At 58.0% G+C, this 54,173-nt stretch carries 61 protein-coding genes (2 of these 61 only partly in view); 31 read left to right on the plus strand and 30 right to left on the minus strand.

The features are described from left to right. Both ACR0J0_RS06435 and ACR0J0_RS06440 read left to right on the plus strand, forming a co-directional pair. Positions 1–152: the 3' portion of an alpha/beta fold hydrolase gene (locus ACR0J0_RS06435; protein ID WP_480662213.1), read on the plus strand. The gene continues 622 nt to the left of window position 1, outside the view; only the last 152 of its 774 coding nucleotides appear in the window; its start codon lies off the left edge, out of view; the stop codon is at positions 150–152. Next, positions 149–1,300, plus strand: coding sequence for an alpha-D-ribose 1-methylphosphonate 5-triphosphate diphosphatase (locus ACR0J0_RS06440; protein WP_480662215.1), 1,152 nt, complete (start codon positions 149–151; stop codon positions 1,298–1,300). Before ACR0J0_RS06435 ends, ACR0J0_RS06440 begins: the two co-directional genes overlap by 4 nt. A 1-nt stretch (position 1,301) precedes the next feature. On the opposite strand, the gene ACR0J0_RS06445 is transcribed toward ACR0J0_RS06440, so the two are convergent. From ACR0J0_RS06445 to ACR0J0_RS06460, 4 genes are all read right to left on the minus strand, one after another. Beyond that, positions 1,302–2,369 (minus strand): 5-(carboxyamino)imidazole ribonucleotide synthase, encoded by a 1,068-nt coding sequence (locus ACR0J0_RS06445; RefSeq protein ID WP_480662217.1) that lies wholly within the window; start codon positions 2,367–2,369, stop codon positions 1,302–1,304. Continuing rightward, positions 2,369–3,127, minus strand: coding sequence for an NAD(P)-binding domain-containing protein (locus ACR0J0_RS06450; protein WP_480662219.1), 759 nt, complete (start codon positions 3,125–3,127; stop codon positions 2,369–2,371). Before ACR0J0_RS06450 ends, ACR0J0_RS06445 begins: the two co-directional genes overlap by 1 nt. Next, on the minus strand, positions 3,124–3,609 hold the full coding sequence (gene purE, locus ACR0J0_RS06455; RefSeq protein WP_480662221.1) for a 5-(carboxyamino)imidazole ribonucleotide mutase: 486 nt from the start codon (positions 3,607–3,609) through the stop codon (positions 3,124–3,126). Before purE ends, ACR0J0_RS06450 begins: the two co-directional genes overlap by 4 nt. A 76-nt stretch (positions 3,610–3,685) precedes the next feature. Then, the gene (locus tag ACR0J0_RS06460) at positions 3,686–3,910 is read right to left on the minus strand and encodes a YdcH family protein (RefSeq protein WP_170478426.1); all 225 of its coding nucleotides are present in this window, start codon (positions 3,908–3,910) and stop codon (positions 3,686–3,688) included. Positions 3,911–4,074: 164 nt separating this feature from the next. Between ACR0J0_RS06460 and ACR0J0_RS06465 the strand changes: the two genes are divergently transcribed. The 4 genes from ACR0J0_RS06465 (at position 4,075) to ACR0J0_RS06480 (ending at position 6,568) form a co-directional block, all read left to right on the plus strand. Further along, positions 4,075–4,488 carry an Hsp20 family protein gene (locus tag ACR0J0_RS06465; RefSeq protein ID WP_058275530.1) on the plus strand — a complete coding sequence of 138 codons (414 nt, stop codon included), beginning with the start codon at positions 4,075–4,077 and terminating at the stop codon, positions 4,486–4,488. Positions 4,489–4,493: 5 nt separating this feature from the next. Then, the gene (locus ACR0J0_RS06470) at positions 4,494–4,718 is read left to right on the plus strand and encodes a DUF1150 family protein (protein ID WP_239337440.1); all 225 of its coding nucleotides are present in this window, start codon (positions 4,494–4,496) and stop codon (positions 4,716–4,718) included. Positions 4,719–4,814: 96 nt separating this feature from the next. Continuing rightward, positions 4,815–5,702, plus strand: a complete 888-nt coding sequence (locus ACR0J0_RS06475) for a PhzF family phenazine biosynthesis protein (protein ID WP_480662223.1) — start codon at positions 4,815–4,817, stop codon at positions 5,700–5,702. Beyond that, positions 5,699–6,568 (plus strand): glycosyltransferase family 10 domain-containing protein, encoded by an 870-nt coding sequence (locus ACR0J0_RS06480; RefSeq protein WP_480662225.1) that lies wholly within the window; start codon positions 5,699–5,701, stop codon positions 6,566–6,568. Before ACR0J0_RS06475 ends, ACR0J0_RS06480 begins: the two co-directional genes overlap by 4 nt. Here ACR0J0_RS06480 and ACR0J0_RS06485 read toward each other — a convergent pair. The 5 genes from ACR0J0_RS06485 to trxB all read right to left on the minus strand — a co-directional run bounded on the left by ACR0J0_RS06485 (position 6,565) and on the right by trxB (position 12,608). After that, positions 6,565–7,422 carry a hypothetical protein gene (locus tag ACR0J0_RS06485; protein ID WP_480662227.1) on the minus strand — a complete coding sequence of 286 codons (858 nt, stop codon included), beginning with the start codon at positions 7,420–7,422 and terminating at the stop codon, positions 6,565–6,567. The two genes, ACR0J0_RS06480 and ACR0J0_RS06485, sit on opposite strands and share 4 nt — an antisense overlap. 116 nt (positions 7,423–7,538) lie before the next feature. Further along, positions 7,539–9,257 carry a bifunctional sulfate adenylyltransferase/adenylylsulfate kinase gene (locus ACR0J0_RS06490; RefSeq protein WP_480662229.1) on the minus strand — a complete coding sequence of 573 codons (1,719 nt, stop codon included), beginning with the start codon at positions 9,255–9,257 and terminating at the stop codon, positions 7,539–7,541. Positions 9,258–9,463: 206 nt separating this feature from the next. Continuing rightward, positions 9,464–11,134, minus strand: a complete 1,671-nt coding sequence (locus ACR0J0_RS06495) for an adenylate/guanylate cyclase domain-containing protein (protein WP_480662231.1) — start codon at positions 11,132–11,134, stop codon at positions 9,464–9,466. A gap of 51 nt (positions 11,135–11,185) precedes the next feature. Continuing rightward, positions 11,186–11,662, minus strand: a complete 477-nt coding sequence (locus ACR0J0_RS06500; RefSeq protein ID WP_480662233.1) for an RES family NAD+ phosphorylase — start codon at positions 11,660–11,662, stop codon at positions 11,186–11,188. Positions 11,663–11,666: 4 nt separating this feature from the next. Next, complete coding sequence (gene trxB, locus ACR0J0_RS06505) at positions 11,667–12,608, minus strand: thioredoxin-disulfide reductase (protein WP_480662235.1); 942 nt, start codon at positions 12,606–12,608, stop codon at positions 11,667–11,669. Positions 12,609–12,835: 227 nt separating this feature from the next. Between trxB and ACR0J0_RS06510 the strand changes: the two genes are divergently transcribed. Next, positions 12,836–13,336: an Lrp/AsnC family transcriptional regulator gene (locus ACR0J0_RS06510; RefSeq protein ID WP_480662236.1), complete on the plus strand. Its 501-nt coding sequence runs from the start codon at positions 12,836–12,838 to the stop codon at positions 13,334–13,336. A 116-nt stretch (positions 13,337–13,452) separates the two neighbouring features. On the opposite strand, the gene ACR0J0_RS06515 is transcribed toward ACR0J0_RS06510, so the two are convergent. The 4 genes from ACR0J0_RS06515 to lgt all read right to left on the minus strand — a co-directional run bounded on the left by ACR0J0_RS06515 (position 13,453) and on the right by lgt (position 17,671). After that, entirely contained in the window at positions 13,453–14,235 is a 783-nt protein-coding gene (locus ACR0J0_RS06515) for a Hint domain-containing protein (protein ID WP_480662238.1), read from the minus strand. Positions 14,236–14,964: 729 nt separating this feature from the next. After that, entirely contained in the window at positions 14,965–15,723 is a 759-nt protein-coding gene (pgeF, locus tag ACR0J0_RS06520; RefSeq protein ID WP_480662240.1) for a peptidoglycan editing factor PgeF, read from the minus strand. Beyond that, positions 15,720–16,787, minus strand: coding sequence for a class I SAM-dependent methyltransferase (locus tag ACR0J0_RS06525; protein WP_480662242.1), 1,068 nt, complete (start codon positions 16,785–16,787; stop codon positions 15,720–15,722). Before ACR0J0_RS06525 ends, pgeF begins: the two co-directional genes overlap by 4 nt. Beyond that, positions 16,784–17,671, minus strand: a complete 888-nt coding sequence (gene lgt, locus ACR0J0_RS06530; protein ID WP_480662244.1) for a prolipoprotein diacylglyceryl transferase — start codon at positions 17,669–17,671, stop codon at positions 16,784–16,786. The genes ACR0J0_RS06525 and lgt overlap by 4 nt, the downstream gene beginning before the upstream one ends. Before the next feature lie 97 nt (positions 17,672–17,768). Between lgt and ACR0J0_RS06535 the strand changes: the two genes are divergently transcribed. The 5 genes from ACR0J0_RS06535 (at position 17,769) to ACR0J0_RS06555 (ending at position 20,962) form a co-directional block, all read left to right on the plus strand. Continuing rightward, positions 17,769–18,017, plus strand: coding sequence for an accessory factor UbiK family protein (locus ACR0J0_RS06535; RefSeq protein WP_480662246.1), 249 nt, complete (start codon positions 17,769–17,771; stop codon positions 18,015–18,017). A 311-nt stretch (positions 18,018–18,328) separates the two neighbouring features. Next, positions 18,329–18,829 carry a type III secretion system chaperone family protein gene (locus tag ACR0J0_RS06540; RefSeq protein WP_480662248.1) on the plus strand — a complete coding sequence of 167 codons (501 nt, stop codon included), beginning with the start codon at positions 18,329–18,331 and terminating at the stop codon, positions 18,827–18,829. 36 nt (positions 18,830–18,865) lie between these two features. Further along, a complete protein-coding gene (gene proC, locus ACR0J0_RS06545) occupies positions 18,866–19,681 on the plus strand; it encodes a pyrroline-5-carboxylate reductase (RefSeq protein WP_480662250.1) in 816 nt (271 codons plus the stop codon). After that, positions 19,674–20,012, plus strand: coding sequence for a tRNA-binding protein (locus ACR0J0_RS06550; RefSeq protein ID WP_480662252.1), 339 nt, complete (start codon positions 19,674–19,676; stop codon positions 20,010–20,012). Before proC ends, ACR0J0_RS06550 begins: the two co-directional genes overlap by 8 nt. Continuing rightward, positions 20,012–20,962 (plus strand): 2-hydroxyacid dehydrogenase, encoded by a 951-nt coding sequence (locus ACR0J0_RS06555; protein ID WP_480662254.1) that lies wholly within the window; start codon positions 20,012–20,014, stop codon positions 20,960–20,962. The genes ACR0J0_RS06550 and ACR0J0_RS06555 overlap by 1 nt, the downstream gene beginning before the upstream one ends. Here the strand turns inward: ACR0J0_RS06555 and ACR0J0_RS06560 are convergent. After that, positions 20,959–21,537 (minus strand): thymidine kinase, encoded by a 579-nt coding sequence (locus ACR0J0_RS06560; RefSeq protein ID WP_480662256.1) that lies wholly within the window; start codon positions 21,535–21,537, stop codon positions 20,959–20,961. The genes ACR0J0_RS06555 and ACR0J0_RS06560 overlap by 4 nt on opposite strands. A 352-nt stretch (positions 21,538–21,889) precedes the next feature. Between ACR0J0_RS06560 and ACR0J0_RS06565 the strand changes: the two genes are divergently transcribed. Continuing rightward, positions 21,890–22,351: a hypothetical protein gene (locus ACR0J0_RS06565; RefSeq protein WP_239337680.1), complete on the plus strand. Its 462-nt coding sequence runs from the start codon at positions 21,890–21,892 to the stop codon at positions 22,349–22,351. Between the two features lie 163 nt (positions 22,352–22,514). Here ACR0J0_RS06565 and ACR0J0_RS06570 read toward each other — a convergent pair whose 3' ends face one another. The 3 genes from ACR0J0_RS06570 to ACR0J0_RS06580 form a co-directional block, all read right to left on the minus strand. Continuing rightward, the gene (locus ACR0J0_RS06570) at positions 22,515–23,741 is read right to left on the minus strand and encodes an HlyD family secretion protein (RefSeq protein WP_480662258.1); all 1,227 of its coding nucleotides are present in this window, start codon (positions 23,739–23,741) and stop codon (positions 22,515–22,517) included. Beyond that, positions 23,734–24,063 (minus strand): hypothetical protein, encoded by a 330-nt coding sequence (locus ACR0J0_RS06575; protein WP_480662260.1) that lies wholly within the window; start codon positions 24,061–24,063, stop codon positions 23,734–23,736. Before ACR0J0_RS06575 ends, ACR0J0_RS06570 begins: the two co-directional genes overlap by 8 nt. 155 nt (positions 24,064–24,218) lie before the next feature. Continuing rightward, positions 24,219–25,343: a beta-ketoacyl-ACP synthase III gene (locus ACR0J0_RS06580; RefSeq protein ID WP_480662262.1), complete on the minus strand. Its 1,125-nt coding sequence runs from the start codon at positions 25,341–25,343 to the stop codon at positions 24,219–24,221. A gap of 168 nt (positions 25,344–25,511) precedes the next feature. Between ACR0J0_RS06580 and ACR0J0_RS06585 the strand changes: the two genes are divergently transcribed. From ACR0J0_RS06585 to ACR0J0_RS06595, 3 genes are read left to right on the plus strand one after another with little or no spacing between them, the layout of a single operon-like run. After that, positions 25,512–25,979, plus strand: a complete 468-nt coding sequence (locus ACR0J0_RS06585) for a MarR family winged helix-turn-helix transcriptional regulator (protein WP_480662264.1) — start codon at positions 25,512–25,514, stop codon at positions 25,977–25,979. Then, positions 25,976–27,013, plus strand: coding sequence for an efflux RND transporter periplasmic adaptor subunit (locus tag ACR0J0_RS06590; protein ID WP_480662266.1), 1,038 nt, complete (start codon positions 25,976–25,978; stop codon positions 27,011–27,013). Before ACR0J0_RS06585 ends, ACR0J0_RS06590 begins: the two co-directional genes overlap by 4 nt. Positions 27,014–27,024: 11 nt before the next feature. Continuing rightward, the gene (locus ACR0J0_RS06595; protein ID WP_480662268.1) at positions 27,025–30,072 is read left to right on the plus strand and encodes an efflux RND transporter permease subunit; all 3,048 of its coding nucleotides are present in this window, start codon (positions 27,025–27,027) and stop codon (positions 30,070–30,072) included. A gap of 36 nt (positions 30,073–30,108) precedes the next feature. Here ACR0J0_RS06595 and ACR0J0_RS06600 read toward each other — a convergent pair whose 3' ends face one another. From ACR0J0_RS06600 to carB, 3 genes are all read right to left on the minus strand, one after another. Continuing rightward, positions 30,109–31,239, minus strand: a complete 1,131-nt coding sequence (locus ACR0J0_RS06600) for a hypothetical protein (protein ID WP_480662270.1) — start codon at positions 31,237–31,239, stop codon at positions 30,109–30,111. Between the two features lie 84 nt (positions 31,240–31,323). After that, positions 31,324–31,734, minus strand: coding sequence for a VOC family protein (locus ACR0J0_RS06605; protein WP_480662272.1), 411 nt, complete (start codon positions 31,732–31,734; stop codon positions 31,324–31,326). A gap of 255 nt (positions 31,735–31,989) precedes the next feature. Then, positions 31,990–35,334: a carbamoyl-phosphate synthase large subunit gene (gene carB / locus ACR0J0_RS06610; RefSeq protein ID WP_480662274.1), complete on the minus strand. Its 3,345-nt coding sequence runs from the start codon at positions 35,332–35,334 to the stop codon at positions 31,990–31,992. A 177-nt stretch (positions 35,335–35,511) separates the two neighbouring features. Here carB and ACR0J0_RS06615 point away from each other — a divergent pair, with 177 nt between their 5' ends. The 4 genes from ACR0J0_RS06615 (at position 35,512) to aspS (ending at position 39,764) form a co-directional block, all read left to right on the plus strand. Further along, positions 35,512–36,639, plus strand: a complete 1,128-nt coding sequence (locus tag ACR0J0_RS06615) for an aminodeoxychorismate synthase component I (RefSeq protein WP_480662276.1) — start codon at positions 35,512–35,514, stop codon at positions 36,637–36,639. Continuing rightward, a complete protein-coding gene (locus ACR0J0_RS06620; RefSeq protein ID WP_480662278.1) occupies positions 36,594–37,241 on the plus strand; it encodes an aminotransferase class IV family protein in 648 nt (215 codons plus the stop codon). Before ACR0J0_RS06615 ends, ACR0J0_RS06620 begins: the two co-directional genes overlap by 46 nt. Continuing rightward, positions 37,238–37,909, plus strand: a complete 672-nt coding sequence (locus ACR0J0_RS06625; RefSeq protein WP_480662280.1) for a CPBP family intramembrane glutamic endopeptidase — start codon at positions 37,238–37,240, stop codon at positions 37,907–37,909. Before ACR0J0_RS06620 ends, ACR0J0_RS06625 begins: the two co-directional genes overlap by 4 nt. Before the next feature lie 79 nt (positions 37,910–37,988). Beyond that, a complete protein-coding gene (aspS, locus tag ACR0J0_RS06630; protein ID WP_480662282.1) occupies positions 37,989–39,764 on the plus strand; it encodes an aspartate--tRNA ligase in 1,776 nt (591 codons plus the stop codon). 244 nt (positions 39,765–40,008) lie between these two features. Here the strand turns inward: aspS and ACR0J0_RS06635 are convergent, their stop codons facing one another. After that, the gene (locus tag ACR0J0_RS06635; RefSeq protein ID WP_480662284.1) at positions 40,009–40,725 is read right to left on the minus strand and encodes a response regulator; all 717 of its coding nucleotides are present in this window, start codon (positions 40,723–40,725) and stop codon (positions 40,009–40,011) included. A gap of 134 nt (positions 40,726–40,859) precedes the next feature. Here ACR0J0_RS06635 and mce point away from each other — a divergent pair, with 134 nt between their 5' ends. Both mce and ACR0J0_RS06645 read left to right on the plus strand, forming a co-directional pair. After that, complete coding sequence (gene mce / locus ACR0J0_RS06640; protein WP_170490274.1) at positions 40,860–41,264, plus strand: methylmalonyl-CoA epimerase; 405 nt, start codon at positions 40,860–40,862, stop codon at positions 41,262–41,264. A gap of 21 nt (positions 41,265–41,285) precedes the next feature. Continuing rightward, complete coding sequence (locus ACR0J0_RS06645; RefSeq protein WP_480662286.1) at positions 41,286–41,561, plus strand: DUF1467 family protein; 276 nt, start codon at positions 41,286–41,288, stop codon at positions 41,559–41,561. 3 nt (positions 41,562–41,564) lie between these two features. Here ACR0J0_RS06645 and ACR0J0_RS06650 read toward each other — a convergent pair whose 3' ends face one another. After that, positions 41,565–42,260 carry an EI24 domain-containing protein gene (locus ACR0J0_RS06650; RefSeq protein WP_480662872.1) on the minus strand — a complete coding sequence of 232 codons (696 nt, stop codon included), beginning with the start codon at positions 42,258–42,260 and terminating at the stop codon, positions 41,565–41,567. After that, positions 42,260–42,838 (minus strand): nitroreductase family protein, encoded by a 579-nt coding sequence (locus ACR0J0_RS06655; protein WP_480662288.1) that lies wholly within the window; start codon positions 42,836–42,838, stop codon positions 42,260–42,262. The genes ACR0J0_RS06650 and ACR0J0_RS06655 overlap by 1 nt, the downstream gene beginning before the upstream one ends. 138 nt (positions 42,839–42,976) lie before the next feature. Here ACR0J0_RS06655 and ACR0J0_RS06660 point away from each other — a divergent pair, with 138 nt between their 5' ends. Then, positions 42,977–43,252 (plus strand): DUF167 domain-containing protein, encoded by a 276-nt coding sequence (locus ACR0J0_RS06660; RefSeq protein WP_480662290.1) that lies wholly within the window; start codon positions 42,977–42,979, stop codon positions 43,250–43,252. Here ACR0J0_RS06660 and ACR0J0_RS06665 read toward each other — a convergent pair. Then, complete coding sequence (locus tag ACR0J0_RS06665; protein ID WP_480662292.1) at positions 43,240–43,488, minus strand: hypothetical protein; 249 nt, start codon at positions 43,486–43,488, stop codon at positions 43,240–43,242. The two genes, ACR0J0_RS06660 and ACR0J0_RS06665, sit on opposite strands and share 13 nt — an antisense overlap. Before the next feature lie 123 nt (positions 43,489–43,611). Between ACR0J0_RS06665 and ACR0J0_RS06670 the strand changes: the two genes are divergently transcribed. The 5 genes from ACR0J0_RS06670 to ACR0J0_RS06690 all read left to right on the plus strand — a co-directional run bounded on the left by ACR0J0_RS06670 (position 43,612) and on the right by ACR0J0_RS06690 (position 45,545). Next, on the plus strand, positions 43,612–44,319 hold the full coding sequence (locus tag ACR0J0_RS06670) for a M48 family metallopeptidase (protein WP_480662293.1): 708 nt from the start codon (positions 43,612–43,614) through the stop codon (positions 44,317–44,319). Next, positions 44,316–44,684, plus strand: a complete 369-nt coding sequence (locus ACR0J0_RS06675) for a YigZ family protein (protein WP_480662295.1) — start codon at positions 44,316–44,318, stop codon at positions 44,682–44,684. Before ACR0J0_RS06670 ends, ACR0J0_RS06675 begins: the two co-directional genes overlap by 4 nt. Positions 44,685–44,752: 68 nt before the next feature. Then, a complete protein-coding gene (locus ACR0J0_RS06680; protein WP_480662296.1) occupies positions 44,753–45,028 on the plus strand; it encodes a DUF6455 family protein in 276 nt (91 codons plus the stop codon). Then, entirely contained in the window at positions 45,016–45,288 is a 273-nt protein-coding gene (locus ACR0J0_RS06685) for a DUF6455 family protein (protein ID WP_480662298.1), read from the plus strand. Before ACR0J0_RS06680 ends, ACR0J0_RS06685 begins: the two co-directional genes overlap by 13 nt. Next, positions 45,285–45,545, plus strand: coding sequence for a DUF6455 family protein (locus tag ACR0J0_RS06690; RefSeq protein ID WP_480662300.1), 261 nt, complete (start codon positions 45,285–45,287; stop codon positions 45,543–45,545). The genes ACR0J0_RS06685 and ACR0J0_RS06690 overlap by 4 nt, the downstream gene beginning before the upstream one ends. Here the strand turns inward: ACR0J0_RS06690 and ACR0J0_RS06695 are convergent, their stop codons facing one another. Next, on the minus strand, positions 45,546–45,788 hold the full coding sequence (locus ACR0J0_RS06695; RefSeq protein WP_480662302.1) for a CDGSH iron-sulfur domain-containing protein: 243 nt from the start codon (positions 45,786–45,788) through the stop codon (positions 45,546–45,548). A 214-nt stretch (positions 45,789–46,002) separates the two neighbouring features. Between ACR0J0_RS06695 and ACR0J0_RS06700 the strand changes: the two genes are divergently transcribed. Then, entirely contained in the window at positions 46,003–46,185 is a 183-nt protein-coding gene (locus tag ACR0J0_RS06700) for a hypothetical protein (protein ID WP_239337354.1), read from the plus strand. 138 nt (positions 46,186–46,323) lie between these two features. Then, entirely contained in the window at positions 46,324–46,680 is a 357-nt protein-coding gene (locus ACR0J0_RS06705; RefSeq protein WP_480662304.1) for a diacylglycerol kinase, read from the plus strand. A gap of 29 nt (positions 46,681–46,709) precedes the next feature. Here ACR0J0_RS06705 and ACR0J0_RS06710 read toward each other — a convergent pair whose 3' ends face one another. Next, positions 46,710–47,180, minus strand: a complete 471-nt coding sequence (locus ACR0J0_RS06710) for a hypothetical protein (protein WP_480662306.1) — start codon at positions 47,178–47,180, stop codon at positions 46,710–46,712. A gap of 52 nt (positions 47,181–47,232) precedes the next feature. Continuing rightward, positions 47,233–48,627, minus strand: coding sequence for a 30S ribosomal protein S12 methylthiotransferase RimO (gene rimO / locus ACR0J0_RS06715; protein WP_480662308.1), 1,395 nt, complete (start codon positions 48,625–48,627; stop codon positions 47,233–47,235). 95 nt (positions 48,628–48,722) lie between these two features. Here rimO and ACR0J0_RS06720 point away from each other — a divergent pair, with 95 nt between their 5' ends. Continuing rightward, entirely contained in the window at positions 48,723–50,681 is a 1,959-nt protein-coding gene (locus ACR0J0_RS06720) for an AsmA family protein (protein WP_480662310.1), read from the plus strand. Between the two features lie 53 nt (positions 50,682–50,734). On the opposite strand, the gene ACR0J0_RS06725 is transcribed toward ACR0J0_RS06720, so the two are convergent. The 3 genes in view from ACR0J0_RS06725 to ACR0J0_RS06735 are tightly spaced (at most 15 nt apart) and all read right to left on the minus strand, a layout consistent with a single transcriptional unit that may run on beyond the window. Continuing rightward, complete coding sequence (locus ACR0J0_RS06725) at positions 50,735–52,231, minus strand: phosphomannomutase/phosphoglucomutase (protein ID WP_480662312.1); 1,497 nt, start codon at positions 52,229–52,231, stop codon at positions 50,735–50,737. A 15-nt stretch (positions 52,232–52,246) separates the two neighbouring features. Further along, positions 52,247–53,080, minus strand: coding sequence for a 3-deoxy-8-phosphooctulonate synthase (kdsA, locus tag ACR0J0_RS06730; protein WP_480662314.1), 834 nt, complete (start codon positions 53,078–53,080; stop codon positions 52,247–52,249). Positions 53,081–53,085: 5 nt separating this feature from the next. Beyond that, positions 53,086–54,173: the 3' portion of a KpsE/RkpR family capsule polysaccharide export protein gene (locus ACR0J0_RS06735; protein ID WP_480662316.1), read on the minus strand. The gene runs 487 nt beyond the window's last position; 1,088 of the gene's 1,575 nt are visible here — the last part of the coding sequence; its start codon lies beyond the right edge, outside the window — the gene reads right to left on this strand; it ends in the stop codon at positions 53,086–53,088.

Genomic DNA, 54,173 nt, shown 5'->3' on the forward strand with positions numbered 1-54,173 from the left:
ACAACCCTCGCGTGATGGCGCAGGCGTTGCACTTCATTGAGTTCGGACAGTTCGATCCGCAGATCACCTGGCTGGATGGCGTGATGGATATCATCGACGAAATTTGCATCGGGCAGGATTGCTCGGAACCCGCTTCGGAGCCCTCTCAATGACTTCACTCACCCTGACGCTGACCGGCGCAGAGGTTCTGCTGCCGGACCAAGGCCTGACGCGTGCAGACTTGTCTTTTGCCGAAGGTGTCGTGCAGGCCGATGGTGCGGAGCGCAAGGTAGACCTTTCAGGTTATCTGGTCTTGCCAGGAATCATTGATCTGCATGGGGACGGGTTCGAACGCCACATCGCTCCGCGACGAGGCGCGATGAAGCAGATGGATGAGGGCATTCTGGCGGTCGAAGCAGAGCTGGCCGCCAATGGTATCACAACCGCGGTTCTGGCTCAGTTCCATAGTTGGGAAGGCGGTGTACGCGGCCCCGAATTCGCGGGACAGGTATTCGATGCGATCGCGTCGGTCAAAGATCGCGTCGTGACCGATCTGCTTCCGCAATTGCGGTTCGAAACCCATATGCTGGACGACTACCCGGACTTGCCCGATCGTATCGCCGCTTGGCAGGTGCCCTACGTCGTGTTCAACGACCACCTGCCTCATGACCGGCTTGCCGAAGGCCGTAAACCGCCGCGCCTGACGGGGCAAGCGCTCAAGGCCGGTCGAAATCCGGAAGTGCATTTTGAGATGTTGCTGTCCATGCATGCCCGCCGGGATGAGGTCCCGGCTGCTTTGGACGCACTTTGCAGGTCATTGGCGGAACAGGGTGTCCGCATGGGCAGCCATGATGACTCAACCGCCAAAACCCGCGCCGAATGGCGGGCACGTGGGGCTCAGATTGCCGAATTTCCCGAAACGCTTGAGGCGGCAGAGGCCGCGCGTGCCGCCGGAGATCATATCATTCTGGGGTCACCCAACGTTGTTCGTGGGGGATCGCACAAAGGCAATGTCAGTGCTCTCGACCTGATCACGATGGGATTGTGCGATGCTCTGGCGTCTGACTATCACTATCCCAGTCCGCGACGAGCAGCACTATTGCTGGCCAAATCGGGTTTGATGGATCTGGCAGGGGCGTGGGCACTGCTTTCGTCTGGCCCGGCGCGGGTTCTGGGCATGCAGGACAGAGGAACGCTTGCGCCCGGGCAACGCGCGGATGTGGTGATCCTCGATGCAAAATCCCACCGCGTCGCCGCCACGCTTTCAGGCGGGCGGGTCAGCTTTATGTCTGGCGATATCGCCGCGCGGTTCGTGGGCTAATTCACCGCGAGACGCGGTTGAAGTGCCCCATCTTGCGACCTGCCTTGACTTCGGCTTTACCATATAGGTGTAGGGCGACGTCACGCTCCCGGGCCAGCTCCGGTACGCGATCCATATCGTTTCCGATCAGGTTCTCCATAACGACGTCAGAGTGACGTTGCCCATCGCCCAGTGGCCATCCAGCCACCGCGCGGATGTGCTGCTCGAACTGATCCACCGCACAGCCGTTCTGCGTCCAGTGGCCCGAGTTGTGTACACGTGGCGCAATCTCGTTCACGATCAGGCCCTGCGGTGTCACGAACAACTCAACCCCCATCACGCCGACATAGTCCAGCGCGTTCAGGATATTGGCAGCCAGCAGCACGGCATCGGTTCGCTGCGCCGGGGCAAGGCGGGCAGGGACGGTTGTCGTGTGCAGGATACCATCGCGGTGCACGTTTTCACCGGGGTCGAAACAAGCCACCTGACCGTCAACGCCTCGGGCGGCAATGACCGATACCTCATGGCTGAAATTTACGAACCCTTCGAGGATTGCAGGCGCTCCGGCCATGTCTGCCAAGGCCGCCTCGGCATCCTCGGGACTGCGTAACCGGGCCTGTCCCTTGCCGTCATAGCCAAAACGACGTGTCTTCAGGATTGCCGGTGTGCCAATTTGGTCAATCGCTGCCTTCAGGCTGTCCAGATCCGTAATGTCCGCAAACGGAGCGGTCCTCAGGCCCAGACCGGCCAGAAAGTTCTTCTCGGTCAGCCGGTCCTGACTGACACGCAACGCCTCACGTCCCGGTCGGATGGGGCGGTGGGCTTCGAGCAGATCCAGCGCCTCGGTCGGGATGTTCTCGAATTCATAGGTGATGACATCAACGGACTCGGCAAACGCCTTCAGCGCCTCCGCATCGTCGTAAGCCGCAGTGGTCACATGATCAGCCACCTGACCCGCGGGCGGGTTGGCGCCGGGCTCGAAGATATGGGTCGCAAAGCCCAGCCGAGAGGCTGCCACCGACAGCATCCGGCCCAATTGACCACCGCCCAGAATCCCAATTCGCGCACCCGGAGCGAGCATGTTTGTCATCAGTCTGTCTCCAACCTTTTCCCAATCGCCTCCAGGGCCGAGCGCAGCGCATCATGCGCTTTGCCCGCATGCAATGCCTGCGTCATCTGAAGGCTGAGCGTTCCATCCGTCGCCAGCGCGTCGCGCTCTTCGGCCAGACGACCAGCCTTCCCGGTCTGCATCGTACTTAGAAAACCGGACAACAGCTGCGTTGTGTAAAACTCCGACGCGTCCGCGTCGCCGGTTTGTGCTGCCAACCACTCCGCGCCGGTGGCCATCACGTCCAGAATGCCGGGAACCATCGCACAGATGGCAAAATGCGCGTTCAGCGCAGCCTCATCGTTTACTTTCACGACCGGGTTCTGGGGTTCGAACAACTCGGCCAGCAGAACGTCGTTGCCAAAGGCTGCTAGCGGGCACCCGCCTTGCTGAAGAAAACCCAGCGGAATTGTTTGCACGAAATCTGTCGCTGGCGAGCACAGAGTAGAAAGTTGATCGGCGGATACAGCCGCCATTACGGATACGATTTGCTGATCCGCTTGAAACCTAAGCGGCTCCAGGACCTCTGCCGCGATTTGAGGGCGCAGACACAGGAACACGATCTCTGAGTCATCGATAACCGCTTGGGGGCTGGCTACGGTGACGCCGATTTCGGCCTTTAGTTCAGCAGACACACTGATGTTTCGTTCGGTCACGGTAATGTCGTGGCCTTTGGCCGCCAAAAAACGCGCGATAGGCGCCGCAATATGTCCGGTACCGATGAAGCCGATCCGGCTCATCCCTGCGGTTCCTCGGGGATCGAAGCTGACAGGGCCTCACGCCATGCGTCCAGCCGGTCGGCCAGCGCCGCGTCCTGCAAGGCCAGGATGCCGGCCGCCATCAGACCGGCATTTGCACCGCCGGCGGACCCAATTGCCATGGTCGCCACAGGGAAGCCCTTCGGCATCTGCACAATGGAATAAAGCGAATCGACACCGGACAGGGCGCGCGTCTGGACGGGTACGCCGATTACTGGCACGCGCGTCTTCGACGCCATCATTCCTGGCAGATGCGCAGCACCACCAGCGCCCGCAATTATGACGTGCAAGCCGCGTTGAACGGCGGTCTTGCCGTAGTCCCACAAACGATCAGGCGTGCGGTGGGCCGAAACGATGCGCTTTTCATACGCAATGCCCAGTTCATCCAGAATATCTGCGGCTTCTTTCATCGTGGGCCAGTCCGACTGGCTGCCCATGATGATCCCCACTTTCACATCGCTCATCCGCTTGCGCCCCTGCCTTCCGAAAGAGCGCGCACTATAGCCAAATCGGCCTGTCTGGCAATGCGGTACAAGGGATTCAGGCGATGATATCCGGGGTCAGGCGATCTTCGATCAGGCGAATAATGTCTTTAAGGCGCAGTTTCTGCTTTTTTAGCCTTTTGATGGTCAGCTGATCGGATGTGCCTTTGGCCTGCAACGCCTCGATCGCTTCGTCCAGATCGCGGTGCTGACGCCGAAAGACCTCAAGCTCTACCCGCAGAACTTCATCTGTTTTCATCGAAATATCAGTGGGCGCGTTCATGGGCGACTCGGTCTTTATTGTGGTGCTTTCCACACAAGATAGTGTGTCAGGGTTTATCCGGCCAGACCTTGTGGACATCCCCGCATATTCCCATATTCTATCGTACGCGGTTGCCAGAACGGGGCCGCACCACACGTCGCTTTGGCAATAAAGGACGAGAATACGTGTCAAAACTTACTCTTGGCTCATACCCGCATCTTCTTGGGTTCGAGCAGTTGGAGCGCCTTCTGGAACGGTCTGCAAAGGCTGGCAACGAAGGATACCCGCCCTATAACATCGAACAGACCTCGGATTTTTCCTATCGCATCACGCTGGCAGTGGCCGGTTTTGCGGAAGAGGACCTGTCGATTACCATCGAGGATCGCCAGTTGGTGATCCGGGGCCGTCAACGCGACGACAGCGAGGGGCGTATCTTTCTGCATCGCGGCATCGCGGCGCGTCAGTTCCAGCGCATGTTCGTGCTGGCCGACGGTGTCGAGGTGGGCGAGGCGATTATGGAAAACGGTCTGCTTCATGTGGACCTGACCCGTGCCGTGCCGGAAACCGTGGTTCAGACAATCAATATACGAAAGGGGTAAGAGCAATGAATACACAGATTGAAATCAACGCCGAAGGCGACCGGATCGTATACGTAAAAGCTGTCGACGTTGCTGACCTACCGCGCGAAGTGCGCGAACAGGCCGGTGATCTGGACCAGCTCTACGCCGTGCATGACTCCGATGGTCAGCAACTGGCACTGGTCGCCGACCGCAAGCTGGCCTTCGTTCTGGCACGCGAACACGACTTCTCACCGGTGGCCGTTCACTGAAACGGCCCCGCTTTCCGCGATTTTCCCGTGACATCTGCCGCCCAGCGGGTGAGATATGCGAACCAAAAAAAGGTTCGCAGGGCGGAGGCACCATAAATGAGCTGGTTTGAATATGACTGGGTGGACGCCTTCAGCGACCGCGCTTTTGGCGGTAACGGCTGCGCCGTAGTCCATGGCGGAGCCGTCCTGCCCGAAGATGTCTGTACCGCCTATGTGCGCGAGACCTCGTTAGTTGAATGCACATTCACCGGGCCCTCAGACGTCGCCGACATCCGTGTGCGTTACTTTCTTGCCAGCCGTGAAATCCCTTTTGCCGGACACCCGACTATCGCAACTGTCGCGGCTATGCAGTCACGCGGACTGGTTCAGGGCGATGCGCTGACGCTGGAGACAGGGGCGGGGATCGTGTCGATCCGACTGAACGGCAATGAGATCGAGATGACGCAGATCGCGCCGCAATTCGGCACCGTGGTTCCCGCCGATTTGGTTGCCGCAGCTATCGGCCTGCCTGAAAGCGCGATCATTTCGCCGCCGCAGATGGTTTCTACTGGGTTGCCATTCTGCGTCACCCTGCTGCGCGATCACGAAGCGTTGCGCGCCGCGAAGCTGGCCGAAGAACCTTTGCGTAAGGTGATCGAAGCCGGAGGATATTCCGGATCGGACATGGCCGAGCCCTTCCTTGTTACATTGAAAGGTGCGACCGAGGCGGGTGACACTTTCTCGCGCCTGCTGATGTTGCCACCCAACCCGCCCGAAGATCCGTTCACCGGATCCGCCACCGGAGCCATGGCGGCCTATCTTTGGAAGTACGGGTTGATGCCAAAGGATACTTTTACCGCCGAGCAAGGCCATGACATGGGCCGTCCTGGTCAGGCGACCGTCACGCGTGTCGGGCCAGCGGATGCAATGGCTGGTATCAAGGTTGCAGGCCGCGGCTTTGTCCTGATGCGCGGTCAGGTCGACCTGCCTGAGCAACTGCAATGACCAAAGCCGCGATCGCCATCCTGCCCTATGGGCACCGTCTGGGGCCAAAACTATCCTCGGTTCCCTTGTCCGAGTTGACCTGGCCCGAAAGGTGCCCGGGTCGGCTGACAGGCAAAACGGTTGGCGATCTGGAACGCACCGATCACCTGATCATGTATCCCAATTCGACCGTGCATCTGCGTCTGCGCCGGGGAACCCGTGCGCAGATTTCACTGATGATGGGTGAGCCATCCGCCATCCATGCCAAGCATGATCGGATGCTGCGCTATACGTGGCGGCGGTTCTTTCGGGTGATGACCTTCCACGACGCGTTGCTGCAGAGTATCCCGAACGCGGTGTTTTTGCCCTACGGAGTCACGATGGTTCCGGAATGGCGTGACCTAAATGATGAAAAGACCAAATCCTGTTCGCTGATCGCTTCGGCCAAACGCGATCTCGAAGGGCATCAACTGCGTCATTCCGTAATAGACTGGGTGCGTAAATCGACCGCTGACGTGGATATCATGGGCCGCGGCTATACGCCGTTTGATCGCAAGTCCGACGGTCTGGCCCCGTATCGTTATTCGGTGGTTATCGAGAATGTGCGTGAGAAGAACTATTTCTCGGAAAAGCTGACGGACGCGATCCTTTGTTCGACGGTTCCAATCTATTGGGGTTGCCCGAACATTGGTGATTTCATGGATACCGGGGGCATGATCCTGTGCGAGTCCGAGGCCGATATTCGGCAGGCAATCAACGGCTTATCCGCAGACGACTATAACCAGCGGCTGCCGCACCTGAAGGCCGTTCAGGACAAGGCGGCTGAATACGGCGACTTTGAAGGCCGAGCGGTGCGCACATTGAGGGACCAGATAAACTCGACCTAGCGGCCCGCTGGCCGAGGCGCCAGCCATCCGACGGGCAGGATCGGACTGGCCGAAGGTTCGACACCGTGGCGTTCGCAGAGCCGGTGCAGATAGGATCCCACGACGGGCAGTCCGGCAGCTTTGTTCGCCAACAGTTTTTTCTGGTGCCCATAAACATGGACCGAATGAACCGCGTCGCGTTCGATTTCGGTCGTCAGAATGCGCGGGTCGTGCAGTTTCCACAAATCCTCGGTCGCCAATGGATAGAATACACCGGCATGCATCGCGTGGCTCTCTTCGCCGGTTTGTCGCAAAAAGAACTCTAACGCTTTGGGGCCTGAACTGCCCCATGGAAGGGACTCGATGCCCCAGGTTTCGCCGTTTCGGATACGTCGGCGATTGCGGCGATACAACCTGCCGCCCCGCCAGGGTTGGGTGGGGTTGGCCGACGTCACAAATTCATACGTCAGGGCCAGTGTTTCCGAGTTCTCAGGCAGGCGCAGCACACCGTTGGGATAGTTCCCTGCATGCGAGCAACCGAAAACGTATGGCGATGAGAACGCGAAGGGTTTCACGCAATAGGCATCCAGATCGACCCAGATGAACTGCGTCTTTTGCATGAGCCGCAGCCGGAAGATGTCGGAAAACACCGCAACCCCTTGCCTGTCCTCAACGCGGAGTTCAAACGGTGCTGGCCAGAGGATGTCGCCCGCAGGACGTATCTCGACGCCGTTGGGAACGCCCTTGATGTCCTGCGCGGTATACAGAATGAACCGGTGGCCGTTGTCGAGATAGGATTGAATGCACAGCGCCTCGAGCCAGCTCAGGTCTGATCCGAACCAGAAACTGGCGATTGCAGGCAGGTCTCGGGTCATGGGCACTTTGCGCTTTGAACTGTTCCCGTATTTGCAGCAAGGCAGGGCGCGCTTGTCAATCCGGCACAAAAAAGCGGCCACCGAGGGCCGCTTTGTTTGTTGAAGTCAGGGCTGACTTACGATGCCGCAATCAGACCCATGCTTTCCAGTTTCAAGAGGACCTGGTGGGCGCAGTTGTCGACCTCGACGTTCTCGGTCTCAACGCTCAACTCAGGGGCCTCAGGCACATCGTACGGGTCCGAGATGCCGGTGAACTCTTTGATCTTGCCTTCGCGCGCCAGCTTGTACAGACCTTTGCGGTCACGGCGTTCGCATTCCTCAAGGCTGGTGGCCACGTGAACCTCGCAGAATGCGCCGAACTGTTCGATCTCTTCACGAACTGCGCGGCGAGTGGTCGCATAAGGCGCGATGGGCGCGCAGATCGCGATACCGCCGTTCTTGGTGATTTCGCTGGCCACGTAGCCGATGCGGCGAATGTTCAAGTCGCGGTGTTCTTTGGAGAAGCCAAGCTCGGATGACAGGTTTTTTCGAACGATATCACCATCCAGCAAGGTAACCGGACGATCGCCCGTTTCCATCAGCTTGACCATCAAAGCGTTGGCAATGGTCGATTTCCCCGAACCCGAGAAGCCCGTGAAGAACACGGTGAACCCTTGCTGCGAACGCGGCGGGAAGCGATTGCGCAGTTCCTGCACAACTTCGGGGAATGAGAACCACTCGGGGATTTCCAGCCCTTCGCGCAGACGGCGGCGGAGCTCGGTTCCCGAGATGTTCAGGATGGTGACGTTGTCCTTGTCATGGATTTCATCATTCGGCTCATACTGGGCGCGTTCCTGGACGTAGACCATGTGTTTGAAATCGACCATCTCGATGCCGATTTCGTCCTGATACTGGCGGAACAGGTCTTGCGCATCATAGGGGCCATAAAAATCTTCGCCCTGGCTGTTTTTGCCCGGACCGGCATGGTCACGCCCGACAATAAAGTGGGTGCAGCCGTGGTTTGCGCGGATCAGCCCGTGCCAAACCGCCTCGCGCGGGCCAGCCATGCGCATTGCCAGATTCAGCAGCGACATCGATGTGGTCGAGGCCGGGTATTTGTCCAGCACCGCCTCGTAGCAGCGTACGCGGGTGAAGTGGTCCACATCGCCCGGTTTGGTCATGCCCACGACCGGATGGATCAACAGGTTGGCCTGCGCTTCTTTGGCGGCGCGGAAGGTCAGTTCCTGGTGCGCACGGTGCAGCGGGTTACGGGTCTGGAACGCGACGATGCGGCGCCAACCGACCTTGCGGAAATAGGCACGAAGTTCGTTCGGAGTATCACGACGAGCGCGGAAGTCGTAGTGGACGGGTTGTTGGATGCCGACCACGGGGCCACCCAGATACACCTTGCCCGCGACGTTGTGCAGGTAGTTTACCGCCGGGTGGGCTTCGTCATTCGCGCCAAAGACCTTTTCGGCCTCGCGCGCCTTGTCCGGGGTCCAGCGGTCGGTAACGGTCATGGTGCCCAGAATGACGCCTTCCTGGTCGCGCAACGCGATGTCCTGACCTAGCTCGATGGTGTCGGCAAATGCCTCGTCGACATCCAGTGTGATGGGCATCGGCCACAGGGTGCCGTCAGCCAGCCGCATGTTCTCGACAACGTTGTCGTAGTCCGCCTCGCTGAGGAACCCTTTGAGCGGATTGAACCCGCCATTCATCAGCAATTCCAGGTCACAGATCTGACGCGGGCTCAGATCCCAGCTGGTCAGATCGGCGGCTTCCACCTTCAGTTTCTGCGCCGAGTCGTACGAGACATACAGTTCGGAGATCGGGGCCAGATTACTTAACATTGTCATTGGAATACTCTTGTCAAAGTGCTGTTTTGCCGTTGTTTAAAGGGCGTTTGCCCCGGCTTTTGCTTGAAGTCCATATAGTGTGGTTAAACAAAGGACGATATGCGCGGTTTTTCCGCGGAATGGAAGGATATTCCTGTTTCTGTAGAAATTGGCGAAGCTGGTCCCTGGGATGGGCAACAATGCGCCCGGTTCGAGAGAGAGTGTTCCTATGCGGCGACACTTGTGATCAGGTCTGCAGCGTTCTGGACGGGCAGGGCGGGAATCGGGCACGTCACGCCGCGCAGCTCGAAGCACTGAACCTGCCGCATGTCGCCCTCATATCCTGCAGCCAGCAACAACTCTTCCGAGACCAGAAGTTCGCAGCCCAGCTTTTTGGTTTCAGCTTCCAATCGGCTGGCGACGTTGACCGTGTCACCGATGATCGTGCGAGCGGCATGGCCGGCGGCGCCGATCTCGCCCAGCACCAAATCTCCAAGATGCAAGCCCATTCCAATGCGAATCCGAGGGCTGCCTTCGGTTTCCAACTGCTGGTTGAACCGTTTCAGCGCAAGACTGATATCTGTGGCGGCCTTCATCCCGGCGCGGGCCGAGCTTTGGGCGTCGGCCGTTTCGAAAACCGCCAGTAGGCCATCTCCCATGTATTTGTCGACCACGCCGCCCTCGGCCGTAATTGCCGGAACGATGGCATCGAAAAAGCGGTTCAGCAGGAAAACGATATCATAGGGCAACTGACCAGCTGTGCGCGAGGTAAAGCCGCGCATGTCCAGAAACAGCACCGCCAATTGCCGTTCCTGACCCTGGCTTGCATGTGCCCGGTGCCTCGCGCCATCCGGACGGAACATGCGAAAGGCCGTGATCGGTTCGGTCGGGCGGATTTGGCAAGCCAGACGCGCTCCTTCCGGTGCGCTGACGGCCGCAAGGCTACGCGCTTCGATGTCGCTGGGCTCGGGCAATTGATCCGCGCCATCTTCGACAATCACACGGCAGGTCGTGCATCGGCCCTTGCCACCACACAAAGCGGTGTGCGGAATTCCATTGGCCTGTGAAATCTCAAGCAGGGTCATGCCCTTTTCTGCAACGACTTCTGGGCCTTCAAGGTATTTGACGCGCACAGAATGCCTGCGACGCCAAAGTTTGCGGATCACAAATACGGCCATAGTTGCGCCCAAAGCCAGCCAGAAGGCCATCAGCGCATTGTCTTTTACACTGAAGAGGGCCTGAAATTCTTCGGGAGAAGGCCAGTTGTAATGCTCAATATATTGCTCACGTAAAAATGGGTCTGCAAAATCGGCCCAGATCCGGCGCCCTTCCGTCAACAATCCGGTAAGGGCAAATGTCGGAATGAACACCGCCACGCCAATCAGATAAGGCACAGTATTGGACCACCAGCGGGTCAGCCTTAACCACATGTGCAGCCCGATACAGCCATGTACCCATACCACCAACAAAAGCAGGCTTTGCAACCAGACCGCATAGCTGGGCCACATCAGAACGATGATGTACCCCATCTCGTCATTCACATCGTAGACCGTGTTGGCATAGCGTGTCTGGACAATGTGCGAGATCAATTGCAGCGGGATCAACAGCCCCAGAATAACCTGCAATCCGGTGCTGAACGGCATCCGCAATGTCCGGCGCTGGCTGATCGAATACAGCGCCAGCCCTGCGTGTATGAACAGCGCGGCATATAGGATCACACTGCCAATATCGTGGCGGGTGATGACGTGCCGGGCATCCTGCATGTCGTGTAGGTAATCGGTGTGGAACAGACCCAGACCGATGTTGATGAAGTGAAAGAACGCAAAGGCAAACAGAATCAGACCGCTGCCGATCCTCAGCCGGGTCGCCCAGCTGCCTTGCCAAAGAACACTTTTCAATCAGGTCACCTGCATCTGTCTCGCCGTAATCCGAGTCTGATACGTGGCAGCTTAGCGGTCAAGCGCACGTTGCGAATAGGGCGGCACCCAAGCTTGTGCAGGCGCATCTACGCGGATGAGGGCAGGAGAGGTATCGAACAGGACGATATGGCTGAGTTCCGGGCGTGAACGCGAGCTGTAAAGCAACCCGTCAGCGCCCGCGTCTCTGGCCCGGTCAGAGTATCGCCATGTCGGAGAGGTGCCCTGCTCTTCGTGAATGCCTTGCCAGACGATCGACGCGTCGCTCTGCCCTCGCAAGTCGTATAGCTTTGCGCCGGTTATGTGCGCTTGTTGTATGACCCTCGGCAGGTCGCTGGGCGAGACATATCGCCGAATGGCGACGCCGGCACCTTCTGCGCTGAGCGAGGCATACAGAGCTGTCTGTCCCGAATAGTGAAAACGCCCCTCGGGTGCCCGCGCGGGGGTCAGAGGGGCGTCCATTTGTGATAGAAACAGAATTCTCCAGACCGGGCCGGAAAATTCCAGCACCGGATTACTCCTGCTCGGCCAGAAAACGCTCGGCGTCCAGAGCGGCCATGCAGCCCATGCCGGCGCTGGTCACGGCCTGGCGATAAACGTGGTCGGTCAGGTCGCCTGCCGCGAAAATCCCCGGCACCGAGGTTTCGGTGGTGCCCGGCTTGGTCACGACATAGCCACCCATATGGGTTTCCAGCGAATCCTTGACCAGTTCGTTGGCCGGGGCGTGACCGATGGCAACGAAGACACCCTTACACGGGATTTCTGTGATCTCGCCGGTTTTTACGTTTTTGACACGCACGCCTTCGACACCCAGCGGGGCGTCAGTCCCGATCACTTCGTCCAGTTCGTGGAACCAAAGTGGTTCTATCTTTTCGTTCTTCAGCAGACGGTCCTGCAGAATTTTCTCGGCCCGCAATTCATCCCGGCGGTGAATCAGAGTGACCTTGCTGGCGAAATTGGTCAGGAACAACGCCTCTTCGACTGCGGTGTTGCCGCCGCCGATCACCACGATTTCCTGCCCGCGATAGAAAAAACCGTCGCAGGTGGCACAGGCCGAAACGCCAAACCCCTTGAATTTCTCTTCTGAGGGCAGGCCCAACCATTTGGCGCGTGCGCCGGTGGCCAGAATAACGGCATCGGCAGTGTACGTCGTGCCATTATCACCCTTTGCGGTGAATGGGCGTTTGCTGACATCCAGGTCGCTAATGATATCGCCAATGACTTCACAGCCCATCGCCTTGGCGTGATCCTGCATCTTGATCATCAGGTCGGGGCCCTGAACTTCAGTGAAGCCGGGGTAGTTTTCGACATCCGTGGTCGTGGTCAGTTGGCCACCGGGTTCGATCCCCTGAACTAGAATAGGCTCCAGCATTGCGCGGCTGGCGTAGACGCCGGCCGTATAACCGGCCGGTCCCGATCCGATGATCAAAACCTTGGTGTGTCGTGTTTCGGCCATGGTACCCCCAACTCGATCTGCCTGATGCGGGCGCATAGCCCCTGACGGATGGATATAGCGACCGCCGCGCAGGGCTTAAACCCCCTTCGTTTCGTCTACCCGCTATGCATCCGGGGAAGAGTGCCCAAATTAAAGGACATTGAAAATGTGGAATATTGCGCATGTACGAAAGATAATTGCGCATTGATCGGGTGCTGATATAACAACCGAAAAACTAGGAGCATTTCATGGTCGCGATACGGCTGGATGAGATTGACCGAAAGATTCTGGCAGAATTGCAGGCCGACGGTCGTATGACCAACGTCGAGCTGGCAAAACGTGTGGGAATTTCCGCGCCGCCGTGCCTGCGGCGTGTGCGTACACTTGAGGAATCTGGATTTATCCGCGGTTATCATGCCGACGTGAACGCGCGCGAACTGGGGTTCGAGGTTCAGGTCTTTGCCATGGTGGGGCTGGAAAGCCAGGCGGAAACCGAGCTCAATGCGTTCGAGGAACGCTGCCGCGAATGGCCCTTGGTCCGTGAATGCCACATGTTGAATGGCGAAGTGGACTTTATCCTGAAATGTGTCGCCCCCGATCTGAGCAGTTTTCAGCAGTTTCTGACGGGCGAACTGTTGACCACACCAAACGTGGCCAGTGTCAAAACGTCGCTTGTTATCCGCGGCGCAAAAGACGAGCCCGGCGTTCCCTTCGATGTTCTCGAAGAACGAATGAGCCGGACGGCGTAAACATCATCCGTTTGCTTTGCGGTTTTGACGGCGGCAGAAAAGCTGCGACCGTCAAGGTTAGAATCCAACTAATTATCAGCTGCATAATGCCCCCACATTGCAGTTATCATCGGGTATCAGGCCGTGATCGCATCTATCTCTCCGTCACCGGCGCGCGGCAGAATCAGCGGGCCAAAGTCGTTTGGTGATTCGATGTGTGCGAACAGGTTCAGATAAATCGACCGTAGCGAGTGGCTTACCTGGCGCACGGCGTTGATGCCGGGATGGTAAGATTCAAATTGCAGGCCGTCGACTTTGATGACCGAATGGCGCTTCAGGCAGATGTGAAACAGCTCGATCGGTGTCGGCGGCAGCGTTTCGATCACGCTCATGCCGTCTTGGAACTCATGGACCGGAGTCAGAATTTCACTGCCCCCGTGCAGATGCCGCATGTGCGCGGGCGTACCCAGCAAGCGCGCAGCGGGTCCCGCAATGACGCCGGACATCGGTTTTTGCATTCCGAATGTGTCCGCCATGATCCGAGTCAGCGGTCGTGTCCGACCCCGCGAATCTTCGCGGCCCGGAATCAGGGTCACAGATCCCTTCCACAACACGGTCTGCGAACTTCCGTCCTGCGTCAGAACGGTATTGCCCGGCAACAGATCTTCGATCGCTAGTGGACCAGTTTCCGTTTCAACCAGCGATCCACGCGTAAAGGCGCAAAAGGCGTCTTCGAACATCGACAGTGCCGGGGCGATATGGCGCGTTTGCGAAACATCTCCGTTTGGCATCAAGGAACTGACCTCATAGCGCCGCAGTTGCGCTTTTGGCCTTGGATTTGCCCTTGAGCGTTCGCGCAGCATTGCCGATGTTTCGACGGCATTTCTGGCCGCGCGGGCCAAGGAATGTGGAATCGTCATTGGTATTCCGTCCCCTCTAATAACCGTTCAGACAGGTGAAACCCTCCGTACAGGGCCGCCTGATCGGTCTCTTTTTTGTCTTGAATGAGATGAAGACCACAGGGCGAACGCCGTACCGGCGCCGCGACGCGATTAAAATTCGCATATCTTTGGTCAACATACTGACCCCCCAGACAAACTCACTACACCGCAGGCGGAAATTGCCCACGCACACACGCCCCATATCCTTGCCGCTGGAAATCTTAGCGACAGGTCACACATCGGCTCGGAGCACCCCTCCGATGTGTTTCTTAACCCCAGGAGCCGGCAGCGTGGTCCCTGGGCTTTTGGTCAGCGTCGGGTTGCCAGACGGCGTGCGACTCTGACCGAACTGCTGGAAACCCGTTTCCACGGCATCTCCGGTGCCTGCTTTCTTGTGGCCGCAACGACGGCACTGAGAAAGCGAGATTTTACCTTCATTTTTTTGTTCCTGCTCGTATTGGGAGCGAACGCCCCGATTTCCTCTGTCGAACCAATGTGACGGGCCAATGCGGCGCCGGTATGGCTGATCCGGGATGAAATCAGGAATATTGAAGGTTGGCAGTTCCTCTTTTTTCGAACTGTCGCACGCTGCTGGAAAATCGATTGATAAGCACCTGAGCGTGGACAATAAAAATCAAAATGTCTCGACTCAGAAGACACAAAAAATGTGGCAAAAAAGCGGCGAAATTGCCACATTTCAGGCGAGGGCTATAATTTAATGGCCGAAATCAGGCGGCCGTAGTCAGCCTGTTTTGCGTGAATGGACCGGCGGTAGGAATAGAATCTGTCCGGATCCGAATAGGTGCAGTGCCGGGTCCATTCGGCCTGACCTACGCCCGCCTGACGCAACCTGTGCAAACCAAATGCGGGTAGGTCGAACTGTAGCCGGTCGCCTTCTCCATTTGCAAAGAACCTTAAGTTTTCCGGCGACTCCGCGACGAATTCATCAAGAAAGTCCGGACCAACTTCATAAGCGCGTTGCGATATTGTCGGCCCAATTACGGCGACGATGTTCTCTCTCTGAGCACCCAGCGATTCCATCGCGTCCACCGTCGCTTCAAGGACACCGTCCAGTGCGCCGCGCCAGCCGGCGTGTGCGGCTCCGATGACTTTGGCGTCAGGATCAGCGAAAAGGACAGGTTGGCAATCCGCCGTTAGAATCGTCAGCGCCAGGCCCGGGGTTGCCGTCACTACGGCGTCGGCCTTTGGTTTGTCCTCGTTAAACGGACTGTCCACCGTCAGAACAGTTGGCGAATGAACCTGATGCACGCTGACTAGGGCGTCCGGTTCGACCTCCATCGCCGCGGCTACGCGCTGGCGATTGATCGTCACTGCTTCGGTCTGGTCAGAGGATCCGTACCCGCAGTTCAAACCCTTGAAGATTCCGGACGATGCACCTCCGCGTCGGCTGAAGAAACCGTGGCGGACAGGGGATAGGATGTCCGAGGTCAGAATTTCCAGTGTCATGATTCCAGTCCCGGTGGAGATGCAGCATAAGAGGGGTAGAGACCCAGTACTTTGAACAGGTTTCCCATTTCCTCGGGGTGCGTCAACCGGCGATGTGCAGCGACCAGTGTCTCAAGCTCAGACCCGCCGAGCGGCGTGGCCAGAGCTTGCGCGCGCGCGGTGATTCCCAGGCGCTCCAGAAACACGCCCTGAGGCGTCAGCCGGGTATGGGCGCACCCGGCAGCGCGCGCGGCAAGAGCAAGCGGCTCAAAGTCCACATGGGCGGTCAGATCCGCCTGACCTGGTGTCTCCAGCGGGTCCGCACGTTCATGCGCTTGAAGGGCTTGAAATGTATCGCCCAGCGAACGCCAGTCGCCGTAATCCACGATCAGCGCGGCCCCTCCATGCGAGGCGATCCGGCCTGCGACCACTGTCAGAATCGGAATTGCAGCGGCACAAAGCTCGACGAGATCACCGTCTTCGGTGTCCACAATCCTATCGTTCAGCGCCACCTGAGCCGCGTGCGGCCCCAACCCGTAAGTCAGCGATTCGCCTTCTGCGCCGATCAGCCGTTCTCGCCAGCCATGGCCGTCCCGTATGAATTGGCGCACGGGCAGGGCGTCAAAGAACTCGTTTGCCACCAGAAACAAAGGCGCTTCGGGGAGGTCCGCAACCGAGTCGATCCAGAGTGGTTCGTGTGCCCTGAGTGCCTGCCTCTGAATGTCCCGCAAGGCGGGCGAGGCCTCAAACAGTACGATCTGCGCGGCCGAGTGAAAACCCGGTACGCCGTGGGTCGCACGTAGGATGTCTGCCATCAGGGTGCCGCGTCCCGGACCAAGTTCGGCCAGCACAAAGCTTTCCGGCTTTCCTTGGTCCATCCAGCTTTGCGCCAGGCCTAGGCCGATCAGTTCTCCGAACATCTGAGAGATTTCCGGCGCGGTGATGAAATCCCCTTGCGCGCCCAGCGGGTCGCGTGTGGTGTAATAGCCGAATTCCGGATGCAGCAGGCATTCGGTCATATATTCGGCGACGCTCAGCGGTCCGTTCAGCGCGATGTGCGCCAGAAGGTGATCTTTCAAGCTCATGTTACCCGTCGCGCGCGCAAGGCAAACCACAGGCCGAGCGCGATCATTGGCAGCGACAGCAATTGTCCCATCGTCAGCCCATATCCGCCCACGTGCCACGCCAGCCCCAGCGGATTACCGGGCGAGACGAACTGTGCATCAGGTTGGCGGAAGAACTCGACAATGAACCGCGACGCACCATACCCGGCAAGAAACACCCCCATCACAAGGCCTGGTTTGTGAAACGCCCCGCGTCGATAGGCCATCCACAAAAGAACTGCACCCAGGAGCAAACCCTCCAGCGCGGCTTCGTACAGCTGCGAGGGGTGTCGTGCGCACATCCCCGCGACGACGCCGGGGCAATCCTGTGCGGCCGCGCCGGGGAAGATCACAGCCCAGGGCAATTCGCTGGGCCGTCCCCAAAGCTCGGCATTGATGAAATTGGCCAGTCGTCCAAGCAGTAGCCCGGGCGGCACCGTGTGTGCGACCAGATCGGCCAGCGACAAAATCGGTATCTGATGACGCCGCGCGTACAGAATCGTAGCGACCACGACCCCCAATAGACCACCGTGAAATGCCATGCCGCCTTGCCAGATTTTCAGAATCTCCAGCGGGTGCGACAGGTAATAGCTGGGCTGGTAAAACAGAACGAATCCCAGCCGTCCGCCCAGAATCACGCCGAGGATGATCCACGTGATCAGGTCCTCCAACTGCTGCGGCTTCATCGGGGGTGTTTGATCGGGCCACAGGGCAGGCCGCTTCAACGCCATGGCTCCCATACGCCATGCGATCAAAATGCCGGCGATATAGGCCAGCGCGTACCACCGTAATGCGAACTCCATCCCGAACAGCGAGATCGAGAACAATTCGGGCGACAAATCGGGGAAATTCAGAACAGCCTGCATATGCGTCTCATTGCCCGGGGTTAGCGGGGCAAGTCAACCTTGAGCCCGGGCCAATCTTTACCCATATAGAGACCAACCGCGATACCGGAGTAAAGCCATGCAAACCCGCAACAAGATTCTTGATGACGTTTCCCAGCTGATGACCAACGCCATGGGCGTGGCGCAGGGCGCACGGGAAGAGGCCGAGAACGCGATGAAGTCGATGATCGACCGCTGGCTGGCCGATCGCGATTTCGTCACGCGTGAGGAATTCGACGCTGTCCGCGCCATGGCCCAGAAAGCCCGCGAAGAGAACGCAGCGCTTGAGGCGCGCATTGCGGAGCTTGAGGCCAAGCTGGACAAGTAAGTCCGCTTATCCAGAATTCGAGACAGGTAAGACGTCGCGCAATCCGGCTTTGGATTGTGCGGTGTTGTGTATTCTGACGCCTCGCAGAATTTAATCAAGTCAAAGCTGGGCAAGGTGCCAATATTTTGATCTCCGTTGCCAGCTGTCCACAACTTATTGCTGTTATCCCCAACAAATAGGGTTGCCAGAACCCCATCCGCGTCGCACCATATTTAGTACAGGCAGACGGGGGAAGCCCGGCTTGTAGAGCAAGCAACTAGCGCTGGGGCGCTGCCAGCCCCTACAAGGCTAGAGATTAGTGAGGTGGCATTATGGCCCTTTCCGAGCAGTTTCTCGAAGAAGACCTTCATCCAATCGACATTGTTGAACATCTTGCCGAACACCACGACTGGGATTTTGACCGGATCGGGGATGATCAGATCGCCATGGCTGTCGAGGGGCAGTGGCGCACATACTCGATCACTCTGGCCTGGTCCAACTATGACGAAACGCTCCGTATGGTGTGCTCGTTCGAGATGGAGCCTCCATCCGGGCGGGAAACCGAACTGTATGAGTTGTTGAACAAGATGAACGATCAGTGCTGGGCCGGAGCATTCACCTACTGGGCCAACCAGAAACTGATGGTCTATCGTTATGGTCTGGTGCTGGCGGGCGGCCAGATGGCCAGCCCGGAACAGATCGACACAATGATCACCGCCGCAGTGCTGAGCGCCGAGCGTTACTACCCGGCAATCCAGTTGGTCACATGGGGCAACCGTACCCCTGAAGAAGCGATGCAAGTCGCCATTGCAGAGGCTTACGGCCGCGCGTAAAGCTTTGCCCCAAGCCGAATAAGGGGAGGGGCAATCATGGACATGTCACGCATCGCCGAGCAGGGGCTGGTTCTTCTGGGATGCGGCAAGATGGGATCGGCCATGCTCGCCGGATGGTTGGAACATGGCCTTCCTGCGTCCGCCGTCTGGGTAATCGACCCATACCCTTCGGACTGGTTGAAGGCGCAAGGCGTCAATATCAACACCCCGTTGCCCGAAGCTCCGGCCGTGGTGCTGGTTGCCGTTAAGCCGCAGATGATGGGCGATGCGCTGCCCGCGATCAAGGCGCTGGGCGGAGGCCGCAGCCTGTTTGTATCGGTCGCCGCTGGTACGTCCATCGCCACTTTTGAAAGCGTCTTGGGCGACGGAACTCCGATCGTGCGTGCGATGCCGAATACTCCGGCTGCGATCCGGCAGGGAATCACCGCATTGATCGGCAACGGAAATGCGTCGGACGCCAATGTTGCCCTTGCCGAAAACCTGCTGTCCGCAATCGGCGAAACAGTCCGCCTGGACGATGAGTCGCAGATGGACGCGGTGACCGGCCTAAGCGGTTCGGGTCCCGCTTATGTTTTTCATCTGATCGAAACACTGGCCGCCGCCGGTCAGGCGCAGGGCTTACCGCACGAATTGGCAATGAAGCTGGCCAAATCCACCGTAGCCGGGGCAGGGGCGCTGGCTATGGCGGCTGAGGAAGACCCCTCGCAGCTGCGCATCAACGTGACGTCTCCCAATGGTACGACACAGGCCGCACTTGAGGTTCTGATGCACGAAGAATTGGGCTTCCCAGACCTGCTGCACCGCGCGGTCAAAGCCGCAACCGACCGATCCAAGGAGCTGTCCCGTGAGTGAGATTACATTCGACGACTTCCTGAAGGTGGACATCCGCGTGGGGGAAGTGATCCGCGCCGAACCGTACCCCGAAGCTCGCAAACCAGCGATCAAGATGTGGATCGATTTCGGAGAGGAAATCGGCGAACGCAGGACCTCGGCTCAGATCACGGCGCATTACGATCCCTCGACACTGGTGGGCAAGCAGGTGATGGCCGTCGTCAACTTCCCCCCGCGTCAGATTGGCAAGTTCATGTCCGAAGTACTGGTTCTGGGCCTTCCCGATGACAATGGTGAGATCGTTCTGATCGGCCCTGATGGCGAAGTTCCAACCGGTGGGCGGATGCACTGATGAAGCTATTTATCGCCCGCCCGATGACTCGGGCCGTCGAGGCCCGCGCCCGCTCTGAATTCGATGTCGAAATTCGCAGCAGCACCTTGCCGATGACGCCTGACGAGATGCGGCGGGCCTTGGCTGAGTTCGATGTGGTGGTTCCAACGCTAGGCGATCAGTTTTCGGCTGACGTTTTTGCCAAGGTGCCAGAGCCGCGCTGCAAGTTGTTGGCCAATTTCGGCGTGGGATACAACCATATCGATGTGGCGGCTGCGCGTGCCGCGCGCGTTGAAGTCACCAACACGCCCGGCGCCGTAACCGATGCTACGGCGGACATCGCCATGACCTTGCTATTGTCCACCGCCCGCCGCGCGGGCGAGGGCGAACGGCTGGTTCGATCCGGTGACTGGCAGGGGTGGCACCCGACCCAGATGCTTGGGCATCATGTGACCGGTAAGCGTGTCGGGATCGTGGGGATGGGCCGTATTGGTCAGGCGATTGCCTGGCGTTGCCATTTCGGTTTTGAGATGGACGTGGCGTATCAGTCGCGCAGCCCAAAGGAAGTGGAGTTCCCAGCAGAGAACATCCCGAATCTAAAGGAACTGGCCGCAGCGGTCGATTTTCTGGTCCTCGCCGTTCCAGGTGGTGCCGAAACCCGGCACCTTATTGATGCAGAGGTGCTGGAGGCCATGAATCCCTCGGCCATCCTGATCAACATCGCGCGCGGAGAAGTGGTGGACGAGGCCGCCCTGATCGCTGCCCTGCAATCCGGTCAGATCGCGGGCGCGGGTCTTGATGTCTACGAATTTGAACCCGACGTGCCGCAGGTGCTGCGCGATTTGAATAACGTAACGTTACTGCCTCATCTTGGCACCGCGACCGAAGAGGTCCGAACCGACATGGGAAATATGGCGCTGGACAACGTCGCGGCCTTTGTCGCTGGCCGACCGCTGCTCAACCCGGTTTAGTCTCCGACGGCCTCACGCCAATGTCTGCGGCACAACGAGACATAAGTCTCGTTCCCGCCGATCTGGACCTGCGCGCCTTCGGTGATGGCGTTGCCGTTTTCGTCCTGACGGATAACCATCGTCGCCTTGCGCCCGCATTCGCAAATGGTGCGCACTTCGCGCATCTCATCGGCCAGTGCCAGCAAAGCAGCCGAACCCGGAAACAAGCGGCCCTGGAAATCCACCCGTAAACCGTAAGCCAAAACCGGCACTCGCAAGTCGTCTACGGCACGGGCCAGTTGCCAGACTTGTTTTTCCGTCAGAAATTGCGCCTCATCGATAAAGACGCAGGCGATTTCACCTTGATCTAGACGCTGTCTGATCATTGCAAACACGTCATCTTCGGTGGCGAATGTGTCGGCGTCAGCGGAGATTCCGATGCGCGACGCAATCCGCCCGACACCGGCGCGCCCGTCCAGGGCTGCGGTCATCAGGTAGGTGTCCATGCCCCTCTCACGGTAATTGTGCGAGGCCTGCAGCAACACCGTCGATTTTCCCGCGTTCATAGTTGAATAGTTGAAGTAGAGCTTAGCCATGGTCCGGGTCTAAAACGCCAGAACCGGACGGGCAAGTCATCAAACTGCTTGAACAAGCGACGTCGCCGTTATTGTTGCAGAGGTCGAGCGTAAGCCCTTTGGGGATGGATACCCCCGCCTCAACAACAGCGACGCCGTCGGCCAACATGCGGCCTAAACGAAGCAGAGCAAAAAAGCTCTGCGATTACTCATTACCGGCATGAAATGCCGCCACTCACTCACAAAACCCCTGCATATCTGAGGGATAGCCAACATATGACATTTCAATTATGAATCGAGTATGGGAAATTTCGTTTCCCTTTCCCCCACAATGGCAGATGTAGTGGGTGATGCAGGCAATGAAGGTAAAAACATGGCAGATATCGGGGCCTACCTGAAAAAACATACCGAAGCGCTGGTTAAAGACGTGGGAATCGAATCCGCGTGCGAGATCACCGGCAAGTCCAAAGCCACGTTGGGCCGTTACTATTCCGACAATATCGAACATGCCGACCGGTTCATGCCTGTGGACGCAGTTGCGCGACTCGAGGCGGTGTCGAACTTCCCTCACGTCACCTCGGCTCTCGCCGATTTGAAGAACATCACCCTGTCTTATGACGGACGAAACGACGATAGCCCGCGCACTGGTGGCGTGAATTCCGACGTGATCGCGCTGAGCCAACGGTTTGCGATGCTGATGACCGAATATCAGTCCGCGATTGAGGACGGGATCATCACTGTAAACGAAGCCAAACGACTGTTGAAGGAAACCAGCCTGCTGCAACAGGTCTTGTTGGACATGAAACTGCATCTGGAAGAGGAAAGCGTGAGCTGAGGTTCACGCCCGCTGTCCACTCACTGAACGGTCGCATTGCAATCCTTGGTTTCCTGGTGCCGACAAAAATACCAATTGGGAGCGGGTAAGGAAGGCTGCGAAAAAGCTCAAAGAAAGCCATCTGCATTGCCCAAGCCATCAACCGGTGCGGCAAATCTGGGCTTCAAGAGAATACTAGAACCTTGACTGGCAATAAAATGGCTTGCGCCCGAAGAACGATGGCGTTGGCAATGCCCATGCCGTCCACGATCCGGGCAACAAATGCCGACATTCCGGTGATCTCTCCGGATTCGATTTCCTCGGCGCGGCTGGTATAGGCAACACCAACGCAGGAACTGCCCCGCGGAATGCGCTCAACGTGTTTGGGGAATATTGGGCTGAGGAAAGCGGTTACCGTGCCTGGCCGAGCGCGGTCCTGTTGATCCAACAGCGCATCGCCCGGCCGGAATTGCCCGGCAGCGATTGCCCCCTGAACCTCATCAACGACCATTGGGATGACGACCAGTGGTTTCGATGCGCAGGTGATTTCAACCAGCATGCCAGGTTTCACAACACTGGCCGAAATTTGACCAAAGGCCGCCACAAAGCGTCCTTGCCCGGTGGTCTCCGGCACCAAAATACCTGCAGGGCGTAGGATCGGGTTAATGATGTCGCCCGGTTTCAACAGGAATTGCGTCACAGTCCCGTCCACTTCGGCGAATATGGTGGATTTGGCAATTTCATTCTCAGCTTCGCGCAGAACGGCGCGTGCGCTTTCCCGTTGTGCCGGCAAAAGAGTAGTTTGGCGCAGTTTCGCACCGTCGAGCACCGCCATAGCGGCTGTTCGTTGACCATCCGCGCGCGACACTGCGGTCTCCAAGCGTTCCAGTTCCTGTTCGCTGACCACGGTGTCGTTGCGTTCTGCCAGGGCAACACGGCGATTCAGATCGTCCGTTGCCTGCCTCAGATCAGCTTCGGCCGTTTCCAATTGCGCTGTGGCGCCGGCAATCTCAGTCGCGACAAGGCCCAGCGCGGCGTCGATTTCCTCCATCCGTCGCTGCGCGGTTTCCACAGCCGCTTCCTGACGTGTCGTGTCCAGGCGGAAAATCGGATCGCCGGCCTCAACCGCTTCGTTGTTTGCGACATAAACTTCGGCAACACGGCCGGGTCGGTCAGACAGGATCGTCACGGTGCGAAACGGCGCAGATACGTTGCGCGTCGATGGGTGGAAATAGAAAATGATGGTGATCAAAGTGATCGCAAGAATCGCGCAGGCAGTTAGCCCCCAACGAAGCTCGTACCAGATATTGAACAAAGTAAGCTCTTGTCCCCACCGCTTGCCTTGCTTGTAGCGGCGATAAAGATAGTCGGGAACGATCGTGATCAGGGCGGAAAAAAGAAGCTCAAGCATCGTCGGTCTCGGATGCGTGTCTTAGTGGGAAAACCTCGTGCAATGGTACGGCAGCGACAAGGATTGCCGCGATCCAAAAGGCGTTGTTCAAGGTGAACAGCGAAATCAGCCCCAGAACGCCTACCAATTGCATCTGCACTTTGTGAGCGCCGGCCGCCATGCGATCGGGGATGGCCTGAACCGTGAAATAGAGCGCACCGAAACCGAGAAGCACCAACACCAGCAGAAACCCGACGGTAACCAGAAAACCATCTGTTTCTCCCGGCGGAGTTACCCAGAATGGAAGTCGTGCCAGTGCTTCATCGGATATGGAACTGTCCATTTGACCCTCCGATTTCGTGACGATCCCGTTAAGGATAACCGCCTAAATCCTGGAAAATCAACGTAGTTCAATGTGGAGCGGGCGTTGGACCGGCCTGTCTCAGCGCAATCTAGCTCGCATGACAACTGGATCAGCAACGGTCCAAAGGACTGACGTCACCCGTGCCGTTTCACGATTACGGAGCCCACCGAATACCCCGCGCCAAACGAGCAGATCAGGCCGACATCCCCGTCCGTCAGGTCTTCGGAGTACTTGGAAAACGCGATGATCGATCCGGCCGAAGACGTATTGGCATAGTCCTGCAGGATGTTGGGTTGTTCACCGACTGCGGGCTCGCGGCCCAGGACCTTTTTGCCGATGAAGTCGTTCATCGTCTTGTTGGCCTGATGCAGCCACAGGCGTTTCAGATCGCCGCTTTCGACACCCTCTGCTTCCATGTGGTCCGAGATGTGCTTGCTGACCATCGGTAACACTTCCTTGAACACCTTGCGGCCGTTTTGCATGAACTGCATGTCACGGCGGTCAACCACGCCGTCTGGGCGCGAACGGCGCAAGAAGCCGTTGTTGTTACGGATATTGTTTGAAAACTCGGTGGCGCAACGTGTCGACAGGATCTCGAAATGCGGGCCTTTCGCGTCTTCGACCCGTTCGATCAGAGTGGCTGTTGCCACATCACCAAAGATGAAATGGCAATCGCGGTCGCGCCATTCCAGATGGCCGGAACAAATCTCGGGGTTCACCACCAATGCAGCGCGGACCGAGCCAGAGCGAACCATGTCCGCAGCTGCCTGAATCCCGAAAGTGGCCGAAGAACAGGCGACATTCATGTCAAAACCGAATCCGTTGATTCCAAGGGCCTGCTGAATCTCAATGGCGACGGCAGGATAAGCGCGTTCGTGGTTTGAGGCGGCGCAGATCACCAGATCGACGTCTACGGCGCTGCGCCCGGCCTGTGCCAGTGCCTTTTTGCAGGCGTCGACCGCCATCTCGGTCATGATGCCCGGTTCATCGTCGCTGCGTTGACGCAGCAAGGGGTGCATCACGTCAGGGTCCAGAACACCGTCCTTGTCCATCACGTACCGTTTTTCGATGCCCGACGCCTTGACGATGAATTCCTCCGAAGAATGCTGCATCGGCTCGATCTCACCCGCCGCAATCGCCTCCGCGTTTTGGTCGTTCATCTTGTCGGCATAGGCGTTGAATGCTTTGACAAGTTCGGCGTTGGTGATGACGTTTTCGGGGGTGAAAACACCGGAGCCGGTGATCGCGGGCGTGTACATGATAGAACCTGAATGTTTCGGATTTGCTCAAAATGCAGCCATAGAAGGGTTTGTTCAAGAGAGGTTGACCCAAGGGAATATTAAAGATTCCGATTAAATCAGCTTCAGTTCTTGAATAGTTCATTTTCCGAAGTATATGCGAAGCCGAAATGGCAAACGGATTCGCCCATGACATACGACGACAGCGCTTTGGTCAGACGTCTCAGCCCCGAAGTGCAGGCAATGATGGGCGTCTACGCACTCTATTGGAAGCTGGAAGAAAGCTTTGACGCTCTTGAGGTCGAGCTGAGCCATCAGGAATGTCACATGATGGTAAAGTTGGATCAACCCAAGCGTATGGGCGTTCTGGCCGCGGACATGTTGACGGTGCCATCGACCATCACGTCGACCGCTGATGCGCTGGAAGAGGCTGGGTATCTGGCACGACAGCGCGACCCCGAAGACCGTCGCGCCTGGTTGCTGGTTCTGACCGATAAAGGTCATGAGATGCGGCAGATGTTGCTGGCAGAAGCGGGGGACTTGTTCCGCCGTGCCTCGGGTCTGGACGCTGACGAGACTGCCGAGTTCGCACGACTGGCCCGGAAGATCCGGGAAAACATAATGAAAACAGGAATTCCTGAGGGATTGAAGAAATGAAACTCTTCTCTGTTCTGAGCGTTGCTCTGACCGTATTTGCCACCTCTGCGATGGCGCAGGATACGGCAAAACCCGTGAAATTGATGGTAGTCGAGGAAACCTCACCAGGTTTCTCGCGCCAGTTCTTTGGCCGCGTCGCTGCGCGGCAGACGGTCGACCTGGCGTTTCAGGTTGCCGGGCAGATTGTCGAAATGCCGGTGACCGAAGGCTTTGTGATCCCCAAGGGCGAATTGATCGCACAACTGGATCAGGAACCGTTTCAGCGCCGTTATGACCGGGCTGTGCTGCAAAAGGATCAGGCGGATCGCACCGTCGCCCGCCTGTCGCGCTTGCGCGGCACAACCGCCAGTCAGGTGGCCGTGGATGACGCGGAAACCGAGGCACAGCTGGCGGATATTGCTGTTCGCGACGCTGAATACGACCTGAAACATGCTACGCTGACGGCGCCTTTTGACGCTCTGGTCTCGCGCCGCACGGTCGAATCCTTCACCACCGTTTCCGCAGGCGCTCCGATCGTGCGTATCCACGATATGTCCGAACTTCGGATCGAAGTGGACGTTCCGGAAATTCTGTTTCAGCGCTCTGGGCAGGAAGACGATATCTCGATCACCGCGAAATTTCCGGTCAGCGACGAAGTCTTTCCGCTGCAAATCCGCGAGTTTGACGCGGAATCGTCCAGCGTGGGGCAAACGTTCCGCATTCAGTTCGGCCTGACCCCGCCCGAGGGGCTGCAGATTTTGCCGGGATCGTCGGTAACCGTGAACGTTCAGGTTCAGGACAGCCGGACCGGAATCGTTGTTCCGGCCACCGCGATCGTTTCCGACGCAAACGGTGACCTGGGTGTCATGGTGTTTTCGCCAGTAGGAGCCGACGAAGGGACGGTGCGCCTAGTGCCGGTGACCATCGAACCGACACAGACAGGCGAGGTCCGGGTTCTGACCGGCTTGAAGGACGGCGATGAGATCGTCGTTGCAGGCGGCGGGGCGTTGACCGACGGTCAAGCCGCGCGCCGTTTTGCCGGCTTTGCAAACTGAAGGGCGGATCGATGAACATTGCGCGCGCATCCATTGATCGCCCGATCTATACGTGGCTAATCATCCTGATCGCCTTGTTTGGCGGTATCTGGGGTTTCCTTTCGCTCGGGCGTCTTGAAGACCCGGCCTTCACCATCAAGAACGCGGTCATCGCGACCCAGTATCCCGGGGCAACAGCCGAGCAGGTGGCGCTGGAAGTGTCGGAGCCATTGGAATCCGCCATCCAGCAAATGGGTGAGGTCGATACGATCACATCCGTGAACCAGCCTGGCTTGTCTCTGATCGAGGTTGAGATCAAATCGACCTATGATGGCACCGAACTGCCGGAGATCTGGACCAAACTGCGCGCCAAGGTGCGTGATACGGCGCGCGGCCTGCCTTCTGGTGTGCAGCAGCCGTTGGTCAACGACCGGTTCGGAGACGTGTTTGGACTGTTTTATGCCGTGACCGCCGATGGATTTTCAGACGCCGAAAAGCACGAGTTGTCGACCTTCCTGCGGCGTGAGTTGCTGACCGTCGAAGGAGTGGCAGATGTCGAGGTGATGGGCTTGCCGCAAGAGGCGATCTTCGTCGAGCCCGATCTGGCTATCTCGGTGAACCAGAACGTGCCGCTGCAGGCGATCAACGAAGCCATTGCAAATGCGGATTCCGTGAATGCATCGGGCTCGGTCCGGTCGGAAAATGACCGTACGACCATCCTGACTGCGGAAGGGTCGGACAGTGTTTCGGCGATTGCGGGCCTGTCGGTTGGCTCGCAAGGGCAGGTGATAAACCTGTTCGACATGTCCGACGTCTATCGCGGTCGTCAGACAGACCCGGAGGTGATGATCCGGTTCAATGGTGCCGAAGCTTTCACGCTGGGCATTGCGGGCCTCTCTACCGAGAACATTGTCGAGGTGGGTAAACGCGCGGATGAAAAATTCACCGAGTTGGACTCGCAAATCCCGTTTGGTGTGGAAATCCTGCCCATCTACCAACAGCACGTGGTGGTCGAGCAGGCCTCGAACGACTTCCTGGTGAACCTTGCGATGTCCGTGACCATCGTGGTCGTCGTGCTGGCGCTGTTCATGGGCTGGCGCGCGGCTGTTGTCGTTGGCTCGACCCTGTTGTTGACCGTGGTTGGGACACTTCTTTTCATGTCGATTTTCTCGATCGAGATGGAGCGGATCTCGCTAGGCGCCTTGATCATTGCGATGGGTATGCTGGTGGACAACGCTATCGTTGTCGCCGAAGGGATGCAGATCGCCATGATGCGCGGCAAGAACTCGCGGGATGCCGCGGATGAGGCCGCGTCCAAAACGCAAATCCCGCTGCTGGGCGCCACGGTCATCGGGATCATGGCCTTTGCAGGCATTGGTCTCAGCCCGGACGCGACAGGTGAGTTCCTGTTCTCGTTGTTTGCCGTAATCGCAATCTCACTGTTGCTGAGCTGGGTTCTGGCCCTGACAGTAACGCCGCTGCTTGGCCACTATTTTTTCAAGCAGGGCAAGGAAGGGGCAGTGGACGCATATGGCGGGATCATGTTCCGTATCTACGGGAGCATCCTGCAATGGGCGCTTCGGTTCCGCTGGCTGGTCGTTGCCGGTCTGGTCGGCATCACGGTCGCGTGTTTTGCCGGGTTCGGTCTGGTGAAACAGCAGTTCTTCCCGGATTCGAACACGCCTCTGTTCTTCGTGCACTACAAACTGCCGCAAGGCACGCCCATAGCGCGTACCTCCGAAGACATGGCCGTGTTTGAGGAATGGTTGAACAAGCGCGATGATGTTGTCGCCGTAACTACGTTCGTTGGGCAGGGCGCAACTCGGTTCCTGCTGACCTATTCGGCGGAGAAACCGAACCCGAGTTATGGACACATGATCATCCGCACGGAAACTCTGGACGACATCCCGGCGCTGCAGGCTGATCTCGAGGCGTTCGGATCGGCGCAATTCCCTGAAGGCGAGTTTCGAACCAAACGTCTGATCTTTGGCCCCGGTGGCGGCGATCCCATTCAGGCCCGGTTCTCGGGTAGTGATCCGGCTGTACTTAGGCAGCTTGCGGACGAGGCTATCCTGCGGATGCGCGGCGCCTCAGATAATGTTTTGCATGTCTATCAGGACTGGCGTGAGAAAGAGCTGGCGGTTCAGCCCATCTATGCGACCGAACGCGCGCAAACTGCTGGCGTGACCCGTGAAGATATCGCCGGAACGCTGCAGTTTTCCACCGACGGGGTCAGAGCGGGTGTTTTCCGTGAACGCGATCGCCTGATCCCGATCATTATCCGCCGGCCAGCGGACGGGGATTACTCGATCGTCGATCAGGTGGTGTATTCGGACCAGTCAGAAAAGTTTGTGCCAATCGAACAAATGGTCGACGGGTTCGAATACCAATCCCTCAACACGCTGGTTCACCGCCGTGACCGGGTGCTGACCATCACTGTTGGGGCTGAAATCCCGGTGGGAATGACGGCGGCTCAGGTTCATTCGGAAGTACGCGCTGCCATCGAAGAGATGGAGCTGCCTGCGGGTTACCGCATGGAATGGGGTGGCGAGTTCGAAAACGCTGGTGAGGCAAACGAAAGTCTGGGCCGTCAGTTGCCAGTAAGCCTGCTGATTATGGTGTTGATTTCGGTGTTGATCTTCAACGCGGTCCGTCAGCCGATCATCATCTGGCTGCTGGTGCCGATGTCTGTCAACGGTGTCGTCATCGGCTTGCTGGGCACCGGTCTGCCGTTCACGTTCACGGCGCTGCTGGGCTTGCTCAGCCTGTCAGGGATGCTGATCAAGAATGGTATCGTTCTTGTCGAGGAAATCGATCTGGTTCGCGAGACCGGCAAAGGTTTGCGTGAGTCGATCATCGAAGCTTCGGTCTCGCGTCTGCGTCCGGTCATGTTGGCGGCGATCACCACCATTCTGGGTATGGCGCCGCTGCTGACAGATGCGTTTTTCAAGTCCATGGCGGTGACGATCATGGGTGGTCTGGCCTTCGCAACGATCCTGACGATGGTCGCGGCACCTGTTTTCTACTTGATTTTCTTCGCGCGGGACGAGAAACGTGAACTGAAAGCCGCAGCGGCCTAAGCAAAACCCCAAAACCGTTCAAACCCGGCCGGTGACTTATCCGGTCGGGTTAAGTGACCAGTCGACACGGTCAAATGCCGCCCGCGTTTCGGGTGCCAGTTCGTAGTTGGATAACGCATTGGCGTCATAGTTCCGCCAGGCGCTCGACGTGATCGCCTTGCAGTGCCAGATACCGCTGTCTTTTGGAGTGATGAGGCTGCCACGCGACCTTAGCAACCCGATCGTGTGGACATGCCACGATGTGAACCAAAGCGGCCCCGAAGGCGCGATACAATACTTGGCCCTGCACAGCCCGTCTCCGGGTAATTTGCGGATATGATCAGAGTGCCGGAAGCTTTCGGTTCGGCCTGCATCCGGGTATCGCCATTCCACGCCCAGACGCACGAAACCGGTTGGCCGCTTTTGGGCCAGGTCAAAGATTCTACCGTTATTGCACCAGACCAGTTCATCAATGTCGCATTGCAGAACAGCGCGCGCGCCCGAGAGGAACCGCAAGCGTGCTATGTTCAGCAGCGAGGTCTGCAAAAACATCGTGTTGAAGCGCGTCTTGCCTTTCCTGTCTTGTGAAACAACACCGTACCGAAACGGGGCAGACAGAACGATGGGGTTGCTGATACCGCCCCGCCTTAGCGCCTCGCGGATGTCATCCAGACCATACTGGGACGAGGCATTGTCGAAGAACAACATCTGCTCCAGCCCATGTTCCTGGCAATGGTACCGAGCGAAATCCTCGATCCAGATCAGATTGTTGTCACGTGAAAGGGTGACGGCCACATTTTTGCCCGTGAAAGGGGCCGAATCTTGCCGGGCCGAATTCACCAGAGATTCAACCCGTGACCCACCCCATTCGAACGCCAGTGTTTTAGGTTTTTGAGGTTCGCTGATTATCAGGGCATCGTAGAATTCATGCGGTTTCAGGCGGACTTTTCTGACCTTTTTGCCATCCAGAAGAAACCGACCTTCGCGGATAACGTCATACAGGCCAAACAGTTTGGGGCAGATGATCGTCAGGCGGCCTTTGTCCCAGAATGCGTCATACCAGAATGTGTCATAGTCGTAGACGTGTTCAGTATAGTCCGGGCCGGTATGGCCCGGCTTCATCTCGCGCCGCAGCCCGAGTTCCGTCAGGCTACTGGAGGCAAGAACGGGATGGCTCTGCTCGGTCAATGTCGTTGCCTTTAATCCTGCGGCGAATTCACATCGCCTTGCGCCTAGATCGCCGGCGCAGCGGCGTGGCTTGCGACGGCTTGTTTAGTCACCCGAATTCTTTACCGGGTCATAATGATAGAAAAAACACGAAAGCTTGTTCCCGTCGGGGTCGCGCAGATAAGTGACATAGAAATCAGGTGCGTAATAGTCCCTTGTTCCCGGCGCGCCCGCATCCGTACCACCATGTTTCAGTCCTGCGGTGTGAAACTGCCTGACTTTGGCGGCGCTTTGGACAGGGAACGCGATCATCGTCCCGTTGCCCACATTGGCGGGCTGGCCGTCAAAAGGCGTGCAGACCCAAAACCCTGTTCCAGCGTCCGGATCGGTGCCCCAGCCTGCGCGGTTCTTGGTCCATCCCGGAAGGCGCGGCTGTTCCAGAACAGAGAATATCGCGTCGTAAAACCGAATGGCCCGTGGCAGGTCGTTGGTTCCATAGGTGGTGTAAAGGCGCACGGTTCCTCCGCTTGGCTTGGGGCAGAACCATGTGCCTATTCAGCGGCGAGGCAAAGCGAAAACGGTTAGAAAGTCTGTCTCAGATCAATGGGATCAAAGGGACATCACACGCTGCAAGCGTCATCAGGGCGGCCAATACCATAAATCTACGCATTTGTTCTTTCCTTCTGCTCGTTTGCAGAAAAGATGCGCGCCCGAAGACATAAGGTCAACGGGCGCGCGAAACGTTCAGGTCTGCAAGCAAGTTCAGGCCGATCAGCCCTGCAGCGATTTCACCTCGACATCTCCTTCGGCCTGCGCCTTGATCGCCAAAGCAGCGGCATGGCTTGCAGCGGCAGTCGTGTAGTAGGGGATCTTGTCGTACAGAGCGATGGACCGGATGGCCTTGCTGTCCTCGACCGCCTGCGCACCTTCGGTGGTGTTCATCAGCAGCTGTACCTGACCGTCTTTCAACATGTCGACCACGTCCGGACGGCCCTCATAGACCTTGTTGACGACCTCACAGGTAACGCCCTGTTCCTCAAGCCAGCTTTGCGTGCCACGTGTCGCGACAAGCGAGAAGCCCTGCTCGGTCAGAACCTTCGCGGCCTCGAGCATGGCCGAACCTTTGTCGGCGTCCTTGATCGAGATGAAGGCACGGCCCGACGAAGGCAGAACCATACCTGCGCCCATTTGCGCCTTCAGGAAGGCGCGCGGGAAGTCGCGGTCCCAGCCCATGACTTCGCCTGTAGAACGCATCTCGGGGCCGAGGATCGTATCGACGCCGGGAAAACGGGCGAATGGCAGCACGGCCTCTTTCACCGAGAACCACGGCATATCCGGGTCGGCCAGAGTCATCTGGTCGGCGATCTTGGTGTCCTGACCTTCTTTGTAGGCTGGGCGCTGCGGGAAATTCGAGAGTTTCTCACCGGCCATGACGCGCGCGGCGATCGATGCAATCGCACTGTCGGTGGCTTTCGCGACAAACGGCACGGTACGCGAGGCGCGCGGGTTCACCTCGATCAGGTAGATCTCATCATCCTTGATCGCGAACTGGACGTTCATCAGACCCACGACGTTCAGCGCCTTGGCCAGTTTGAACGCCTGATCCTTGATCTGCTCGATGATCTCTTTCGAAAGCGAATAGGGCGGCAGCGAACAGGCAGAGTCGCCCGAGTGAACACCGGCCTCTTCGATGTGCTGCATGATGCCCGCAACGTGTACGTCAGTGCCGTCGCACAGCGCATCCACGTCAAGCTCTACCGCGCCAGCCAGATAGCTGTCCAGTAGAACGGGGCTGTCACCGGAAACCACCACGGCCTCGTTGATGTAGCGCCGGAGCTGATCCATGTCGCGGACAATTTCCATTGCGCGACCACCCAGAACGTAGGAGGGGCGGATCACCAGCGGGAAGCCGATCTCTTCGGCAATTTCCAGCGCCTGCTCATCGGTCGAAGCGATGCCGTTCTTCGGCTGTTTCAGGCCCAACTCGTTAACCAGCGCCTGGAAGCGTTCACGGTCTTCGGCCAAATCGATCGCGTCCGGCGTGGTGCCGAGGATCGGAATACCTTCTTCTTCCAGCGCGTTTGCAAGTTTCAGCGGGGTCTGGCCGCCGAATTGAACGATGACGCCGTGCAGCGTGCCGTTTTCCTGTTCCTTCGTCAGGATTTCCATGACGTGTTCGAAGGTCAGCGGCTCGAAATACAGGCGGTCCGAGGTGTCATAGTCGGTCGACACGGTCTCGGGGTTGCAGTTGATCATGATGGTTTCATAACCCGCTTCGGTCAGCGCGAAGCAGGCATGACAGCAGCAATAATCGAACTCGATGCCTTGACCGATCCGGTTCGGGCCGCCGCCAAGGATGACAACCTTTTTACGGTCAGACGGGCGTGCCTCGCACTCAACCTCACCCATCATAGGGGCCTCATAGGTCGAGTACATGTAGGGAGTCTGCGCCTCGAACTCGGCCGCGCAGGTATCGATGCGTTTGAACACCGCGGTGACGCCAAGGTTTCGACGGGCGCGGCGTACGTTATCCTCGTCGCGGCCAGTCAGGTTGCCCAGACGCGCGTCAGTGAAGCCCAGCATCTTCAGTTTGCGGATGCCTTCCTCGGTGACGGGCAGGCCGTCTTTGCGGACCTGACGTTCCGCGTCGATGATCTCGCGGATGCGGGCCAGGAACCACGGGTCGAACTTGGTGACGCCAAATATCTCGTCATCGGTCAGACCGTGGCGCATGGCTTGCGCTATGGTGCGCAGACGGTCAGGCGTTTGTTGACTGATTGCCTTGATCACTGCAGCCTTGTCGTCGGCTTCGTCCCAGAGGCCGACATTCAGGCCGGGGATTTCGACCTCATCAAATCCGGTCAGGCCCGATTCCATCGAGGCCAGTGCCTTTTGCATTGATTCGTGGATCGTGCGGCCGATCGACATGGCCTCACCCACCGATTTCATCGCGGTGGTCAGGTAGGGTTCCGAGCCGGGGAACTTTTCGAAAGCGAATTTCGGGATCTTGGTGACAACGTAATCGATGGTCGGTTCGAACGAGGCCGGTGTGACCTTGGTGATGTCGTTGTCCAACTCGTCCAGTGTGTAGCCCACGGCAAGCTTGGCCGCGATCTTGGCAATCGGGAAACCGGTCGCTTTTGAGGCCAGCGCCGAAGACCGTGACACGCGCGGGTTCATCTCGATCACGACCATCCGGCCATCAACCGGGTTGATCGCCCACTGCACGTTCGAACCGCCAGTTTCGACACCAATTTCGCGCAGCACGGCAATCGAGTGATTGCGCATGATCTGGTATTCTTTGTCAGTGAGAGTCAGGGCAGGGGCAACAGTGATCGAGTCACCCGTATGCACGCCCATCGGGTCAATATTCTCGATCGAACACACGATAATGGCGTTGTCAGCGGTGTCGCGCACCACCTCCATCTCGTATTCTTTCCAACCAAGCAGGCTTTCATCGATCAGGATCTGACCCACGGGCGAGGCATCCATGCCCGAGCGGCAAATATGTATATAATCTTCGCGGTTGTACGCCACGCCGCCGCCAGTGCCGCCCAGTGTGAAGGCAGGACGGATAATGGCTGGCAGACCAACTGTTTCAAGTGTCTCCAGCGCCAGCGCCACGCCCGCGTCCAAGTCTTTTTTGCCGGTGCCGTCCTTGGGCGCAGTCACGATTTCGGCCTTGGGGTTTTCGATACCCAAGCGATCCATCGCCTCGCGGAACAGGGCGCGGTCTTCGGCCATTTCGATGGCGTCGCGCTTGGCACCAATCATTTCGACATTGAACTTGTCCAGCACACCCATCTCTTCCAGCGCCAGCGAGGTGTTCAGACCGGTCTGGCCGCCCATTGTGGGCAACAGGGCGTCAGGGCGTTCTTTCTCGATGATCTTGGCGACAACTTCGGGCGTGATCGGTTCGATGTAAGTCGCGTCTGCCAGCCCGGGGTCGGTCATGATGGTTGCAGGGTTTGAGTTCACCAGTATGACCCGGTATCCTTCTTCCCGCAGCGCCTTGCAGGCCTGAGCGCCGGAATAGTCGAACTCGCAAGCCTGACCGATAACAATGGGGCCCGCCCCGATGATCATGATCGACTGGATGTCGGTTCTTCTCGGCATGGCCTGGTTCCTTCGATTGTCCGCGAGTCAGGGCGCACCCCAAGCGCCCAAATTGTCCTGCGTTATAGGGACCGCGCGAAAAGGTTCAAGAGGTATCGGAAACGAGGACGAAATTGCCGCTTTCCCCTCTTCCCCTTGCCGCCGTATCCTCTATATCGCGCTGCACGGCAAATGAGGATGCACGTGCGTATTCGTTTCGATCAGGGGCCGGCCGGGCCAGGAACCAGTTTTGACCGGCCAGTCAAGGTGATCCGCGCCGACAATGCGGAGGACGTGCCCCAGGCGATGGCGGCGCTGGATGAGGTGCGCGCTGACGGTGCGTGGCTGGCGGGCTATGCCAGTTATGAGTTGGGCTATGCCCTTGAACCTCGTCTTTCCGACCGAATGCCAACCGGACGCAGACTGCCTTTGTTGTGCTTTGGGGTTTATGACCACCCTGCGCAACGCGAGCTTCCCGCCGTAGCCGGTGGTGTTACCCTTTTTGAACCGCGCTGGGACGAAGCGAGGTACACGCGCGCCTTTCGGCATGTGCATGACGCCATCGAGGCAGGGGACATTTATCAGGCCAACCTGACCTTTCCGATCGATATGACCGTGGAAGGGAACAGTGCCGCGCTCTACGCTGCGCTTGCGCAGGGACAGCCTGTGGGTCACGGCGCGCTTGTTCAGCAGGAAGATTTGCCGGATCTGCTAAGCCGGTCGCCCGAGCTTTTCTTTCGCACCGATGCGGATCGGCGCATTGAGACACGTCCGATGAAAGGCACGCAACCTCGCAGCGATGACATGGCAGAGGATGCCCGCCGCCGTGCGTTCCTGTCGACCGACGAAAAGAACAGGGCCGAGAACCTGATGATCGTTGATCTGCTGCGCAACGATATCAGCCGCGTCGCGCTGCCCGGATCGGTCAAGGTGCCCGAGCTGTTCAAGGTCGAAACCTATGCCACGGTGCATCAGATGATCTCACTGGTGCAGGCGCAGTTGCATATGGGGGCAGAGTTGTCAGACATTCTGACGGCGTTGTTCCCCTGCGGTTCGATCACCGGCGCGCCCAAGATCCGGGCGATGGAAATTCTGGCGGATCTGGAGCCCTGGCCGCGCGATGTTTATTGCGGCGCTATCGGTTGGGCAGCGCCTGACGGGCGATCGGAGTTCAATGTGGCGATCCGAACGCTGATGGTCGAAGAAGGCGCAGCCACCCTGAACGTCGGTGGGGGCGTTGTGTGGGACAGCACAGCCCCTTCGGAATACGAGGAAGCGTTATGGAAAGCCCGCTTTGCCCACCAGCTGACCCTGACTTCCGCCTGATAGAAACTCTGGCCTTTCGGCCGGGGGAGGGTTTTGTTCGCGGGGAACGGCATCTCGCGCGTATGGCACGATCGGCTGCAGCTTTTGATATGCCGTTCGACGCGGCGCAAGCGATAGCCAAGCTTGAACGGGTGACTGGCCAATCACCTCTCAGGTGTCGTCTTACATTGGCGGTCGAGGGTCAAATTGATGTAACAACCGGTCCTCTGGCTGATAACCCTCCGGTCTGGCGTTTGGTTGTGGCTGAAACGCGGCTGTCGACGGCAGATGTTTGGCTGAGGCACAAGACAACTAAACGCGTAATATATGATACAGCCCGCGCATCACTACCCAAAGGCATAGACGAGCTTCTGTTTCTAAATGAGCGCGATGAACTATGCGAAGGAACAATCACCAACCTGTTCGTGCACATGACGGACGGAAGCCGTCTGACCCCAAAGCTCACCTGCGGTTTGCTCCCGGGGATCCTGCGAGAAGAATTGCTTGATAATAAACAGGTTACCGAAAGCGTCTTGTCCTTGACCGATCTGCAAAACGCGGAAAAACTCTATGTCGGGAATTCCTTGCGTGGCCTGATCCGGGCGGAGTTGGCGGTATTGTGAGCAAACAAAGCGATTGGGCGGACACCACGACGCATAACCTACGGCTGAGGTTGGAGTTCGGGTTGTTCTTCATCGTTGCGCCGGTGCTGATCGCCGTCTTCTTCCCCCCCAACTGGATGTTTCCGTCGCTGTTCACCTTCACGGCCATCGGTATCCTCCTGCTGCATTTCACGCCCGGCTTCGCCTGGGCCGAGTTGCGATACAACTGGCTTAACTGGTCGTGGCGCGAACTCGCCATCTTCAGTGTTGCCATGACCGCGTTTTGCACATTGGTCGTCATGACGATGCGACCGGATGCTGCATTTCGCATGCTTCTCTACAGGCCGGAATTTCTGGCCGTGATATGGATTGGCTACCCGCTATTGTCAGCTCTGCCGCAAGAGCTGCTGTTTCGGTCGCTGTTCTTCCGCCGCTATCATGCGATCCTGCCGAACGGACGGGCGGCCTACCTATTGAACGCGTCCCTGTTTTCGATGGCTCACCTCATGTACTGGAGTTGGATCGTCGCCATCATGACCTTTGGCGGCGGGTTGCTGTTCACCTGGGCCTACCGCAAGCGCGGGTCGTTTTTCTATGCGGTCCTGCTGCACGCGATCGCCGGGAACATCATCTTTGCCGCCGGTCTGGGCATCTATTTCTATTCAGGCAACGTTCAAAGGCCGTTTTGACGGCGCGACCTGCCTTGACTTTCCAAGCCTGACAGGGTGTATCGGCGCGACGAATTCTGCGCCCGAAGGGATATGATCCATGCACGCCTATCGCAGCCACACCTGCGCCGCTCTGACCGCCGCCAATGTTGGTGAAACCGTCCGCCTGTCCGGTTGGGTGCATCGGGTACGAGATCACGGTGGCGTCCTGTTCATCGACCTGCGCGACCATTTCGGCGTGACACAGGTTCTGTGCGACGGCGATAGCGCGGCCTTTGCTGAGTTGGAGAAAGTCCGCTCCGAATGGTGTATCCGCATCGACGGCACCGTCAAAGCGCGCGACCCCGAGTTGGTGAACCCGAAGCTGCCCACCGGCGAGATCGAAGTTTACGTGCGCGAATTGGAAGTGCTGGGTGCTGCCGACGAACTGCCTCTGATGGTGTTCGGCGATCAGGAATACCCTGAAGAAACCCGTCTGCGCTATCGCTACCTGGACCTGCGCCGCGAGGCGATGCAGCAGAACATGACCCTGCGCTCGGACGTTGTGGCCTCGATGCGCAAACGCATGTGGGATCAGGGCTTCCGCGAGTACCAGACGCCGATCATCACCGCGTCCTCGCCCGAAGGCGCACGTGACTTCCTGGTGCCGTCGCGCCTGCATCCGGGCAAGTTCTACGCTCTGCCTCAGGCTCCGCAGCAGTTCAAACAGCTGATCATGGTGTCGGGCTTCGACAAATATTTCCAGATCGCGCCGTGCTTCCGTGACGAAGACCCGCGTGCCGACCGCTCGCCCACCGATTTCTACCAGCTTGACCTTGAGATGTCGTTTGTCGAGCAGCAGGACGTATTCGACACCATCCAACCCGTGCTGACAGGTGTCTTCGAAGAATTCGGCGGTGGCCGCAAGGTCGATCAGGAGTGGCCGCAGATCTCCTATAAGGACTCGGCTCTGTGGTACGGCACCGACAAGCCTGACCTCCGCAACCCTATTAAAATGCAAGTGGTCTCCGACCACTTCCGCGGGTCTGGCTTCGCGATTTTCGCGAAGCTGCTGGAGCAGGAAGGCACCGAAATCCGCGCTATCCCTGCGCCGACCGGTGGCAGCCGCAAGTTCTGTGACCGCATGAACGCCTTTGCTCAGAAGGAAGGTCTGCCCGGGATGGGCTATATCTTCTGGCGTGATCAGGGCGAAGGCATGGAAGCCGCGGGTCCGCTGGCCAAGAACATCGGGCCTGAGCGAACCGAGGCGATCCGTCAGCAGCTGGGTCTGGGCGTTGGCGATGCGGCGTTCTTCCTGGGCGGTAAGCCCAAAGCCTTCGAAAAGGTTGCAGGTAAAGCCCGTGACGTTATCGGTGAGGAACTGAACCTGACCGAAAAAGACCGCTTTGCCTTTGCCTGGATCGTGGATTTCCCGATCTATGAGCAGGATGAAGAAACGGGCGCGATCGACTTTGAGCACAACCCATTCTCGATGCCGCAAGGTGGTATGGAGGCTCTGAACGGCAATCCGCTGGACGTGCGCGGCTATCAGTATGATCTGGCCTGCAACGGCTATGAGCTGGTTTCGGGCGCGATCCGGAACCACAAACCCGAGATCATGCTGAAGGCCTTCGAACTGGCCGGTTACGGCGAAGATGAAGTGAAAAGCCGCTTTGGCGCTCTCTTCAACGCGTTCCACTACGGCGCGCCGCCGCACGGTGGTTGTGCTGCGGGGATCGACCGTATCGTGATGCTGCTGGCCGATGAGGCGAATATCCGCGAGGTCATGATGTTCCCGATGAACCAGCGCGCCGAGGATCTGATGATGGACGCGCCATCTGATCCGACCTCGGATCAGTTGATGGAACTGGGTCTGAGAATTATCCCTCAGGATTGAGCATAAGAAAACCCGCTGCAATATCTGCAGCGGGTTTTTCAATTGGTTGTTGGTCCGCCAGCCGTCCTGCGCGGTGATTTCCACGACCTACCTGAATGCGCGCCAAGTCCGCGAAAGGGTTGCCTACTTGAACGGGTCTTCCAATGACTTTCGACTGGTGCGAATATTCCTCGCCGTTGCGCGAGTTTGCCAGTAGACCCACAAACATAGGATCGTGGCGGTTACAAAATATGCAGTCACCATCTCAGATCGCCTCGCGCTGTTCCAGACGGTTCTGTACGATTCCGGCGACCTGAGCCGCCACGGCGGTCACAGGCGTGCCCCCGGCGCGGGACTCGGCGAGCCTTTGCGCAGCTTCGGCCAGAACCGTATCCTCGGCATCTCGTGCGACGCCTCGTAGGAATTGCGCCGCGTAGTCCAGTGTGCGCTGGTCATTTGGACCGGCCAGAACATCGGCGATGTGTGCCATGTCGTCCTGATAGGCCATTGGGTCGGGCCGAATGATTTCGTTCCGGACGGCGTGCAGGCTGCTGGGGCGGCGATCTTCGGGCAAGCGTTCGAGAATGGATGTCTGGAAATACGCCAACGACTTGAGCGGTTTGACCAGAAAGCCGTCCGCACCGGCCCTGAGCGCAGTTCGTTCCGTATGGTCATCCCCGGACATGCCAAGAATGGCCCCGATACGGGGTGTGGCTTCGGACAACTCAGCAATGAGGTCAGCGCCGGACCCATCAGGCAGTCCCATGTCCACAAGGATGACCGAGGGGCGATAAATCTGCAGGTGCCGCCGCGCCGACTGCAGGCAATCCGCACGTCTGATGCGCGCGCCGCTGTGCAGGCACATCAACCGGATGGCGTCGCAGACATAGCGACTGTCTTCCACAACCAGAATGGTTTGTCCCAGCAGGGGCCGCGTGGCGGTCGGCTGCGCGGGGGAGGCGAAGGGGCTCGAATCGTCCATGGCAGAACTCCTAATCAGCAAATGCCTCACGCTAGGAACTTCTGGCTAACACGGCGTTAACGGCAATTTGGCGCACTTGTCCTTTGCCCGAACAGCCCCCATAACCGCTGCAACGCAGAACAGAGGAGAGTTCCATGATTGGTCGTCTGAACCACGTCGCCATTGCCGTTCCTGATCTTGAGGCCGCGTCCGAGCAATACCGCAGCGCGCTGGGCGCCAAAGTCGGTGCCCCGCAGGACGAACCCGATCATGGCGTGACCGTGGTGTTCATCGAACTGCCCAACACCAAGATCGAACTGCTCTATCCGCTGGGCGATGACAGCCCGATCAACGGGTTTCTGGAAAAGAACCCCGCAGGCGGCATCCACCATGTCTGCTACGAAGTCGAGGATATCATCGCCGCACGTGATCACCTGAAGGAAACTGGCGCGCGCGTGCTGGGTTCGGGCGAGCCCAAGATCGGTGCCCACGGCAAGCCTGTACTGTTCCTGCATCCCAAGGACTTTAACGGCTGCCTGGTCGAGCTAGAACAGGTTTAACCAAACCCCGGAGGGGATGAAATGACGATTACTGCTGCTGCGGTCCTGTTTGCCGTGATCTGGTTCATGACCCTGCTTGTGGTGCTGCCGATCCGCATCAAGACGCAGGGTGATCTGGGGGACATCGTACCCGGCACTCATTCGGGCGCGCCGGAAGTGCATCACATGAAGAAAAAGATGTGGATCACCACCGGTATCTCGGTGGTGCTCTGGGCCATTATCGCGGGGATCATCATTTCAGGTTTGATTTCAGTGCGCGACTTCGATTGGTTGAACCAGTTGGAGCCGCGAGGTTAACTGTCAGGCCATTGAGCCTGACAGTTTGTGGTAAATATGCGTGAACGTGGCGGCCCCTATGATCGGGATCACGAGGTTCACCAGCGGAACCGACAGCGGTATTGCCATCAACGTTCCCGCCAGCCAGATAGTCGCGGTATGTTTGGCACGCAGTTTTCGCGCGCCTTCGCGGCCAACGCGCCGCATCGCTGCAAGTGTGAAGTACTCGCGCCCCAGCAGGAAGCCGTTCAAGCCCCAGAAGATGAACGGGGCGAGAGGCGTAAAGATCGCATACAGGATCAGGGCGAACAGGTTGGCAACGACCAGAACGCCCATGAAGCTAAGCCCATCGCGCACGCTTTCGCTGAATGGAATACCGGGTACAGCGGGCAAAGAGGGGTAGTGCTTGTCCTCAACGGCCTGCGCGACCTCTTCAAGAAACATCGACGTAATAGCGGATGCTACCGGAACCATTAGGAACACCGGTAGAATCAGAACAACAAAGATGCCGGAGTAATTAAGGACGTCGTTCAGCCAGGGAACCGCGCCGACAAAGGGCAGGGATATCTCATCACCCGACAGCCTGTTGATCAGCCAGATTGCCGCCGCGCAGGCAGCGACCAGAAGCACGATCGTCAGCCCGACGCCACGTAGCAGGACAGCCCGGAACTTTGGATCTCCGATCTGGCCCAGCGCAGCGAAAAAGGCATTCAGTATCATCATTCCGAGGCCCATTCGGTAAGCGCTGCCACATCGGGGCGCGGGCGTTCCGGAGGCGCTGAACCCTCGGTCGCAATATGGATCAAGCCGGCGACACGTTCATTATCTTTCAGCCCGAACGCATGGCGGCAGAAATCCCGGTCATGTGTCTGCCAGCCCGACAACCAGTTGGCGCCCCAACCCGCGGCAAGTGCGGCGTTCAGAAGGGCAAGGCAAACTGCTCCGGCAGAATAGGTCTGCTCGATTCCAGGTACCTTTTCAGACGGTTTTTGCACTTCGATCACGGCGACAGCCAGATGGCCCATGTCGAACTGACTGCGGGCTTTGGCGATGTCTTCCGCCGACTTTCCCAATGCAGCACCACACTCCTCAGTCAACCTGGCCAAACGGGGCATCGCGCCTTTTTCCAGCACGATAAAGCGCCAGGGTTCCAGCTTGCCATGATCCGGGCTGCGCGCGGCGGTTGTCAGAAGGGGCAGCAACTGTTCCCGCGTAGGCGCAGGGTCTACCAGCGTTTTCGCGGGGCGGGACCGGCGCGTTTTCAGAAACTCAAGGGCGGCCGGATTTTTCAAGGACATATGTTAACTTCCTTTACATGGGCGGTTGTGTATGTGGTTGAACATCTGGCGGGTTTCAAGAGCAAGCGGCTGGATGCAGGGGATCAATTTCACTCCCTGGACATTCGTGCAAGTGTGTTTGGGAAAAAGAGGGGTAAGATGGCCAAGCCAAAGTTGCGCAATGTGCCGGATCTGAAAACGCGCGCCGTGCCGGGCGACGCGATTCAGGTCAAAGTCACACCGAAGGCGGCGATAGATGGAATCAACTTACGGAACGGAGCTATTCGCATCAATGTCACCGCGCCGCCGGAAAACGGAAAGGCAAACGAGGCCGTTCGCATCATACTTGCTGCGGCCATGGGTGTGGCGCCATCCACGCTAACCTTAAAGCGTGGCCAGACATCGCGGGAAAAGGTATTCGTCTATGTGCCCTGACCCGGTGTTTCCCGGATCTGGTACACGCCTTCCGGCAAGTCCAATGCCGCGGCCAGATCACGAACCTGTTCTGGGGACAGGGTGATCTTTTGGATCTGATCCGTGCGCGGGTCCAATTGTTCAAGCGTCACACATTCGGCGAAGCTGTTGATGACGACATCCTCGTGCAAAGGCTTGGGGCCTTCGTCCACCAGAGTAATGACTGTCGAGTCGAATTCATGCTCAATCGAAAACATAATGGCAGAGTGCAGGGCATGCGATCTCAATGCAACCCGTTCGGCCACAATCGGGATGTGGCGGTCCTTGTGGCACCACGCTATGATTTGAAAAACGGGCTTACCGTTTCAAAAGGGATATGAATGCGCCGTCTGATCTGTCTGTTTCTCCTCCTGCTTCTGGCGGCCTGCGGTGCCAACACATTGCGCGTTCAACCCGCGACAGAATGGACGCAGGGTTCTGAGGGGTTCAGGGTCGAGGCCGAAGCGTTCCAGCAAGTCAGTCGCCAGGTCGGTGAACAGGCGCGAAAGGAATGCCTGCGGGCGTCCAATGTTCCGAATTGCGACTTTACTATTTTGGTGGACCTGAACCCCAATGCCCCGGCCAATGCGTTTCAAACGCTCGATAACAAGGATCAGCCGGTCATCATCTTCACCCGTTCGATGATCCAATCCGCTGAAAACGCGGATGAGCTGGCTTTCGTGATGGGGCACGAGGCTGCTCACCACATACTGCGGCACATCCCCAGACAGTCCCAGAACGCACGTGACAGCGCCGTGATCTTCGGTGAACTGGCCCGGTTGGGTGGGGCAGACGGGTCAGGCGTTGAAGAGGCGCAGAAGCTGGGTGCAAAAGTTGGGGCACAGGTCTATATCAAGGAATTCGAACTGGAAGCGGATCAGTTGGGAACAATCATTACCTACCGCGCAGGGTACAATCCGTTGATCGGCGCAAAGTACTTCGACCGGATTCAAGATCCCGGGGATAGCTTTCTTGGAACACACCCGCCAAATGCGAAGCGCGTTCAGATAGTCCAGGACACCGCACGGCAACTTGGACTGACGCAATGACCTCATTGATACGGCTTGGCGTGATCCTGACGGATCGCGGTTCGAAATACGCGGTATCGGGTGCGCCGGTACAAACGCGCGATGATGTCGATGCGGTACTGCGGGACCTGAAGTCCGACAAAAGCTATGCCAAAGCCACGCACAACACGTGGGCGGCAGTCCTACCCACGGGCGCGCTCAAGGCGGATGACGGGGAAAGCGGCGCCGGAATGGTGATCCTGCGTATGCTCGAGCGGGCGAGTTTGGACGGGCATGTCATCATCGTCACCCGTTGGTACGGCGGCAAAAAACTTGGCGGAGACCGCTTTCGCCGAGTGCAGGATGCCACCCGCGCCTATCTGGATCATATCGGAGCGGAGTCTTGACCTGAGTCAAAGGCCTGCCCGGGCCGCTGCGCTATCCTGTTCAAACTGCGCGACAGGGAGAGGATGCTATGTCCGGCAAAGATACTCTGAAACGGCACGCCGAGCTGGTCGACAAAATGGCAACCCGTGTTGGGGTCGATCTGGAGGATGCTGCAATCGGCGGAAAGGTCACGATTGACCAGATTTCTGACGCCGTAATTCGGTGCAGTGCCTGCTCGAACCCGGACCATTGCGAGAGCCTGTTGGCAGAATCTGATCACGATGGGAAAACACCGGAGTATTGCAAAAACAAAGAGCTGTTTGACCGTCTCACATCAGCATCGGATAGCGAATGCAACGACTAGGGCGGATCATGGAGCATCACCGTCTCGTGCTACGCATGGGGCAGGTGGTTGGATCAGACGTCGTGACAGGGCACGAACAGGGTCGCCTAAGTCAGCGGGACTGGGCCGATATGGTTCGGCGGTGCCAGGGGTGTGAATGGGCCTGCGCCTGCGAGAACTGGCTGGAACACAATGAAACCGCCAATGAAGCCCCGCGAACCTGCCCGAACCGCACACGGTTTGCGAACCTCAAGCAGCAAGACAGTCGGAAAACCCAATGACCCGGGATATTCTGGGAGACGTTCAAAAACACTTCTGGCTCACCCGCTCGGTGGCCAGATGCATGAACGTGTCGTTTAGTGAAGCGATGGCCGAAGGGCGACTTTCCGCCGATGAATACGCAGAAATCGTGACCCGATGCCGTGCTGCAGGGTGCAGCGGCCAGTGCGAATTATGGTTGTCAGCACAACAGTCCGAGGTCAGATCGGCACCGGAATTCTGTGCAAACGCACAAAAATTAAACGCTTTGAAAAGGTAGTCAGAGCTTGGAATGTGATCCGTCGCACAGCGGTGGATTTGCCGTTTGCTTGCAGCCGCAAAAGAACACCTTCTTGTTGCTCTCAGCGGTATATTTTACGGGTTCGAACCCTGATCCCTTATGTGAGCCATCGCAAAAAGGTTGTCGTTGGGATCTGCCGCAGGCGCACCAGAAATAGCTTTTCCCCTCGGTCACATCGACCGGAAAGGGACCTTTTTGGGCGATATTTGGTGTGTCGGACATGTGGCTACTCCGCAGTTGGCTAACGTCGACGATTAAGTTTAGGGCAATAATACACGAGGTGTAGGACGCGCTTCGAATTTCGTTCCGGCAGCATGGATTCGCCGCTCTCACAAATCCGTGATTGATTTTGTTGCAATAATATCAATGAGGTCGTATTTTGACACTGGCCCCAGGTAGTAGGGCAATATGAAAAATTTTTAGAGGATTGACGGACATGAAACTTAAATTTGCTGCCGTTAGCGCAATTGCCCTAGTTCTGGCTGCATGCTCGCAGCAGGAGGAGCCTGCGCCGGTTTACATCACGCCTGAGTACGACAAGTTCGGCACGCCGAGCTGCCCGGCAGGTACCGCGCTGGCCACGACCGAAGCGGGTCAGACCGTCTGTAACCCGGTCTAACAATAAGAATTCCGCGGGCGGCTGAGCTTTAGCCGCCCGCACATCTTGACTGATTAAGCCGCCTTTTTGGGGCGGTTTTTTCTTGCCTACCAAGTTCTGTTTCGGTTTCAGTTCCACTTAAAACTAAGACGAAGGCCGATGAAAAATCTCTTGACCCACCTTAAGGACCGCTCACGTTGGAGTTGGCAAGGTCTGACTTCAACTTGGCGCGGCGAGTATTCGTTTCGTGCCTGGATCTGGGCAAACCTGATATCAGGCGCGCTGGCGTTTTGGCTGCCACTTGGCACGGCAGAGCGCGCCCTGATCCTTGTGCTGGGGATACTGGTACTTGTGGCTGAACTGTTCAACACCGCCATCGAGCGGGCGGTGGATCATACCTCGACGGATCATCACGAATTGGCCGGTCAAGCAAAGGATGCAGCCAGTGCGGCAGTGGCGCTAACGGCAGTGGCGGCGGGGCTTGCCTGGGTAGTTATACTGGTTGGAAAGTTCTGAGCAGGGGCAAACTGCGGTTGGCACAATCGTCATGTCCTATGAGAAAACAGGCAAAGCTCCAGAAACCTGAGATTACTGTACTCGGTGGGGTTATCGAAACGAAGTGCTTCTTCGCGCAAAAACGTGGCGTAGTTTGAGTATATTTCTCGCCTATTTTGTTGTTCGTAGTAGACGAGTCCAAAATGCTTGGCCACCCGACTGTCCCAGATCGGCCAAATCGTTGGCGCAAGAAAGTGCAGCAATTTTGAGGTTCCGATCCATGAGCGGTTTACTAGGGGTTCGCTTGGCAGATCCCCTGATCTCAAGCCGGGTAACGAGGATTGGGAAAACTCGAATCGGTCCAGAATTTTTGGCATCCAACCATAAACCGCATGAGCGAGAACTACGAGATCGTCGTCGGTGTTTACGGTTTCACCAAATTTGACCAATGGCCAATATCCGCTTTCGTACTGTTTAGAATTCTTTCTTTGATGTTCCCATTCAGAAACGAACGGCTCCAAGTCAATCCTCTGAAACTTGACCAATTTTATGGATCCCATGGAAGAGTGTTTGCTAATGCGAGCAGGTTCGGCCCCACAAGTCATACTCTCCAGCTTCTTCGACCTCAACGGCTAGTACGTCCCCCGGTTTCAACTCCTCGAAACCTTCATCAATGAACAGGTTTCCGTCGATTTCGGGCGCGTCAGCCTTGGTGCGGCAGGTTGCGGCCTCGTCGTCGACCTCGTCGACGATCACATCGATGGTCTGGCCGACCTTTGCGGCCAGCTTGGCCTCGGAAATCGCCTGCGCCTTTTCCATGAACCGGTCCCAGCGGTCCTGTTTGACCTCAGCCGGGACGTGATCAGGCAGGTTGTTCGAGCGCGCACCGTCGACGTTCTCGTATTGAAAACAGCCAACGCGATCCAGCTGTGCCTCATCCATCCAATCCAGCAGCGTCTGAAACTCGGCCTCCGTCTCGCCCGGATAGCCCACGATGAAGGTCGACCGCAGGGTGATATCCGGACAGGTCGCGCGCCATGCAGCGATCTCATCCAGCGTTTTGGCGGCAGCTGCGGGGCGGGCCATACGTTTCAATACGTCCGGGTGGGCGTGTTGGAACGGGATATCCAGATAGGGCAGGATGTTGCATCCCGCGTCTGCCATCAGAGGGATCAGCTCGCGCACATGCGGGTAGGGATAGACGTAGTGCAGTCGAACCCAGGCATCCAACTGCCCCAACTCACGCGCCAGATCGGTGATGTGGCTGCGGACTTCGCGGTCTTTCCACGGGTTCACGTCGTATTTCCGGTCCAGCCCATAGGCCGAGGTATCCTGCGAGATCACGAGCAACTCGCGCACACCGTTATCGACCAGCTTTTCAGCTTCGCGCAGCACGGCGTGGGCAGGGCGGCTGGCCAGTTTCCCGCGCATGTCGGGGATGATGCAGAATTTGCACTTGTGGTTACAGCCCTCGGAAATCTTGAGATAACTGTAGTGGCGCGGGGTCAGTTGAACACTTGCTGCGGGCAGCAGGTCCACAAATGGATCAGGATCGGGCGGCACTGCCGAATGCACCGCATCCAGCACCTGTTCATATTGATGAGGGCCGGTCACGGCCATGATGCGCGGGTGATGTTCGCGGATGTAATCCGGTTCCGCGCCCAGACAGCCGGTCACGATGACCTTGCCGTTTTCCACCAGCGCTTCGCCAATCGCGTCCAGCGATTCCGCCTTGGCACTGTCGAGGAACCCGCAAGTATTCACGATCACGGCATCCGCACCTGAATAGTCCGGAGATATCCCGTACCCTTCGGCACGAAGGCGGGTCAGGATACGCTCACTGTCGACAAGGGCCTTGGGACATCCCAAAGAGACCATACCGATTGTCGGCTGGTTCGAACGTGGCGTCTCAGGCATCCGGGCGGCTGGCGCCAGGTCGGGGCGGAGGTTTGGCGGGTTCGTGGTCATGGCGCGGCATATAGTGGGGAACGCTTCCCCTTGCAAATGCGACGCAGGCTTTGGATGATATTTTTTAAACGCATGAAAAAGGCGGAGAGCAGATAATGAAGTGGCTAGTGCGCATCCTTTTCCTGTTGGTGGCGGTTTTCGGCTTGGTCGTGGGGGCCCTGTTGCTGATGCCTGGCGACAAGCTGGCCGCGATTCTGGCTGAACAGGTCCGCGCCCAGACGGGCCGTGATCTGAAGCTGTCGGGAGATGTGAATCTGTCATTCTGGCCCGTATTGGGCATGGAGACGGGTCCCGTGAGCTTTGGAAACGCGCCCTGGGCTGGCTCGGAACCAATGCTGAGCGCCGAAAGCCTGGCTGTCGGGGTCGATGCCGCTGCGCTGATCTCAGGCAACTTGCGCATCAAGCGGGTGATCGCCGATAATCCTGTTCTGCGGCTGGAGCTTTCTGACGGTCGTGGGAACTGGGAACTCTCGGCGCCCGCATCGACGGCCGTTCCCCCAAGCTCTGCAGGAGGCGCGACACCGCAAGAGCAGCAGGGCGAAGTGACGCTGGATCACCTGAAGCTAACAAATGCGCGCCTGGTCTACATCGAAAACGGTGTGACGAAATTCGACTTTTCCAATGTCGATCTGGCGGCCAGTTGGCCTGATGTTTCAGCGCCGCTGGAGGTGAAGGCGAAATTGGCAGTGCCTGGCGGGGACGTTGATGTGGATCTCAAAATCCAGGATTTACCGGCTTATGCATCGGGGGTTGTAACGCCGCTCGCGCTGACCCTGACTGCGCCCGGAGGAAAGTTCAGCTTCGATGGTCGCGTCAATCTGGCCGGCGAAATGGATGGCAAGTTGAACGCCAAAACGACGAATACGGAACGCATGCTGGCTGCTTTTGGACAGGCGGGTGTAGGGGCGCCGCTGGGACTTGGGCGCGAGGCTGATTTGTCCGCGCAGATGACCTATACCACTGACGGGCGGGTCTCTCTGCGCGACATGGTGGCCAAGCTGGATCATAATCGACTGAGCGGTGAGGCGGATATCGTGATTTCTGACCCGCCGCAAATCACAGCGCGATTAGATGGCGGGGATCTTGATCTCACAAGGTTTAATGACGCGCCTGCCGCCGGCAGTAGCGGGGCGTCCACGGCGCCTTCGCCTGACCAAGGCTGGTCGACCACCCCAATCGATGCGTCTGCGCTGGCCTTGGCAAACGGTGTAATTCGCCTAAAGGCCAACTCCATTGCCGTGCCGGGGCTTAAACTGGGGCCGAGCGACCTGACGCTCAACCTTGATCGGTCACGGGCGGTACTGCAGATGAATCCCGCCACGCTGTTCTCGGGGCATTTGAACGGGCAGGTGGTCGCCAACAATCGGAACGGACTGTCAGTCGGCGGGAATCTGAAGGCGGAAGATATCAACGTTCAACAGGCCCTTTCCGCTTTGGGTGGTGTCGAACGCCTGTCCGGAACCGGATCGGGGTCGTTCGAATTCCTCGGGGTTGGCCAGACCGAAGACCAGATCATGCGCTCGCTGAGCGGCAGGGGGCGTCTGGACGTGGGCAAAGGCGTGATCTCGGGGTTTGATCTGGACCGTCTGATGGGGCGCGGTGGGGGCGAAGGGGGTACGACCGTGTTTAACAGCGTGACCGCCAGTTTTACCATGGATCAAGGCATACTACGGAACGACGACTTGTTGATGTCACTGGACAACTTCCGGGCTGACGGAGCCGGTCAGGTTGGAATCGGAAATCGCGATATCGACTATCTGTTTACGCCGGTCGCGCTGCGGGCGAATTCGGGCAACGGTATCTCGGTGCCGGTGCGGATCGTTGGGCCGTGGAGCAACCCGTCGATCAAGCCGGACCTGACCAAGGTCATTGAAGCGGCGGCTGAAGGAAAGGCCAAAGAGCTTGAGGATGAAGCCAAGCAAAAGGTCTTTGAAAAGGTCGGCGAGGAACTGGATACGACGATCACTGACAGCGATCAGATCGAAGACGCCATCAAGAACAAACTGGAAGAAGAAGTGAATAAGGGACTGTTGAAGCTGTTCGGCGGTAACTGAATCGCGCTGCCGGATCGGCGTTTCGGGGCAGATGCCCCGAAACGCGGTATCGCTTAGATGGTTTGATCGTAGTCGCCGACGCCCGGCTCGGTGCGTATGACAGCATCGATATCGGTAAAGATCGCGCGCATTTCTTCGTCGCTTTCGCTGCTTTCGCAAACCACCACAAGATTGGGCGTGTTCGATGACGCGCGCACCAGCCCCCAACTGCCGTTGTCCAGTATGACGCGGGCACCGTTGACGGTGACAACCTCTTTGATCGCGCGACCGGCGAAGGTGTCTCCGGCGTCCGCCTTGGCCACCAACTTGTCGACCAGCCGTTTGAGGATGTCGTATTTCTCGGTATCGGCTGCATAGGGCGACATCGTTGGTGTCGACCATGTTTTCGGCAAAGCCTTTCGCAGGTCCGACATGCTTTTGTCCGGATTGCGGTCCATCAGCTTGCAGATCTCAACCGCGACGCGCATCCCGCAGTCATAACCGCGCCCGATAGGCTCGGCCAGGAAGTAGTGGCCCGACTTCTCAAACCCGGCCAGCGCGTTGATCTCTTTGACCCGGCGCTTCATGTGGCTATGACCGGTTTTCCAGTAATCCGCTTTGACGCCGCGAACCTGCAATTCGGGATCGCTGGCGAACAGGCCGGTCGATTTGACGTCCGCCACAAAAGTCGAGTTGGGATACAGTTTGGCCAGATCGCGAGCCATGATCACGCCGACCTTGTCGGCAAAAATCTCTTCACCCTCGTCATCCACAACACCGCAACGGTCGCCGTCACCGTCAAACCCCAAAGCCAGATCGGCACCGCTAAATTTTACCGAGCCGGCCATGTCATGCAGCATTTCCATGGCTTCGGGGTTGGGGTTGTAATTGGGGAAAGTGTAATCCAGCCGGTTATGGCTTGGCACCACTTCGACGCCCATGCGTTCGAAAATCTCGGGCGCAAAGGCCGAAGCTGTCCCGTTGCCGGTGGCGCACACGACCTTCAGAGGGCGGGACATTTTGAAGTCGCCGACCAGATCGTCGATGTAGGCTTCTTTGACACCGTCCACGAACTCATACGATCCGCCGTCATGGGCTGCGCCTTCACCGTTCAGAACGATGTCCCGCAGTTCCGACATCTCGTCCGGGCCATGGGTCAGAGGGCGGTCAAAGCCCATCTTGACCCCGGTCCAACCGTTTGGATTGTGGCTGGCCGTGACCATGGCCACCGCTGGAACGTCCAGATGGAACTGCGCAAAATAGGCCATGGGGCTGAGAGCGGGGCCAATATCCTTGACCTGAATACCGGCCTGCATCAGCCCGAGGATCAGCGCGTTCTTGATCGCGAGCGAGTAATCCCGATAGTCGTTGCCGACTGCGATCACCGGCTCGATCCCACGTTTGCGCATTTGTGTGCCCAAACCCAAACCAAGCGCAGTCATGCCCGGCAGATTGATCTCTTCGGGGTACTTCCAGCGCGCGTCATATTCGCGGAACCCGGTCGGTTTGATCATGGGGTCGCGCAGAAAGCTCCAGGTGTTCGGAGTCACCTCGGGGATTGGTTTATTCATAACTATTGCTCTTGACTAAATCTCAATCGGATTGGCCTTGGCCAATGCATCAAAGCGCATCAATGTGTCAACGAGGTGTGGCATCTGATCCAGGTAAATCATGTTTGGCCCGTCGCATGGGGCGTTATCCGGGTCCTGATGCGTTTCCATAAAGACCGCACCCGCGCCGACAGCAACGGCTGCCCGAGCCATGACTGGCGCAAATTCTCTCTGCCCGCCCGAGGAACCGCCTTGCCCGCCGGGTTGCTGAACGGAATGGGTGGCGTCCATCACCACCGGGTAGCCTGTCTGTGCCATTTGAGGCAGGGACCGCATATCGGCAACCAGAGTGTTATAGCCGAAGGAAGACCCCCGCTCGGTCAGCAGGATATTCGTATTCCCGGTACTTTCGATCTTGGTCACGATATTGGGCATTTCCCAAGGTGCCAGGAACTGACCCTTTTTGACGTTGATAACAGCACCCGTGTTTCCAGCAGCCAGCAACATGTCAGTCTGGCGGCACAAGAAGGCCGGGATTTGCAAGACATCCACTGCCTCGGCTGCGATCGAGCATTGGGCTTCGGAGTGGACATCGGTCAGCACCGGAATGCCCATGGTCTTGCGGATGTCATCCAGAACCTTCAGCCCGGCGTCGATCCCCATTCCGCGCTTTCCGGACAGAGATGTACGGTTGGCTTTGTCGTAAGAGGCTTTGAACACATACTGCGCACCTGCGGCGTCGCACGCCTCTTTCATTTTTCCAGCGATCATCTGCGCATGATCTGCGGTTTCAAGCTGGCAGGGGCCGGCGATGATCGTCAGAGGCAGATCATTGCCGACCGTGAGATCGGAGATTTTTACATGTTTCATGTGTCTTACGAGGATACCTGTTCACGAAGGACTGACGCGGTAAGCGAGATCAACAGGTAGATACCAGCAAACAACAGAAAAGCCAAAATCGTATTTTCGAACTTGCGCGGATAGGTGGGTTCCTGGCTTGGCACCGGCTTCACCGACACGGTCAGATAGCGCACTTTGCGGTTTGCCTCGGTCCGTGTGGTTTCCATTTGCTGCATTGCCGTCTGCATCATCATGTCCCGTGCGGCAAGATCGGCCTGCGCCATTTGAATCCGCACACTCAGGCGGGCAAGCGAGTTTTCGCCAGCGGATACGTCCAGCATTTCCGCGTTGAGCTCTTCAAGCACAGCTTCGAGGCGTGAAATATCTGCGCGGGCACCGTCGACCTTCGCCTGGTTGGGGCGCAGGTTGTCCAGCAGCGCGGCAAGTTGAAGCTCTTTGTCCTGCAACTGGGTTTCAATGCCGTTAATGCGGCCGCGAAGGCCGGCAATAACGTTTTCCGGGTCCAAAAGAGCGCCTTGCAGTTGAAGCTCAATAAGGTCTTCCTGCGCTTTTTTTCGTTCTTCTTGTGCCATTTCGAAACTGGCCAAAGCTTCGCGCATCTGATCTTCGCGCTTTACTTCGGACAGGCCGTTGATCCTCTCTTCGGCGTAAGACAGAAGGCGGTCCGAGATGGCAACCGCGATTTCCGGCGCCGGTGCCGCGACCTCCATTCGGATGATGCCGTCGCTTGGGTCGTACCCGATTGTAATCATCCGCTTATACAGCTTGTACGTTTCTTCCAGTGTCGCGTCGGGTGAGAGCCGCTGGATCGGATCAATCCACTCCTGTTTGAAGATTTCGGCAAAGCCCATATCGCGCTCGAGCCTCAGCAACGCGTCTTTGGATTCCAGAAATTCCTGCGTTGCGACAGAATCCTGTGCGGTCGCGTACTGTGTGCCTGCCAGAAATCCGCCGAAGGATGCGCCGGCGCCGTCCGCCTGAAGGATCGAGAAAGCAGAATCACTGGCATACATGGGTGTCGCCAGACGGTAGAAGTAAATCCCGACGATCAGCGTGGGCAGGAACACGAAAACGGCCAGTCGCGCAAACAACGCCAAAAGTT

It is taken from the genome of Ruegeria sp. BF12 (assembly GCF_056538705.1).

Excerpts from the sequence above, each read along its gene's own strand:
- ACR0J0_RS06690 (WP_480662300.1), top strand. The coding sequence starts at position 45,285 with ATGACCCGGGATATTCTGGGAGACGTTCAAAAACACTTCTGGCTCACC.
- ACR0J0_RS06480 (WP_480662225.1), top strand. The coding sequence starts at position 5,699 with ATGACCAAAGCCGCGATCGCCATCCTGCCCTATGGGCACCGTCTGGGG.
- ACR0J0_RS06490 (WP_480662229.1), bottom strand. The coding sequence starts at position 9,257 with ATGACAATGTTAAGTAATCTGGCCCCGATCTCCGAACTGTATGTCTCG.
- ACR0J0_RS06620 (WP_480662278.1), top strand. The coding sequence starts at position 36,594 with ATGGAAAGCCCGCTTTGCCCACCAGCTGACCCTGACTTCCGCCTGATA.
- ACR0J0_RS06665 (WP_480662292.1), bottom strand. The coding sequence starts at position 43,488 with ATGTTTTCGATTGAGCATGAATTCGACTCGACAGTCATTACTCTGGTG.
- ACR0J0_RS06655 (WP_480662288.1), bottom strand. The coding sequence starts at position 42,838 with ATGTCCTTGAAAAATCCGGCCGCCCTTGAGTTTCTGAAAACGCGCCGG.
- ACR0J0_RS06440 (WP_480662215.1), top strand. The coding sequence starts at position 149 with ATGACTTCACTCACCCTGACGCTGACCGGCGCAGAGGTTCTGCTGCCG.
- pgeF (WP_480662240.1), bottom strand. The coding sequence starts at position 15,723 with ATGACACTGGAAATTCTGACCTCGGACATCCTATCCCCTGTCCGCCAC.
- ACR0J0_RS06720 (WP_480662310.1), top strand. The coding sequence starts at position 48,723 with ATGAAGTGGCTAGTGCGCATCCTTTTCCTGTTGGTGGCGGTTTTCGGC.
- ACR0J0_RS06650 (WP_480662872.1), bottom strand. The coding sequence starts at position 42,260 with ATGATACTGAATGCCTTTTTCGCTGCGCTGGGCCAGATCGGAGATCCA.
- proC (WP_480662250.1), top strand. The coding sequence starts at position 18,866 with ATGGACATGTCACGCATCGCCGAGCAGGGGCTGGTTCTTCTGGGATGC.
- aspS (WP_480662282.1), top strand. The coding sequence starts at position 37,989 with ATGCACGCCTATCGCAGCCACACCTGCGCCGCTCTGACCGCCGCCAAT.
- kdsA (WP_480662314.1), bottom strand. The coding sequence starts at position 53,080 with ATGAAACATGTAAAAATCTCCGATCTCACGGTCGGCAATGATCTGCCT.
- rimO (WP_480662308.1), bottom strand. The coding sequence starts at position 48,627 with ATGACCACGAACCCGCCAAACCTCCGCCCCGACCTGGCGCCAGCCGCC.
- ACR0J0_RS06700 (WP_239337354.1), top strand. The coding sequence starts at position 46,003 with ATGAAACTTAAATTTGCTGCCGTTAGCGCAATTGCCCTAGTTCTGGCT.
- ACR0J0_RS06515 (WP_480662238.1), bottom strand. The coding sequence starts at position 14,235 with ATGACGATTCCACATTCCTTGGCCCGCGCGGCCAGAAATGCCGTCGAA.
- ACR0J0_RS06660 (WP_480662290.1), top strand. The coding sequence starts at position 42,977 with ATGGCCAAGCCAAAGTTGCGCAATGTGCCGGATCTGAAAACGCGCGCC.
- ACR0J0_RS06645 (WP_480662286.1), top strand. The coding sequence starts at position 41,286 with ATGACGATTACTGCTGCTGCGGTCCTGTTTGCCGTGATCTGGTTCATG.
- ACR0J0_RS06510 (WP_480662236.1), top strand. The coding sequence starts at position 12,836 with ATGGTCGCGATACGGCTGGATGAGATTGACCGAAAGATTCTGGCAGAA.
- trxB (WP_480662235.1), bottom strand. The coding sequence starts at position 12,608 with ATGGCCGAAACACGACACACCAAGGTTTTGATCATCGGATCGGGACCG.
- ACR0J0_RS06725 (WP_480662312.1), bottom strand. The coding sequence starts at position 52,231 with ATGAATAAACCAATCCCCGAGGTGACTCCGAACACCTGGAGCTTTCTG.
- purE (WP_480662221.1), bottom strand. The coding sequence starts at position 3,609 with ATGAGCGATGTGAAAGTGGGGATCATCATGGGCAGCCAGTCGGACTGG.
- ACR0J0_RS06525 (WP_480662242.1), bottom strand. The coding sequence starts at position 16,787 with ATGAGCTTGAAAGATCACCTTCTGGCGCACATCGCGCTGAACGGACCG.
- ACR0J0_RS06615 (WP_480662276.1), top strand. The coding sequence starts at position 35,512 with ATGCACGTGCGTATTCGTTTCGATCAGGGGCCGGCCGGGCCAGGAACC.
- ACR0J0_RS06555 (WP_480662254.1), top strand. The coding sequence starts at position 20,012 with ATGAAGCTATTTATCGCCCGCCCGATGACTCGGGCCGTCGAGGCCCGC.
- lgt (WP_480662244.1), bottom strand. The coding sequence starts at position 17,671 with ATGCAGGCTGTTCTGAATTTCCCCGATTTGTCGCCCGAATTGTTCTCG.
- ACR0J0_RS06460 (WP_170478426.1), bottom strand. The coding sequence starts at position 3,910 with ATGAACGCGCCCACTGATATTTCGATGAAAACAGATGAAGTTCTGCGG.
- ACR0J0_RS06450 (WP_480662219.1), bottom strand. The coding sequence starts at position 3,127 with ATGAGCCGGATCGGCTTCATCGGTACCGGACATATTGCGGCGCCTATC.
- ACR0J0_RS06485 (WP_480662227.1), bottom strand. The coding sequence starts at position 7,422 with ATGACCCGAGACCTGCCTGCAATCGCCAGTTTCTGGTTCGGATCAGAC.
- ACR0J0_RS06580 (WP_480662262.1), bottom strand. The coding sequence starts at position 25,343 with ATGTACACGCCCGCGATCACCGGCTCCGGTGTTTTCACCCCCGAAAAC.
- ACR0J0_RS06595 (WP_480662268.1), top strand. The coding sequence starts at position 27,025 with ATGAACATTGCGCGCGCATCCATTGATCGCCCGATCTATACGTGGCTA.
- ACR0J0_RS06570 (WP_480662258.1), bottom strand. The coding sequence starts at position 23,741 with ATGCTTGAGCTTCTTTTTTCCGCCCTGATCACGATCGTTCCCGACTAT.
- ACR0J0_RS06475 (WP_480662223.1), top strand. The coding sequence starts at position 4,815 with ATGAGCTGGTTTGAATATGACTGGGTGGACGCCTTCAGCGACCGCGCT.
- ACR0J0_RS06560 (WP_480662256.1), bottom strand. The coding sequence starts at position 21,537 with ATGGCTAAGCTCTACTTCAACTATTCAACTATGAACGCGGGAAAATCG.
- ACR0J0_RS06695 (WP_480662302.1), bottom strand. The coding sequence starts at position 45,788 with ATGTCCGACACACCAAATATCGCCCAAAAAGGTCCCTTTCCGGTCGAT.
- ACR0J0_RS06675 (WP_480662295.1), top strand. The coding sequence starts at position 44,316 with ATGACCTCATTGATACGGCTTGGCGTGATCCTGACGGATCGCGGTTCG.
- ACR0J0_RS06470 (WP_239337440.1), top strand. The coding sequence starts at position 4,494 with ATGAATACACAGATTGAAATCAACGCCGAAGGCGACCGGATCGTATAC.
- ACR0J0_RS06535 (WP_480662246.1), top strand. The coding sequence starts at position 17,769 with ATGCAAACCCGCAACAAGATTCTTGATGACGTTTCCCAGCTGATGACC.
- ACR0J0_RS06540 (WP_480662248.1), top strand. The coding sequence starts at position 18,329 with ATGGCCCTTTCCGAGCAGTTTCTCGAAGAAGACCTTCATCCAATCGAC.
- ACR0J0_RS06705 (WP_480662304.1), top strand. The coding sequence starts at position 46,324 with ATGAAAAATCTCTTGACCCACCTTAAGGACCGCTCACGTTGGAGTTGG.
- ACR0J0_RS06590 (WP_480662266.1), top strand. The coding sequence starts at position 25,976 with ATGAAACTCTTCTCTGTTCTGAGCGTTGCTCTGACCGTATTTGCCACC.
- ACR0J0_RS06635 (WP_480662284.1), bottom strand. The coding sequence starts at position 40,725 with ATGGACGATTCGAGCCCCTTCGCCTCCCCCGCGCAGCCGACCGCCACG.
- ACR0J0_RS06585 (WP_480662264.1), top strand. The coding sequence starts at position 25,512 with ATGACATACGACGACAGCGCTTTGGTCAGACGTCTCAGCCCCGAAGTG.
- ACR0J0_RS06575 (WP_480662260.1), bottom strand. The coding sequence starts at position 24,063 with ATGGACAGTTCCATATCCGATGAAGCACTGGCACGACTTCCATTCTGG.
- ACR0J0_RS06680 (WP_480662296.1), top strand. The coding sequence starts at position 44,753 with ATGTCCGGCAAAGATACTCTGAAACGGCACGCCGAGCTGGTCGACAAA.
- ACR0J0_RS06670 (WP_480662293.1), top strand. The coding sequence starts at position 43,612 with ATGCGCCGTCTGATCTGTCTGTTTCTCCTCCTGCTTCTGGCGGCCTGC.
- ACR0J0_RS06685 (WP_480662298.1), top strand. The coding sequence starts at position 45,016 with ATGCAACGACTAGGGCGGATCATGGAGCATCACCGTCTCGTGCTACGC.
- mce (WP_170490274.1), top strand. The coding sequence starts at position 40,860 with ATGATTGGTCGTCTGAACCACGTCGCCATTGCCGTTCCTGATCTTGAG.
- carB (WP_480662274.1), bottom strand. The coding sequence starts at position 35,334 with ATGCCGAGAAGAACCGACATCCAGTCGATCATGATCATCGGGGCGGGC.
- ACR0J0_RS06445 (WP_480662217.1), bottom strand. The coding sequence starts at position 2,369 with ATGACAAACATGCTCGCTCCGGGTGCGCGAATTGGGATTCTGGGCGGT.
- ACR0J0_RS06565 (WP_239337680.1), top strand. The coding sequence starts at position 21,890 with ATGGCAGATATCGGGGCCTACCTGAAAAAACATACCGAAGCGCTGGTT.